Annotated in this window: 49 protein-coding genes and 6 pseudogenes (1 of these 55 running past the window's edge); 15 read left to right on the top strand and 40 right to left on the bottom strand. The window is 69.5% G+C overall.

Annotated features, from left to right (window positions below; all coding sequences use genetic code 11):
- Positions 1 to 222 precede the first annotated feature (222 nt).
- From FHS34_RS09075 to FHS34_RS09085, 3 genes and pseudogenes are all read right to left on the bottom strand, one after another.
- Positions 223 to 513 (bottom strand): annotated as a pseudogene (locus FHS34_RS09075) (type 1 glutamine amidotransferase family protein); the annotation flags it as partial.
- A gap of 112 nt (positions 514 to 625) precedes the next feature.
- On the bottom strand, positions 626 to 2209 hold the full coding sequence (locus FHS34_RS09080) for an MFS transporter (protein WP_225817303.1): 1584 nt from the start codon (positions 2207 to 2209) through the stop codon (positions 626 to 628).
- Positions 2210 to 2221: 12 nt separating this feature from the next.
- Positions 2222 to 2920: an SDR family oxidoreductase gene (locus tag FHS34_RS09085; protein WP_184963098.1), complete on the bottom strand. Its 699-nt coding sequence runs from the start codon at positions 2918 to 2920 to the stop codon at positions 2222 to 2224.
- A 107-nt stretch (positions 2921 to 3027) separates the two neighbouring features.
- On the opposite strand from FHS34_RS09085, the gene FHS34_RS09090 reads away from it, so the two are divergent.
- Together FHS34_RS09090 and FHS34_RS09095 are read left to right on the top strand one after the other, a co-directional pair.
- Positions 3028 to 3534, top strand: a complete 507-nt coding sequence (locus tag FHS34_RS09090; protein ID WP_184963100.1) for a winged helix-turn-helix transcriptional regulator — start codon at positions 3028 to 3030, stop codon at positions 3532 to 3534.
- A 98-nt stretch (positions 3535 to 3632) separates the two neighbouring features.
- Complete coding sequence (locus FHS34_RS09095; protein WP_225817304.1) at positions 3633 to 4178, top strand: PaaI family thioesterase; 546 nt, start codon at positions 3633 to 3635, stop codon at positions 4176 to 4178.
- A gap of 335 nt (positions 4179 to 4513) precedes the next feature.
- Here FHS34_RS09095 and FHS34_RS09100 read toward each other — a convergent pair whose 3' ends face one another.
- Positions 4514 to 5215, bottom strand: coding sequence for a PP2C family protein-serine/threonine phosphatase (locus FHS34_RS09100; RefSeq protein ID WP_308288270.1), 702 nt, complete (start codon positions 5213 to 5215; stop codon positions 4514 to 4516).
- Here FHS34_RS09100 and FHS34_RS09105 point away from each other — a divergent pair.
- Positions 5130 to 5780, top strand: a complete 651-nt coding sequence (locus FHS34_RS09105) for a recombinase family protein (protein WP_221508754.1) — start codon at positions 5130 to 5132, stop codon at positions 5778 to 5780. The two genes, FHS34_RS09100 and FHS34_RS09105, sit on opposite strands and share 86 nt — an antisense overlap.
- Before the next feature lie 342 nt (positions 5781 to 6122).
- On the opposite strand, the gene FHS34_RS09110 is transcribed toward FHS34_RS09105, so the two are convergent.
- The 11 genes and pseudogenes from FHS34_RS09110 to FHS34_RS09160 all read right to left on the bottom strand — a co-directional run bounded on the left by FHS34_RS09110 (position 6123) and on the right by FHS34_RS09160 (position 16408).
- On the bottom strand, positions 6123 to 6890 hold the full coding sequence (locus FHS34_RS09110) for an NAD(P)-binding domain-containing protein (RefSeq protein WP_184963104.1): 768 nt from the start codon (positions 6888 to 6890) through the stop codon (positions 6123 to 6125).
- A gap of 372 nt (positions 6891 to 7262) precedes the next feature.
- Positions 7263 to 7871 (bottom strand): tyrosine-type recombinase/integrase, encoded by a 609-nt coding sequence (locus FHS34_RS09115; protein WP_225817305.1) that lies wholly within the window; start codon positions 7869 to 7871, stop codon positions 7263 to 7265.
- A gap of 642 nt (positions 7872 to 8513) precedes the next feature.
- A complete protein-coding gene (locus tag FHS34_RS44125) occupies positions 8514 to 8588 on the bottom strand; it encodes a 4Fe-4S binding protein (RefSeq protein WP_221508796.1) in 75 nt (24 codons plus the stop codon).
- A 562-nt stretch (positions 8589 to 9150) separates the two neighbouring features.
- Positions 9151 to 9963 carry an ABC transporter permease gene (locus FHS34_RS09125; protein ID WP_184964356.1) on the bottom strand — a complete coding sequence of 271 codons (813 nt, stop codon included), beginning with the start codon at positions 9961 to 9963 and terminating at the stop codon, positions 9151 to 9153.
- Between the two features lie 54 nt (positions 9964 to 10017).
- Positions 10018 to 10575 (bottom strand): annotated as a pseudogene (locus FHS34_RS41940) (ABC transporter ATP-binding protein); the annotation flags it as partial.
- Positions 10568 to 11896, bottom strand: a complete 1329-nt coding sequence (locus FHS34_RS09135) for an LLM class flavin-dependent oxidoreductase (protein ID WP_184963106.1) — start codon at positions 11894 to 11896, stop codon at positions 10568 to 10570. The pseudogene FHS34_RS41940 and the gene FHS34_RS09135, both read right to left, overlap by 8 nt.
- Entirely contained in the window at positions 11893 to 12951 is a 1059-nt protein-coding gene (locus tag FHS34_RS09140; RefSeq protein ID WP_184963108.1) for an aliphatic sulfonate ABC transporter substrate-binding protein, read from the bottom strand. Before FHS34_RS09140 ends, FHS34_RS09135 begins: the two co-directional genes overlap by 4 nt.
- Before the next feature lie 44 nt (positions 12952 to 12995).
- On the bottom strand, positions 12996 to 13727 hold the full coding sequence (locus FHS34_RS09145; RefSeq protein ID WP_184963110.1) for an ABC transporter ATP-binding protein: 732 nt from the start codon (positions 13725 to 13727) through the stop codon (positions 12996 to 12998).
- Positions 13724 to 14617: an ABC transporter permease gene (locus FHS34_RS09150; RefSeq protein WP_184963112.1), complete on the bottom strand. Its 894-nt coding sequence runs from the start codon at positions 14615 to 14617 to the stop codon at positions 13724 to 13726. The genes FHS34_RS09145 and FHS34_RS09150 overlap by 4 nt, the downstream gene beginning before the upstream one ends.
- The gene (locus tag FHS34_RS09155) at positions 14614 to 15510 is read right to left on the bottom strand and encodes a TauD/TfdA dioxygenase family protein (protein ID WP_184963114.1); all 897 of its coding nucleotides are present in this window, start codon (positions 15508 to 15510) and stop codon (positions 14614 to 14616) included. Before FHS34_RS09155 ends, FHS34_RS09150 begins: the two co-directional genes overlap by 4 nt.
- 562 nt (positions 15511 to 16072) lie before the next feature.
- Complete coding sequence (locus tag FHS34_RS09160) at positions 16073 to 16408, bottom strand: hypothetical protein (RefSeq protein WP_184963116.1); 336 nt, start codon at positions 16406 to 16408, stop codon at positions 16073 to 16075.
- Positions 16409 to 16545: 137 nt separating this feature from the next.
- Between FHS34_RS09160 and FHS34_RS09165 the strand changes: the two genes are divergently transcribed.
- Positions 16546 to 16683 carry a hypothetical protein gene (locus FHS34_RS09165; protein ID WP_184963119.1) on the top strand — a complete coding sequence of 46 codons (138 nt, stop codon included), beginning with the start codon at positions 16546 to 16548 and terminating at the stop codon, positions 16681 to 16683.
- A 221-nt stretch (positions 16684 to 16904) separates the two neighbouring features.
- Here the strand turns inward: FHS34_RS09165 and FHS34_RS09170 are convergent, their stop codons facing one another.
- The 7 genes from FHS34_RS09170 to FHS34_RS09200 all read right to left on the bottom strand — a co-directional run bounded on the left by FHS34_RS09170 (position 16905) and on the right by FHS34_RS09200 (position 24939).
- A complete protein-coding gene (locus FHS34_RS09170) occupies positions 16905 to 17678 on the bottom strand; it encodes an IS5 family transposase (RefSeq protein WP_225817397.1) in 774 nt (257 codons plus the stop codon).
- 268 nt (positions 17679 to 17946) lie between these two features.
- Positions 17947 to 18915, bottom strand: a complete 969-nt coding sequence (gene tgmB / locus FHS34_RS09175) for an ATP-grasp ribosomal peptide maturase (RefSeq protein ID WP_184963121.1) — start codon at positions 18913 to 18915, stop codon at positions 17947 to 17949.
- Positions 18912 to 19457, bottom strand: a complete 546-nt coding sequence (gene tgmA / locus FHS34_RS43750) for a putative ATP-grasp-modified RiPP (protein WP_308288271.1) — start codon at positions 19455 to 19457, stop codon at positions 18912 to 18914. The genes tgmB and tgmA overlap by 4 nt, the downstream gene beginning before the upstream one ends.
- On the bottom strand, positions 19454 to 19801 hold the full coding sequence (locus FHS34_RS09185; protein WP_184963125.1) for a hypothetical protein: 348 nt from the start codon (positions 19799 to 19801) through the stop codon (positions 19454 to 19456). Before FHS34_RS09185 ends, tgmA begins: the two co-directional genes overlap by 4 nt.
- Positions 19802 to 20007: 206 nt before the next feature.
- Positions 20008 to 22911, bottom strand: a complete 2904-nt coding sequence (locus FHS34_RS09190; RefSeq protein ID WP_184964215.1) for an AfsR/SARP family transcriptional regulator — start codon at positions 22909 to 22911, stop codon at positions 20008 to 20010.
- A 218-nt stretch (positions 22912 to 23129) separates the two neighbouring features.
- Positions 23130 to 23792, bottom strand: a complete 663-nt coding sequence (locus FHS34_RS09195) for a response regulator (RefSeq protein ID WP_184963127.1) — start codon at positions 23790 to 23792, stop codon at positions 23130 to 23132.
- Positions 23767 to 24939, bottom strand: a complete 1173-nt coding sequence (locus FHS34_RS09200) for a sensor histidine kinase (RefSeq protein ID WP_184963130.1) — start codon at positions 24937 to 24939, stop codon at positions 23767 to 23769. The genes FHS34_RS09195 and FHS34_RS09200 overlap by 26 nt, the downstream gene beginning before the upstream one ends.
- A 232-nt stretch (positions 24940 to 25171) precedes the next feature.
- Between FHS34_RS09200 and FHS34_RS09205 the strand changes: the two genes are divergently transcribed.
- Both FHS34_RS09205 and FHS34_RS09210 read left to right on the top strand, forming a co-directional pair.
- Positions 25172 to 27385 (top strand): MMPL family transporter, encoded by a 2214-nt coding sequence (locus FHS34_RS09205; RefSeq protein WP_225817306.1) that lies wholly within the window; start codon positions 25172 to 25174, stop codon positions 27383 to 27385.
- 275 nt (positions 27386 to 27660) lie between these two features.
- Positions 27661 to 28875, top strand: coding sequence for an SMI1/KNR4 family protein (locus FHS34_RS09210; RefSeq protein ID WP_225817307.1), 1215 nt, complete (start codon positions 27661 to 27663; stop codon positions 28873 to 28875).
- A 90-nt stretch (positions 28876 to 28965) separates the two neighbouring features.
- On the opposite strand, the gene FHS34_RS43755 is transcribed toward FHS34_RS09210, so the two are convergent.
- From FHS34_RS43755 to FHS34_RS09220, 3 genes and pseudogenes are all read right to left on the bottom strand, one after another.
- Positions 28966 to 29208, bottom strand: a complete 243-nt coding sequence (locus FHS34_RS43755) for a type 2 periplasmic-binding domain-containing protein (protein WP_308288283.1) — start codon at positions 29206 to 29208, stop codon at positions 28966 to 28968.
- On the bottom strand, positions 29124 to 29468 hold the full coding sequence (locus FHS34_RS09215; RefSeq protein ID WP_308288272.1) for a LysR substrate-binding domain-containing protein: 345 nt from the start codon (positions 29466 to 29468) through the stop codon (positions 29124 to 29126). Before FHS34_RS09215 ends, FHS34_RS43755 begins: the two co-directional genes overlap by 85 nt.
- 450 nt (positions 29469 to 29918) lie before the next feature.
- Positions 29919 to 30115: pseudogene (locus FHS34_RS09220) on the bottom strand (DUF3117 domain-containing protein).
- 749 nt (positions 30116 to 30864) lie between these two features.
- Here FHS34_RS09220 and FHS34_RS09225 point away from each other — a divergent pair.
- Entirely contained in the window at positions 30865 to 31404 is a 540-nt protein-coding gene (locus FHS34_RS09225) for a manganese efflux pump MntP (protein WP_184963136.1), read from the top strand.
- 78 nt (positions 31405 to 31482) lie between these two features.
- Here FHS34_RS09225 and pqqE read toward each other — a convergent pair whose 3' ends face one another.
- From pqqE to FHS34_RS44355, 11 genes and pseudogenes are all read right to left on the bottom strand, one after another.
- Positions 31483 to 32622 carry a pyrroloquinoline quinone biosynthesis protein PqqE gene (gene pqqE / locus FHS34_RS09230; protein ID WP_184963138.1) on the bottom strand — a complete coding sequence of 380 codons (1140 nt, stop codon included), beginning with the start codon at positions 32620 to 32622 and terminating at the stop codon, positions 31483 to 31485.
- Positions 32615 to 32944, bottom strand: coding sequence for a pyrroloquinoline quinone biosynthesis peptide chaperone PqqD (gene pqqD, locus FHS34_RS09235; RefSeq protein WP_184963140.1), 330 nt, complete (start codon positions 32942 to 32944; stop codon positions 32615 to 32617). Before pqqD ends, pqqE begins: the two co-directional genes overlap by 8 nt.
- Before the next feature lie 5 nt (positions 32945 to 32949).
- Positions 32950 to 33648: a pyrroloquinoline-quinone synthase PqqC gene (gene pqqC / locus FHS34_RS09240; RefSeq protein ID WP_184963142.1), complete on the bottom strand. Its 699-nt coding sequence runs from the start codon at positions 33646 to 33648 to the stop codon at positions 32950 to 32952.
- Positions 33649 to 33652: 4 nt separating this feature from the next.
- Complete coding sequence (pqqB, locus tag FHS34_RS09245) at positions 33653 to 34540, bottom strand: pyrroloquinoline quinone biosynthesis protein PqqB (RefSeq protein ID WP_184963144.1); 888 nt, start codon at positions 34538 to 34540, stop codon at positions 33653 to 33655.
- Between the two features lie 109 nt (positions 34541 to 34649).
- Positions 34650 to 34745: a pyrroloquinoline quinone precursor peptide PqqA gene (gene pqqA, locus FHS34_RS09250; protein WP_184963147.1), complete on the bottom strand. Its 96-nt coding sequence runs from the start codon at positions 34743 to 34745 to the stop codon at positions 34650 to 34652.
- Between the two features lie 48 nt (positions 34746 to 34793).
- The gene (locus FHS34_RS09255; RefSeq protein WP_184963149.1) at positions 34794 to 36503 is read right to left on the bottom strand and encodes a PQQ-dependent dehydrogenase, methanol/ethanol family; all 1710 of its coding nucleotides are present in this window, start codon (positions 36501 to 36503) and stop codon (positions 34794 to 34796) included.
- 22 nt (positions 36504 to 36525) lie between these two features.
- A complete protein-coding gene (locus tag FHS34_RS09260) occupies positions 36526 to 36987 on the bottom strand; it encodes an MSMEG_3727 family PQQ-associated protein (protein WP_184963152.1) in 462 nt (153 codons plus the stop codon).
- 201 nt (positions 36988 to 37188) lie between these two features.
- Entirely contained in the window at positions 37189 to 39477 is a 2289-nt protein-coding gene (gene katG / locus FHS34_RS09265) for a catalase/peroxidase HPI (protein WP_184963154.1), read from the bottom strand.
- A 40-nt stretch (positions 39478 to 39517) separates the two neighbouring features.
- On the bottom strand, positions 39518 to 40912 hold the full coding sequence (locus FHS34_RS09270; protein WP_184963156.1) for a DNA-binding protein: 1395 nt from the start codon (positions 40910 to 40912) through the stop codon (positions 39518 to 39520).
- 658 nt (positions 40913 to 41570) lie between these two features.
- A complete protein-coding gene (gene putP / locus FHS34_RS09275) occupies positions 41571 to 45152 on the bottom strand; it encodes a sodium/proline symporter PutP (protein ID WP_184963159.1) in 3582 nt (1193 codons plus the stop codon).
- Between the two features lie 616 nt (positions 45153 to 45768).
- Positions 45769 to 46016, bottom strand: a pseudogene (locus tag FHS34_RS44355) (IS630 family transposase); the annotation flags it as partial.
- Positions 46017 to 46777: 761 nt separating this feature from the next.
- On the opposite strand from FHS34_RS44355, the gene FHS34_RS09280 reads away from it, so the two are divergent.
- The 5 genes from FHS34_RS09280 to FHS34_RS09300 all read left to right on the top strand — a co-directional run bounded on the left by FHS34_RS09280 (position 46778) and on the right by FHS34_RS09300 (position 50726).
- Positions 46778 to 47140 (top strand): J domain-containing protein, encoded by a 363-nt coding sequence (locus tag FHS34_RS09280; protein ID WP_184963160.1) that lies wholly within the window; start codon positions 46778 to 46780, stop codon positions 47138 to 47140.
- Positions 47141 to 47178: 38 nt separating this feature from the next.
- Positions 47179 to 49038 carry a molecular chaperone DnaK gene (dnaK, locus tag FHS34_RS09285; protein WP_184963162.1) on the top strand — a complete coding sequence of 620 codons (1860 nt, stop codon included), beginning with the start codon at positions 47179 to 47181 and terminating at the stop codon, positions 49036 to 49038.
- Between the two features lie 2 nt (positions 49039 to 49040).
- A complete protein-coding gene (gene grpE, locus FHS34_RS09290; RefSeq protein ID WP_184963165.1) occupies positions 49041 to 49583 on the top strand; it encodes a nucleotide exchange factor GrpE in 543 nt (180 codons plus the stop codon).
- An 83-nt stretch (positions 49584 to 49666) separates the two neighbouring features.
- Positions 49667 to 50059: a DUF2267 domain-containing protein gene (locus tag FHS34_RS09295; RefSeq protein WP_184963167.1), complete on the top strand. Its 393-nt coding sequence runs from the start codon at positions 49667 to 49669 to the stop codon at positions 50057 to 50059.
- A gap of 271 nt (positions 50060 to 50330) precedes the next feature.
- Positions 50331 to 50726: a DUF2267 domain-containing protein gene (locus tag FHS34_RS09300; RefSeq protein ID WP_184963169.1), complete on the top strand. Its 396-nt coding sequence runs from the start codon at positions 50331 to 50333 to the stop codon at positions 50724 to 50726.
- Between the two features lie 385 nt (positions 50727 to 51111).
- On the opposite strand, the gene FHS34_RS09305 is transcribed toward FHS34_RS09300, so the two are convergent.
- Complete coding sequence (locus FHS34_RS09305) at positions 51112 to 51408, bottom strand: nucleotidyl cyclase domain-containing protein (RefSeq protein ID WP_184963172.1); 297 nt, start codon at positions 51406 to 51408, stop codon at positions 51112 to 51114.
- A 74-nt stretch (positions 51409 to 51482) separates the two neighbouring features.
- Positions 51483 to 52526, bottom strand: a complete 1044-nt coding sequence (locus tag FHS34_RS09310; RefSeq protein ID WP_184963174.1) for a LysR family transcriptional regulator — start codon at positions 52524 to 52526, stop codon at positions 51483 to 51485.
- Between FHS34_RS09310 and FHS34_RS09315 the strand changes: the two are divergent.
- Both FHS34_RS09315 and FHS34_RS42395 read left to right on the top strand, forming a co-directional pair.
- Positions 52508 to 53359: pseudogene (locus tag FHS34_RS09315) on the top strand (MFS transporter); the annotation flags it as partial. The gene FHS34_RS09310 and the pseudogene FHS34_RS09315 overlap by 19 nt on opposite strands.
- 37 nt (positions 53360 to 53396) lie before the next feature.
- Positions 53397 to 53808, top strand: a pseudogene (locus FHS34_RS42395) (IS5/IS1182 family transposase); the annotation flags it as partial.
- A gap of 582 nt (positions 53809 to 54390) precedes the next feature.
- Here FHS34_RS42395 and FHS34_RS09320 read toward each other — a convergent pair.
- Both FHS34_RS09320 and FHS34_RS09325 read right to left on the bottom strand, forming a co-directional pair.
- Entirely contained in the window at positions 54391 to 55185 is a 795-nt protein-coding gene (locus FHS34_RS09320; RefSeq protein WP_184963176.1) for an alpha/beta fold hydrolase, read from the bottom strand.
- Between the two features lie 291 nt (positions 55186 to 55476).
- Positions 55477 to 55662 (bottom strand): hypothetical protein, encoded by a 186-nt coding sequence (locus FHS34_RS09325; protein WP_184963178.1) that lies wholly within the window; start codon positions 55660 to 55662, stop codon positions 55477 to 55479.
- A gap of 516 nt (positions 55663 to 56178) precedes the next feature.
- Between FHS34_RS09325 and FHS34_RS09330 the strand changes: the two genes are divergently transcribed.
- Positions 56179 to 57453, top strand: the 5' portion of a protein-coding gene (locus FHS34_RS09330; protein WP_225817309.1) for a tetratricopeptide repeat protein. Its footprint extends 1221 nt past the window's final position; only the first 1275 of its 2496 coding nucleotides appear in the window; it begins with the start codon at positions 56179 to 56181; the stop codon falls past the right edge of the window.

Genomic DNA, 57453 nt, shown 5'->3' on the forward strand with positions numbered 1-57453 from the left:
CACTTCGAGTGACTACGGCATATGCCGATTGCATCTACTAGCCGGACAGCATCCAGCCGACCACCGATGTAGCCCGATCCGCGGCGACCTGAGGAAGCGACACCAGCGCCACAGACAGCCAGACAGACGAAGGCGTCACCGCAGTCGCGGGCGCGACAGCCGGGCACGCGATGACCACCGACCGGGCCGCACGGGCACGTCGCCCCGGGTCACTGGTCCTTGAGCAGAAAGCTCGCCACGCAACCCCAGCCGGGCGAGCACCAGCGCGCCGGAGCATTGCGTACCGACGAGCTGTCGCGAAGGCTCAAGCGACAGCCGGGAAATCAACTGGTCGTCGGCGACCACGTCTCGCGTCTTGACGCCACTGCCGATCAGCACCGCCTCGGCCTCGGTGACATATTCCATCGGGCGCTGTCCGGTCACCTCGACGCCGTTCATCGACCTGACCACTGGTGTCGGAGTGGTGATGAAGGCTTCCAAGCCGTCCCTACGGCATCGGCTGATCAGCTTCATAGCGCTCTCGGGCTGTCCGCTCCGTCAGGTCTTCCACGGCGAGCCACACCCTTCACAGCGGCCCGGCAGCGTCCCGACCGTGTCGACATCACTGCGCAGCGGACGTTACGCCTCAGTTCGTCGTGGCGGTGGTGTGGTGCGGTCGGTTGTGTACCAGCAGGGCCGAGGTGAGGGCCGCGCACAGGAACACGGCGGCGATGACGGTCATGCCGGAATGGACGCCTGAGGTGAAGGCGTCGCCGATCGCGGCGCTCACGTTCGGCGGGGCCGCTCGATGGGCGCCGCTGCCGGTGGAGACGGCGTGTTCGATGGCGGGCCAGGCTGCGCGTGGGACGTGGTGGGCGCCGAGCTGGGTCGGCAGTTGGGACTGAAGCCGGCTGGCGAGGAGTGCGCCGAGCAGTGAGGATCCCGTGACGGATCCGATCTGGCGGAAGGTGTTGACGGCTCCGGAGGCCATGCCGGCGCGTTCGTGGGAGACGCTGACCAGGGCGGCGGCGGTGCTCGGCGCGGCCACCATCCCGCTTGCGGCGCCGAAGAGCGCGTACAGCCACCACACCCGGGCATAGGGGGTGGTCGGATCCAGCGTGGTGAGTCCGGCTGCGGCGCCGGCGCCGAGAAGGAAACCGAGGGTCAGCGGGAGCTTGAAGCCGGTACGGCGGATCACGCGTCCGGCCGCGTAGGCGACGACGACGTAGACGCCGAAGAAGGCAAGCAGCCGCCATCCCACGTCCAGGGCGGACAGTTGCTGGACGCGTTCGTAGAAAAGCACCGACAGGATGGCCATGCCGGTGAAGCCGAACAGGGAGACGGCGCCCACGAACATGACGGCGCTGAACGACGCCGACCGGAACAGGGTCATGTCCAGCATGGGGGTGCGGCCGGCGCGCTCGACGAGGACGAAGCCGCACAGCGCCGCGACCGCGATGATCCAGGCGGTGAGGATGCTGGGGCTGGTGTAGCCGTCGTGTCCGCCTTCGATGAGGGCGTAGACGAGAGCGGCGATGCCCACGACGGCCAGGATCTGGCCGGGGATGTCGAGCCTGCCGTCGGGGCCGCGCGATTCGGTGACGAAGGCGGCGACGGCCATGGTGACCAGGGCGAGGACAGCGGTCGACAGGAAGACCGTGTTCCAGTGGAAGTGGTCCAGCAGGGTGCCCGCGATCAGCGGGCCGGCGGCCAGCCCGATGCCCGAGGAGGCCGCCCAGGCGGTGACGACTTCGGTGCGCCGGTGGGGGTCGGGGAATGCCGCTCCCAGGATGGCCAGGCTGTTGGGCAGGATGAGAGCGCCGCCGAGGCCGGAGACGAGCTGGCCGGCGATGACGCCTCCCACTGAATGTGCGGCGTAGACGGTGAGCGACCCGACGATCATGATCGCGGCGCCGGTGAGGAAGGTGCGCTTGCGGCCGTAGAGGTTGCCGACGGTGCCCGCGGACATCACCAGGCAGGCCACGAGCAGGGCGTACGCGGAGGGGATCCAGACCAGGCCGGTGGGAGAGACGTGCAGATCATCCTGGATGGCCGACATCGCTGACACCGATGCGGTGATCAGCAGAAAGGTCGTCATGGCTCCCAGACACATCGCGATGAGCGTGATGGCGGCGGCGAGCCGGGAGGACTGGTCCGAGGACCGGCGGACATCGGTATGCCGGTCGGTCGGCCTGAGCCGGCCCGGGGCGGGGGACGGAGTGGTGGTCACGGTGTCCTCGTCTCAGCCGAGCTGCGGGTACAGGGCGGCGACGCCACCGGAGAGGTTGGCCTGTACCTGGTGGCTGCGGTCGTCGACGACGATCTCGGCAGCCCCGGAGGCGATGCCGTCGACGGCCGCGCGGGCGACGTCCGCCGGGGCGGTCTTGGGCTCGGTGACGTGGCGGGCCATGTCGGTGTCCATGTAGCCGACGTGGAGTCCGGACACATTGATGCCCCGGGGGGCGAGCTGCTGTCGCAGCGCGTTGGTCAGGCTCCACTCCGCGGACTTGGCTGCGGCGTAGGCGCCGACGGCGGGGAAGCTGATCCACGACAGCGCGGAAAGGACATTGAGGACGGCGCCCCCGCCCTGGGCCTCGATCAGCGGGGCGAAGGCCCGGATCATGCCGAGGGTGCCCAGGTAGTGGGTCTCCATCTCCAGACGGATGGCGTCCCAGCTGCCGGTCAGTAGATCGGCGCCTGTGGAACTGCCCGCGTTGTTGATCAGCACTGTGATGTCACGGGCCTCCTTCGCAGCCGCGGCGACGGAGGCGGGGTCGGTGACGTCGAGCTGTATCGCTTTCACGCCGGGCAGATCGATCTTGTCCGGTCGGCGGGACGCCCCGTACACCGTGGCACCGCGCGCGGCCAGTTCCTGAGTCAGTGCCCTGCCGAGCCCGCGGTTGGCCCCTGTGACCAGGACCCTTGCTGTGCTGATGTCCATGATTCCTCCCTCGGGATACCCATCCCCAGCTGACTTACGATTCCATAAGTCAGCAGCGACGGTATAGGCTGACTTTGCATGACGCAAGCCAGGTGGAAGGTGGGGAGATGAAGGATCTGCGGGAGGACCGGGACGCCTGGTCCATGGCCAATTGCTCCATCGCCAAGGCTCTGGAGATCGTCGGCAACAGGACAGCGATGCTGATCATGCGCGAGGCGCTCTTCGGCACACGCCGGTTCGACGACTTCGCCAGGCGTGTGGGCATCGGAGAACCCGCCGCAGCGGCGCGCCTGAAAGAACTGACCGCCGCCGGTCTCCTGGAGCGCGTCCCTTACCAGGAGCCCGGCCAGCGGACCCGGTACGCCTATCAACTGACCCAGAAGGGGCGGGACTTCCGGGCCGTCATCGTGGCGCTGCGGCAGTGGGGCGACACCTGGGCCGCCGACGAAGCCGGACCCCCGGTGGTCGTACGCCACGAAAACTGCGGTGCGCCGGTGCATGCGGTGCTCCGCTGCGACAACGGCCACGACGTTCAGCCTGGCGAATCGTTCATCGACGCCGGCCCGGGTCTCATTCGCGTCGCCGCGGACAGCCCTGACTCCAGCGGCGGCTGAAACACCGGGGAGGAACAACTCCACCGCACAACGGGCGCGGCCGCCCCTCGCGGACCGGCACGCCGACACTGACAACACATGCCTCGAGGAGCGACCGCGTGACCGAAACATCGAACAAGTCCCTGACCGCCGGCGAGACACCAGCGGCGACACACAGATCCCGTGTGTTCGGCTGGGACGACCCCGCCATTTCCGCCGGCGCCGTCCCGCATCACAGCGGCCTCGACTTCCTCCGCGAGATCCTGGCCGGACGTCTGCCCGCCCCGCCGATCGCCGCCACCCTGGGCTTCACCCTGGAGGAGGCCGAGTACGGCCGAGCGGTCTTCGTCCTGGTACCGGGCGAGGAGCACTACAACCCGATCGGCAGCGTCCACGGCGGCGTCTACGCCACGCTCCTGGACTCGGCGGCCGGCTGCGCGGTGCAGTCCGTGCTGCCTCAGGGCATGGGATACACCTCGATCGACCTGACCTTGAAGTTCCTGCGCCCGATCACCGTTGGCACCGGCAAGGTCCGCGCCATAGGCACCGTCCTCAACAGCGGCCGCCGCACCGCCCTCGCCCAGGCAGAGCTCCGCGACTCCGACGACCGGCTGCTGGCCCACGCCACCAGCAGCTGCATGCTCTTCCCGGTCCCGACCCGGTGACCAGCATGTACGGCGCGAGACAGGGGACCCACGGCACTGGCTGATCCGTCCGGGCTGCATCGGTCAGGTGTTCTCAGTCCCTACGCTCGCGGATTCGTTGTCCTGGGGGACGCCGCTATATCCGCGGTTGGGAACCGGGCGAGGTTGAAGGTGGGAGAGCCTGCTCGGCCCAGACGGTCTTGCCGTCGAGGGAGTAACGGACACCCCAGTTCTGTGCGAGTTGGGCGATGAATGTCGGTGGTGTAGGCGGTTTCCTCATCCACTGCCCAGTGGGTGAGCTGATGCCGGGTGTGGGTGCGCGCCGCGGCGACGGCTTTGGGGTGGTGGTCGAGAGGTCACGCGGCGACCTGGTCCGCGGGGAATGGGTGGGTGCGCGCAAGGAGGAGGATCACGTCGCTGTGGCGGGTGTCGTTCCCCAGCCGGTAGAGCACGTCGTCGCACAGATCCCGCAGTGGCCGGTCAGTGTGGGCCAGCACCCGTTGGAGGGTCTGCGGGGACTGGGAGGTGGTCAGGAGGGATGAGGTGTGGAAGGCGAGGATGCTGCCGTCGGTGACACGGACCGTGCCGGCAGCGAAGGGTGGCCCTTCGTCGCTGCCCAGGGGAGGCCCGCTCGGCAGGTGAGGGATCTCGGTGCTTCCATCGGGATGGGCGATCACGGGTGGGGGGTGGCCGGCCAGGGCGATGGTGCAGGTCTGGGCGAGCGGGTCGTAGACCGCGTACGCGCAGCTCCCCGTAAGCGGCATGGGATCGCCGGCTGGCAGCACTGCGCGTTCCTGGGCCAGGCTGATGGCGGTGTCGTTGAGGCGGGCGAGTAGTTCGTCGGGTTCCAGGTCGAGCGCAGCCAGCGAGTGCACGGCGGTCTGTATCTGTCCCAGGGTGGTGGCCGCGTAGATGCCTTGGCCGGCTACGTCGCCGACTACCAGTGCAGTGCGGGCGCCGGAAAGGGCGAATGTGCCGAACCCGCCGCCTCCGCCCCTGGAGGCGGCGCTGAAGCCGGCGTACGACATCAAGGAGGCCGCCCCCGACCAGGAGGTCATCCTCACCGTCCACGAGCTCAAGCGCCTCGCCCGCAACGCCGCCGAACTGATGACGCTGTCCGGCCGGCTCCAGGCCGCCGGTGTCCAGCTCGAACTCCTCACCGGCCCGCTCAGCGGCATCTACGACGCCAACGGCATGGGCGCGATGTTCTTCGCCGTCCTGGCCGCCGCCGCACAGATCGAGCGCAACTACATCCGGGAGAAGACCCTGGAGGGCCAGGTGACCGCCGCGGCGAAGGGCAACCACGGCGGACGGCCGAAGGTCATCGACGACGACATGCTCACCTTCGCCCGCGCGCTCAAGGGCAAGGGCGTCCCCGTCCAGGAGATCGCGAAGAAGCTGACCATCAAGACCGGCAAGAACACCGGACAGCACCCCTCGGTCGCCTCCGCCTACCGCGCGCTCGCCGAAGCCGAGGAGAGCCAGGCCCCGGCCGGGCCAGAGATCATCGCCCCGCGCGGGCCACCCCGGGTGCACCTCACCGGGCCCTCCAGCGGCACCGACTCCGAGCTGATGGAACGGCTCACCCGCCAGGTCCTCGGCCCCCCCCCACCGACGAAGTGATGGACACGTTCGTTGAACAGACCGAGCACCAGGCGAACGACGTTGTGGCGGCGCTGCCGGCACAGGCCCGACACGAAGGGGAAGACGCGTGATCCCGCTGCCGCCGCGCACCCTCAGCTGACCATGATCAAGCTCAGCGCCAACGGCTGTACCGCTGTTCCCCAAGGCCGGGGACCCCCGCGAGTTCGCGAAAACTGAAGGCACTTCGACGGGAACCCGCGGGTCGGATGCTCTGATGTCAGGGGTGGACCCGTGGGTTTGCCATGAAGTCGCGGGGCGGTCTGCGGAAGTCACGTGCGGCCGCGGCAGCACATTGCTGACTGCCCGTCTCCGTCCACGTGACTACTTGAGGTCGGAGAGAAGTGCGTCGAGTGCCTTCCCCAGCGCGTCGGAGTTGGCCGCGTCGAACCACGTGGTGCGGATACGTTCGTTGATTCCGTTCGGTGTCTCGTGGTCGGCCGCGAGCTGGTGCAGGGAGCGGGTCTCGTCGCCCAGGGTGCGTCCGACGCCCTGGAAGAGGCTGCGGATGTAGCGGTCCGCGTCCTCGGACGGGATGCCCTGCCGGCTGGCCCAGGCGGTGAGCGTGGCCAGGTACCAGTAGTGGGTGGTCAGCGTGGCCGTCAGCGCGGAGAAGACGTTGAAGGCCGCTTCGTCCGCGACGGGCAGCGCTCCGCCGAGGTGGTCGAAGAGGGCGTCCACGACCGGGTGGGAGGGGTATGTGACGGTGACGGACCGGCGCTTGCGCACGGCGGGCAGGGGGATGGCGCGTACCAGCGGGGCGTCGGTGCCGAGTGTCTGGCGCAGCTCGCCGGTACCGACGCCGGCCATGACGTTGACCACGACGTGGGCGCTGTCGACCTGCAGACCGGCCAGGGCCTCGGAGCGGTGCTGCGGGCGGACGGCGATTATCACCACCTCGGAGCGGTCTACCACGTCCTGGTTGTCGGCGCACACCCGCACGTTCGGATAGCGCTGCGACAGCTCGGCGGTGGTGCGGGCCCCGCGGGGAGACAGGAAGATCTCCGGTAGTTCCTCGACGCCGTCGCACAGGCCGTCCACGATAGCGCGGCCGATCTCGCCCACGCCGATGATCCCGATGCGCTTCACCATGTCTCCCTGATCGACTTGCCAGCGGTGGCCCCAGACTCCCATCCGTGACACCGCTACCTTGCACCTGGGGTCAGAAAGAAGTCCGAGGCCGCCTCCGGGGGCCGTTCCAGGAGAGCGGTTCGCGGTCAACTCGCTGGGCCGGCCTCGGCTGCCTGCTCCAGCAGGGCTCGTGCGGAGTCCGCGTAGCGCATCGCGGTCTTCTCGTCGAGCCCAAGACTTCCGCAAGGTGGAGTGGGTCAGGCCCCTTGACCATGGCCTCTTCGAGCTGGCGGTCGGCCCGGAGTCGTTCCAGGGTCGCGTCCTGGCCACGCATCGCAGCGCTGATCCAGTGGCTGCTGGCCCGGCCGGTCGTGTTGGCGGTCTGGTTTTTGATCAGACCCGGCGCGAGGAACCGTCGGCGTTCTTCCGCTCGGAGGGAAACAGCGGGGCGCCCGGGCGAGTGTGGTCATCGTCGAACTGGCCCCAGACGTCCTCGATGAACCACCGCAGCGTCCGGTCGGCGCCGTTGATCAGCGGGACCGTCCGCTCGCGCGGGCCCGAGTCGCGGGCGCCCTTGCCATGGCGGACGTGGAGCTTGCCGAAGCGTCCCAGGTCCCACTTGATGTCCGTCAGGTCGAGCTTGCACGCCTCGCTGACCCGCAGACCGACCTGGGACATCAGCTTGGAGGCGGTGTAGTTCCTGGCGGTAGGGGCGAACTTGCGGCAGGTGGCCGGCTCGCCGCCCCAGCCGGTGAACAGCGTCCCGACCTCCGGCCCGGTCGGCGGGATCCGCAGCTGGGCGTCCTTGGCGCCACGCGGCCGGTTCATCGCGTCGATCGGGCACTCGACCACCCGGCCGGTCATCCCGTGGACTTCGACCTTGTGCCGCAGCTCCAGGAACAGGAAGTACGTCGTCAGCGCCTGCGACCGGGCCAGCCGGGTGCCGCTGGGTGAGTTCCGCAGCACCTCCCCGAAGTACGCGTCGGCATCGGCCGGCTCCATGTCCCACAGCGGTCGGCCGAACCAGGTTCTGATCTGCTCCAGGTGCCCGACATCCCCGCGGATCGTGCCTCCGCCAGGCCCGCCGAGGCCCGCGCGAGAACGAACCCGGACAGCACGTCGATCTCGAACCGCTCCAGTTCCTCCGCCGACGCGGGCGCCCAGTGCTCACGCAGGTCCCGCACGACCGCCAACGCTGCCAACCCGAGCCTCCTCGCCTTCGTTCCGACTGCGGATCGGTCGGACGAAGGGAGAACGCCTCAAAAGTCCCGAAGTCACGTCAGACAGCAGCAGAGCACCCGACGGAGAAAGAACCCCCTGGCCGCGGGGTCGGGGAATCAGTCGTGCGCAGCGGAACTCACGGGATGTCGCACAGTACAGGAGTCTGGGCCTGGATCCGGCGACGATCCAGCCCCGGTCAGTCCGGATACTCCGGTCCGACCGCAGTGCGGGCGCCGAGCGTCCTTCCCCTGCCCCAGCCGAGCTCGCGCCGGTATCCGCCGAGCAGACCGGAGCTCGAGCTCTGTCACATCACGGAAGCGCGAGCCGGGAGCGACCGCGGTCACCAGGGGGCGCCGAACAGCGCGTCGGTCGGGCAGTACGCCTCGCACTGGAAGCAGGCCTGGCAGCTGTCCTGGCGCGCGATTAGACGTGCGTCGGGCACACCTCGATGCACCGGTCGCAGACGATGCAGCGATCCGGGTCGAGGATCTCGATCATGCGGCTCGGCCTCCGCTCGCGACCAGTTGCCGTTGCACCGCCTCCGGGCGGCTCCAGACCTCGTCCAGCCCACCGGTGAGACGCCGTCGGCGTCGGTCAAGAGTTCCAGCGCCGGGGTGTGGGCGCCGAGCCGCCGCACCGGGGGTGCGCTGGCGCCACATGTATTCCGGCCCTTGGAGGTCGCCGCGCAGTTGACGGCCGTCGGCGGGGAAGGGGTCGCTGGATGCGTGCCAGTTCGTCCATGCGCGCGTGCGTCTCGTCGAGGAAGCGCGTCATCCAGTCCTGGTCGGCGAGGGATCCGCCGAGTGCCTCCCGGCTCGCCATGGCGGCCTCGCGCAGTTCGGGGACGTCGTCCACGTACCAGATGCCGGTGCCGACGGATGCGGTCGCTCCGCTAGCTCCGTGTATCCCTTGTCGGCCAGGATGACGTCGGCGCCCGCCTGAGCGGCCTTGATCGCGGCCCAGGTGCCCGCGGGGCGCCGCCGATCACCAGCACGTCGGTGGACAGAGCCTGTTCGAGTTCTGAGCTCGTCATGGCTCTGCGTTCGTTCCCGTACGGGGTTCAGGGTTTGAGGCGGCCGGTGGCGAACATCGCGGCCGACCAGGCCGTCAGCGCCGCTGCCAGACCCCAGACCACGGCAAGGGCCCAGCCGGCGCTGACGTCGCCCTGGCCGAGGAACCCGATCCGCTCGACCTGGGCCAGCCAGAAGACGGGGTCGAGGTGGCTTACGTAGTTCCAGAGGGGCGGCAGTTGATGGACCGAGTAAAAGACGCCGCCGAGGAAGCCCAGCGGCAGCAGGATGATCGACTCCATGGCGTAGACATGGTCGAGGGACCTGGCGTGACCGCCCGCGATCACGCCGATCTGCGCGGCGACCAGGAGCACTCCGAGCGTGCCGAACAGCGGGACGACGGGGCGGGCCGGGGCGCCGCCGTGGGTGAGCGGCAGGGCCACCGCCAGGACGCCCGCGCCCACGACGACGCCTCGGGCAACGCCGGCGCCCACCAGTGCCGCGTTGATCTCCCACCACCTGAGCGGGCTCGCGAACACGTCGTTGATGTACTGGTCCCGACGGGCCTCGAACAGGCTGGTCGTCCCGTTGAAGAAGCCGACGTTGACGATCGCCTGGGCGAAGAGGCCGGGCACGATGAAGCCGCCGTAGCCGACGCCGTCGATCGTGTCGACGTGCGAGCCGAGAGCCGATCCGAAGACCACGACGAACAGCACCGTCGACAGCACCGGACCGACGACGCTGTAGCGCCAGATCCTGAGGAAACGCAGGACCTCGCGCTCCAGGAACCCCAGAAACGGTGAGCGCTCCGCCCGGAAGGACTCGTCATACGCCGAGAGGGCCGGCGTCCCGGTGCTGCTCACGAGGCCATCTCCTCTGCCGTGATCACCCGTTCGAAGACCTCCGAGGCGAGGACGGTGCATGAGGGCCCGCGCAAGGACGAGGCGCCGTTGCATACCGCCGGAGAGTTCGTAGGCGCGTACGTCGGCCTTGTCGTCGAGACGGAACAGGGCGAGGAGTTCGTCCGCGCGCCGGGCGGCCGCCTTCCGACCTGTGCCGTGATATCCCGCGTGGTAGACCAGGATCTGCCGGATGGACAGGAACCGGTCGACGTTGATCTCCTGCGCGGCCGGACCCAGCAGTCAGCGGGCCTGACGGCTGCGGTAATCGTGCCCGAAGACGGAGAGGCTGCCGGCGCTGGGGCGCACGATGTTGCTCACCGAACCGATGAGCGTGGTCTTCCCCGCGCCGTTCGGGCCGAGCAGCCCGAAGCACGCACCATCCGGTATCTCCAGGTCGAGCCCGGCCACCGCGGTGAAGCCGTCCTCGTACGTCTTGCGCAGGCCCTCGACCCGCAGCGCGGGCGGACTCCCGCCGCTCCGGAAAGTGGAAGCGGCGGGAGTCGCGAGCGGGTCACCCAGGGGAAGCGGGCCGGCCGTGGGAAGCGGATCAGGCCCGGAAAGCGTGTCAGCCATGGAACTGGTTCGCGGGCACCGGGAGCCCGTAGTGCTCACGCAGGGTGGTGCCTTCGTACTCCTCGCGGAACAACCCCTTGCCGCGCAGGATCGGCAGCACGTGCTCGACGAAGACCGCCAGGCCCGACGGCAGCGCGGGGGCCATGATGTTGAACCCGTCCGCGGCACCGCCCTCGAACCAGGCGATGATCGTGTCCGCCACCTGCTCGGGCGTGCCGACGAACTCGAAGTGGCCGCGGCCGCCCCCGAGCCGGGAGATGATCTGCCGGACCGTCAACTGCTCGCGCACCGCGAGATCGATGATCAAGTCGGAACGGCTCTGCGAACCCTCCAGTTTCGGCCTCGCCAGGATGAACTCCGGCAAAGGCTGGTCGAGTTCGAAGACCGACGGCTCGGTCTCGAACACAGCGGCCAGCTGACGCAGCCCGTACTCCGGGACGCGCAGCTCGTCGAACTGCCGCGCAAGCGCCCGGGCCTCCTCCTCGGTCGAGCCGATGTACGGGACGATGCCCGGCAGGACGATGACACCGTCCGGGTCGCGCCCCGCGGACCTGGTCCGTGCCTTGATGTCGGCGTAGAAGCCGGCCGCACGCTCGTACGTCGTGTGCGCGGTGAAGATCGCCTCGGCGTGCCGTGCCGCGAAGTCCTTGCCGTCCTCCGAGGAGCCGGCCTGGACCAGCAGCGGGTAACCCTGCGGCGGACGCTCGACGTTGAGCGGGCCGGCCACCTTGAAGTACCTGCCCTGGTGGCCGAGCCGGTGCAGCCGCTCGGGGTCGGCGTAGCGTCCGGTGGTCCTGTCCGCGACGACGGCCTCGGACTCCCAGCTGTCCCACAGCGCCTTGGCGACCTTCAGGAACTCGTCGGCGCGGGCGTAGCGTTGGGCGTGGCCGGGGCGGTCGTCGAGGCCGAAGTTGGCGGCCTCGTCGGCCCCGGCCGAGGTGACGATGTTCCAGCCGGCCCGGCCGCCGCTGACGTGGTCGACGGACGCGAGCCGGCGGGCGAGGTTGTACGGCTCGTTGTACGTCGACGACACGGTCGCGATGAGGCCGATCCTGCTGGTCGCCTGGGACAGCGCGGTCAGCAGGGTCAGCGGTTCGAGCTGGCCCGGTGGGCGGAACTCGCCGGTGCCGATGAGGGCGGGGCCGTCCGCGAGGAACAGCGAGTCGAACTTGGCGCTCTCGGCGAGCTGTGCCAGTTCGATCCAGTGCCGTAGGTCGAAGTCGGCGCGGGGATTGCTGTGCGGCAGCCGCCACGCCGCCTCGTGGTGGCCCGCTTCCATGAGGAAGGCGTTGAGGTGGAGCCTCCTCCGTCCCGCGCTCATGAGGTGACCTTGAGCTTGGAGCTGTCGTAGCCGGCCGGGAGGAGGTTGTCGACGATCGACGGGACGTCGACCTTCTTGGAGATCTGACCGGCCTCCAGGAAGGCGTCGGCGAGCTTCTGCTCCAGTTCGATGTCCGACTGCCCCACCGGAGTCACCCTGTTCGAGTAGGCGGCCAGGGACGCCTTGGCGTCATCCAGCGGGATGCCCTGCTCCTTCGACAGCGCCTGCGCGTATTTGTCGGGGTTCTTGACCGCCCAGGCGAACTCTCGCGACAGCCTCTTCAGGACGTCCGTCAGAGCCGCACGCTTGGTCTTGTCCTTCAGCGACGTGTCGCTCGCGACGTAGTAACTGCTCGTCTGGTCGATCGGCGGGAGGCCCTTCACCAGGATCCGCGCGCCGTTCTTGACCGCGATCGCCGACTGCGGGTTCCAGATCGACCAGGCGTCCACCTTCCCGGTGTTGAACGCCGTGGCGCCGGCCGCCGGATCGAGGAAGACCAGCTTCACGTCCTTCGGGGTCAGACCGACGCTCTTCAGCGCGTTCAGGGCCAGACCGTGGGCCGAACTGCCCTGCGGGACAGCGATCCTCTTGCCCTTGAGGTCGGCTGCCGTCTTCAGCTGCGAGCCCTTCGGCACGATGATGTTCTCGTTCGACTGGGTGGGTGCGAGGGAGCGGTTGACGGCCACGACCTTGAAGCCGTACTCCTTCGCGGCGCCGGTGATCGGCGGGACGTCGCCGACGCTGCCCAGGTCGATGTCGCCCGAGGCGGCGGCCTGCACGAGCGGCGGCCCGTACGTGAAGCGGGCGAACTTCACCTTGTAGGGCGCGTTGTCGAACACGCCGGTGACCTTCGCCAGTTCCTGGCTGCCGTCACCGCCGTTGTCGCCGATCGTGAAGGTGTACTTGCTCCACTCGGGGTGCTTGGCGTCACTCGCGTCGACGGCGTTGCTCAGCGGCGCGGCGGTGTCCGACGACGATCCTCCGCAGGCGACGAGGGTACTCGCCAGAGCGAGCGAGCCGACTGCGCCGATGAGTCTCGTGGTTCTCTTTCGCATGGGGTTGTCGTGCTTTCTGTGCTGGGTGAGGGTGTTCGAGCAGGTCAGTGCTGGCCGGCGAGGCCGAGGTCTTCCAGGAGCCGGGCGCGGAGTTCCTCGCGTGCGACGCTCGCCTCACGGTCCGCGGCAGAGAGGTGCACCTCGTGCGAGGTGCCGATGCGGCCGTTGCTCATGACGACGATGCGGTCCGCCAGGGCGATCGCCTCGTCGACGTCGTGGGTGACGAGCAGCATGGCCGCGTGGTGCTTGCTGCGCAGCGCGCGTACGAGGTCGTGCATGCGCAGCCGGGTGATCGCGTCAAGGGCGGCGAACGGCTCATCGAGTAGGACGAGTTCGGGCTCGGAGACCAGCGCCCGCGCGAGTGAGACCCGCTGGGCCTCGCCGCCGGAGAGCTCCTTGGGCCAGGCCTTCTCGCGGCCCGCGAGGCCGACCTCGGCGAGCACCTCGCGGGCCCGCTGCTCCGCGTCGGGCCCGTGCAGGCCGAGCGTGACGTTGCGCAGCACCCGCTGCCAGGGCAGCAGCCGGTCGGCCTGGAAGACGATCGCACGCCGTGCCGGAACCTCCACCCGCCCGCCATCGGGCCGGTCCAGCCCGGCGAGCAGCCGCAGCAGGGTGCTCTTGCCGCAGCCCGAAGGACCGAGCAGGATCACCAACTCCTCCTCGGCGATGGTGAGGTCGAGATGGTCGAGCACCACTCGGTCACCGAACTGACGGACCACCTGCTCGACGACGACCCCGGTCTGTCGACGGGGCTCGGTCGCAATCGTGCTGCTCATGACGCCTCATAACTGGGTCGCCACCGCAGCAGCACCCGCTCGAGAGCCCGGACGAACTGGTCGGCGAGCAGACCGAGGAGCGAGTAGATCACCAGCCCCACGAAGACCTGGTTGGTCTGGAGATAGGTCTGCCCCTGAGTGATGAGGAAGCCAAGTCCTTTGTCAGCGTTGATCGTTTCGGCGGCGACCAGACCCAGGACGCTGTATGCGAGGGAGAACCGGAGGCCCACCAGGAACCCCGGCAGGGCCCCGGGCACCAGCACGCGCGTCACCAGGCGCCAGGTGCCCGCGCCCGTCGTGCGCGCCATTTCGATCAGCCGCTGGTCGACGCCCCGTATCGCGGCGAACAGGTTCAGATACATCGGGACACCGGCGCCGAAGGAGATCAGCAGCACCTTCGTGAGCTCGTCGATGCCGAACCACACGATCATCAGCGGCAGCACCGCGAGGAGGGGGATCGTGTTCAGCACCTGTACCAAGCCGTTGAACAGGTACTCACCGCTGCGCAGCAGCCCGCCGAGCACCCCCGTGACGATGCCCACCGTCAGACCGATCGCGAGACCGATGCCGGCCCTCTGCAGCGAGATGGCCAAGTCCGGCCCGAGGACACCCTGCTGCCAAAGAGCGGTGGCGGACCTCACGATCGACGTCGGCGCGGGAGCGTAGGTCTTCGACACCACTCCGGTCCGGGCGAGGATCTCCCAGGCGATGAGGATCGCGACCGGAGTCGTGTAGATGCCCAGCGGCCAGCGCAGGCGTTCGCGGAGTGTTCGCAGCGGCGTCCGGCGGCGGGCGTCGCGCGGCAAGAATACCTCGCGTTCCCTCGTGCCCGATGACTCGGCGCCCGGGACCTTGGTGACGGCAGGCGCCTTGAGGCTGAGCTCGGTCATGCCGCCACCGCCAGCACTCTGCTGTAGTGCGAGGCATCGCCGACCAGCTGCTCGCTGCGGCGGCCGTCGACACCGGTCGGTACCTCGCCCGCGATCGTCACCCGGTTGAGGCGGCGCGGGTGGTCGTCGTAGTTGTCCACCGCGTAGTGCTGGGTGATCCGGTTGTCGAAGATCAGCAGCTGGTTCGGAGACCAGGTCCAGCTCAGGATGTTCTCCGGACGGGTCACATACGACTGGAGGAGGCGCAGCAGATCTGCCGAGTCGCTGCTCGACAGGCCGACAATCCGCTTGGCGAAGCCGCCGATGAACAGCCCGCGCTCGCCAGTGAGCGGATGGACTCGCACGACCGGGTGCTCAGCCTCGTAGGGGGTCGAGACGAAGGCCCGGTCGTACTCCTGTCGCTGCGCCGTCGTGGCTGCGGGGCGGGCGTAGTCGTACTGGTTGGTGTGCACGACGCGCAGCGTGTCCGCGAGGGCCTGTAGTGCTTCGGGCAGGTCGCGGTAGGCAGCTGCGGCGTTGGCGATGAGAGTCTGGCCGCCGTAGGGCGTGGTCACGATGGACCGGAGCGTGGTGAGCTGCGGCGGGTTGGCCACGAAGGTGACGTCCGTATGCCACTCGTTGGCCTTGGACGTCGTGCTGTCGACGGCGAGGACATTCGTCGTGCCGTCGGCAGCCGGCACGTTCGGGTGGGCGGTGGTGAGTTCGCCGAACCACCCGGCCACGCGCTCCTGACCGGCGTTGTCGAGCTGCACGTCGTCGAACACGATCGCCTTGTGCTCGTTGAGGGCGTCGCGGAGCGTCGTGACTGTCGAGTGGTCGGGTGGCGCCGCGAGGTCGACGCCGTCGACGACCGCGCCGATGCGGCCGGTGAGCTTTCGGATGGACGGAGGCATGAGGGGATCCCTCCCGGGCAGATGGGCACGCCAAGGGGTGCTAGGGAACGGGGAGTCGAGTGAAGGGGGTGGGGTACTGCACAGGACCGATCGACCACGCGGAACACCGGACTGGGCCGGCCGGAGAGAGGACGCGTGGTCGCAGAAGACGTGTGGTCGCAGGACCGCTACAGCCGCGTTCTCAGCGGCCGCGTCGGCGTGCGCGAACAGGCTCCCGGCTCATACGAGAAAGGGATGAGAGGAGAGGGGAGCCCTCAGGAGGTGGATACGACGATCCCCTGCCGCGTCAGCGACAACAAAACGCGCTGGAGACGTGCGCCAGGTCGATGTGGCGCCGCCGAGTGAGGTCCACGCGCGGGTTCATAAGACGGGAGTTCAGCAGAGGTCCACCACGTCGGTCAATAACTTTCCGGACAGGTCTTGCATGGCGGACACGGAGAACGTCTCCGCCTGTTCGTGGAGATCGCATCGGTCTCCGCACTTGCCCCTGACGTGCGCGTCAAAGGCCACCGTCTGCGCGCCGGCACCAGCCGATTGTCCGCGCTCGGCTCGCTTCCCCCGATCAGGCGCCTTCCATGGCCGCTTCCCTGCCCTCGGCCACCCGGGAGGTCCGACTCGTCACCGTCCTTGAGGGAGCCCCCAGGGGATGCCCGGCGTGCAGCTGCTTCTCCACCACGAACCCACCCGCCTGCTGTCCGGGGGCTGCCAGAGCCGACCGCAGCCGCGGCGGCAGCTGCCGGGCGTCGGGCGTCTGCCTCTCTGCCGCGGCGAGTGCCTGTCGGACCGCGCTGGTCTGCAAGCGCAAGTAAGTCGCCACGGTCTCGGTCTCGGCGATCCGCTGATCGAGATACGCCAGGATCGCGCGCAGACGCGGCGGATCAGGCGGAAGCCCGTGCATGTGTTCGATTCTATGATGGTGGCCATGCACAGCAACCCCGAGCGGCCCGGCCGCTTCCACCTACTGCTCACCACAACAGGTCACAGCCCTGCCAGACCGGAGCGCGCTAGCTGGCGCGTGCCGTCTGAGAACGGACCGTGAAGCCGCCCGTGCCGCATCTCGCCAACCGGGCCGTCGACCCGGCCCTCATGCACGCCCTAGCCCCGGGTCTGCGCTGGCTGATGGTCCGCAAGTGGCCGGCCTGCGCCGCGGCGGTCGACGGGAGTGCCCGGTGAGCGGCGGCAAGCCGATGAGCGGGGCCGTGGTGGTGTACCGCGACCCGCGCGCCACGGTGCGCGCACTGCCCACGCTCCAGGTCCTCGACCAGGTGTGGCCGACAGACCGACCCGCATCCTGGTCGGTCTGCAGGCACTCGCCATAGGTGAGACTGCCGACCCCATGGCGCTCCGGCCCCTCCTCAGAGGGCGTTTGAGGTAGGCAGATTACCCTTGATGCCCTAGTAAGTTCCTCGCCAGGTGGGGGTGGTCTCGTCCATGTGGATCACGGCTTCGGAGCTGGCGGTGAGGGTCTCGTAGTCGCGGGCGAGACGGCGGTGCATCATGAGCCAACCGATACTCCGCTCGACCACCCAACGCCTTTTCACGACGTGAAACCCACGGGTATCCGGGTTTCTGTTGACGACTTCGACATCGATTCCGAGACGGGCACCGTGCTCGACGACGGCGTTCTTGAACCCAGTGTCGACCCAACTCTTGGAGACGGTCGGGTACTTCTCCTTCGCCTGATCGAGGAGGCGTATTCCAGGGCGTTCTCCGAGAGGCCGGCGGCGGTGACGGTCACAGCGAGGAGGAGGCCAATCGTGTCGGTGAGGATGCCGCGCTTCCTCCCGACGATCTCCTGCCGCATCCGTTCCTTGGCTGGTCAGGGGCACGTTGCTGGAGGTCTTCACGCTCTGGGTGTCGATCACGGAGGCGGTCGGCTCGGGCTTGCGCCCCTCCTTCACCCGGGCCAGTCCCGTCAGGTCGTAATTGAGCTGGGCGAAGACTCCCTCGTCGCGCCAAGCCGCGTAGTAGGCGTAGACGGTGCCGTGGTTGGGGAAGTCGTGCGGGAGGTATTTCCAGGGGATTCCCGTGCGGTTGACGTAGAGGATCGCATTGAAGACGTCACGTAAATCGACCTTGGTCGGCTGCCCGGTTGGTCTGCGGTCGAGCCGGGCCCTTCTCCAGGCCGTCAATGACGGCTCGATCAGGGCCCACCGGGCGTCGGACAGGTCGCTGGGGTCCGCTGCCCATCAGGCGATTCCGTGGCATCTTCAAACCAGACGGACTTCCGAGCACAGAAGCGAACGAGACAGATGACCGAGCCTCCGTCCCGGAGAACGTCATTCACCGCCTACGACATGAAAGTCCCGAAAGCAGGGCAGGGACGAAAGCCGCATATAGAGCTGGACCTGCATAAACGCCCTCTAAGAACGTCCGCTCTAACGTGCACGTCAGAGCGGCCTTGAGAACGCGCCGCGCAGGGTTCAGCGGGCCGGCTCATGCTTTGGGACGGTTTTGGAGTTGGTCAGCGAGAGCGTGGGCGATCGAGTCGGTGATCGAGTCGGGTTGCCATGCCCACTGCCCGTTGGGATTGCACTCGAGGAAGTACCACTCGCCGGCAGGCGTGACGGCGAAGTCGAACGCGCCGAATTCGAGTCGGAAGAGGGTGAGATAGGCGGACACCGAGCGCGCGATCCGGTCGGGGACGGCGATCGGCGTGCACTGCATCAGGGATTGTCGCTGCCGCCAGTCGAGATCGGGGCTGTCGATCTGCACCGCGAACACCCGGTTGCCCACAGCCGTGAGACGCACGTCGAACGCCTTCTCCACCTTGGCCTGGAACAGGTGCGGGCACATGGCCACGGCGGGGGTGATCTCGTGCGTGCGCACCTCGCGTACCCACACCTGTTGTGCTTGGCCGTCGATTGCATAGGGGGTGTTCCACAACGGCTTGTAGACCACTGCGCCGGTGTGATGAGAGGCGAAGTCCCGTGCCTGGTCATGGTCGTTGGTGATCAGCGTGCTGGGGACGGACAGACCGCTGCGCTGAGCGGTGGCGAGTTGGGCCGGCTTGTACTCAGCCGCCCGGTTGCTCCACGGATGATTGACGTAGTGGGCTCCGGGAAGCGATGCCAGGATGCCGCCGACACCCCACAGAGATTGGGAAGCCGCGAACCGGCGCTCCTGTCCGTCCAGTGCGGGCGGCCCGTCGAAGGGTGAGGGACGGCGTGTCCACACGGAGCGCACTTGGGTGAGGTCGAGTTCGCGGGTGGGCGTGCGCAGGGTGCCGCGTTGATCGCCCGTGCGGTACGTGGCGGTGAGCGCGGCACCTGTGTGCAGGTCTGTGCCGGGGTCGAGACGGACTACCGGTACCTGGCGTTCCGCGAGGATGCGCAGTACCAGGTCGGTGGTCACGTCGTGGGTGCTGGTCAGGACCAGCACCGACCCGCTCCGGTCTGTCGTCATGCGTAGTCGTGGTCGGAGTCCGACGAGTCGTCTGAGTCGTAGCTGTCGGCGCTGCTGGTACTCGTGGAGCTCGAGGTTCCGCTGCTGGTCTGGTGGTTGTGGAGCTCGACGGTGCGGCCGTGGTCGTCGATGACGACGGCGATCTGGGTTTCGGGGTCGATCACCGGGGTGCTCATAGGAACGGATACGGTCTCGGCATACGGTGCCATGCGGGTGGTACCCCAGGGTGCGCCGGCATTCCGCGTGTCCATTGTTCGACTCCCTCGCTTCCGACTGTTCGCTTGGATGCTCCTCCCCTGTCCCGGGGAGATTTTCAAGGCCGCTTCAGGCGGCCTGTCGCTTGCAACTGCCATGCTTGGCACAGCTGTTAGCCGACGTGGACCTGTGTGGCTCGTGATCGGTGGGCAGCCGCTTCCAACCGTGCGCGCGGCTCGCCGTATGGGGTGTGCGGGCTCGCCCCCCTCATGACGGCAGGCCTGGGCCGCCGGGCCGACTCCGGCCCGTGCCGCAAGGCACCCGGGTGTGGACGTCGTTGTCCTCATGCTCTGCGGATGAAGTCGATCTGAACCGATGCGAGGAACGGCTGCACGCTGACGCACTGCCAACCGATCGGCTCCACCGCCGTGATGATCTTGTCGATCTCCTTGCGGACCGCCTTCATGGGCACTCTGGCTCGGCTGTCGATGTCGAAGCCGGCGACGAACATCGCATCGCCCCTGCCATAGGCAGTTCTGGCGTCAGAAGTGAGCTTTTGCATACGCCACGCGTGTAACAGCCCCATGTCATTCCTCTTCGTCGCGGGTCGCTCTGGAGGGCAGAAGGTCGGCAGGACACCGACGATCGCCGGACTGCCCCACCAGGCGCCGCCTTCGTGTGCGTTGCTCACGCGGTGCTCTCTGCGCCACGGCTGCGGGACCGCGGCGAACGGTCTGCAGCGATGCCTTCATCCTGGCGAGGGGCGTTGAAAAGTGGATGAAATCCCGGTTCACCGGTCGGATGCGGTGGTACGGCGAGGAGAGGAAGAGGCGGTGGCTCGTGGCAGGACATGACGTTGTCGCGTGTGCGGGTGTCCGGCCGTGGGCCGTCGACGGTCTACGCGAGCTTTCCGGATTCGGTACGGGAGCGGGCGATGGCCGCCTCGAACCGGTCGCGCGCCTGGACCAGGTCTTCCGTCGCGGCCTGGGGCCAGCCCAACCGGTTACGGATCTCGGCCTTGAGCCTGGTGCCGGGTCGTTCGCCGACCGCCGCAAGTGCTCGGGAGTGGCACTGGGCCGCCCGAGCCAGGTTGCCCAGGCACTCCTCAGCGGCGGCGAGTCTGCCGAGGACCGCGGCGAACAGCGGGATGTCCCCCACGCGCTCGGCGAGTGCGGCGGCCCTGCTCAGCGCGTCGGCGGCCTGCGCGCAGTGCCCACGGTCCAGCTGGAGCGCCCCCAAGCGGAAGAGCGTCTTGCTCAGGATCCTGGGTCTGCCGATCCTCTCGGCGAGGCTGACCGACGCCGCGTAGCACTCCTGCGCCTTGTCATGTTCCCCCACCTGATGGTGGATGGCGCCGACGTTTGCCAGGTACATCACCGCGAGCCAGTCGTCCTCCGCTCCCTGGGCGAGGTCCGCCGACCGGGCCAGGAGCACGGCGGCCTCGGCCGGCTCCCCCGCCGCGTTCATGAAGATCCCGAGGGAACCCAGAGCCCGGGCTTCTTCGATGACATCTCCGATGCGGCGGCTGCTCTCAAGGGCATCCCCCAGCCAGCGACGCGCCTGCTCGTAGTGGCCCTGCAGCCCGTACGCAATGCCCATGCAGGTGCGCAGTTCGCAGACCATTCGCTGGTCGGTGGACTGCTGCGCGAGCGGCAGCACGATCTCGATCGCGGCCCGGCACTCGTGGTACCGGCCCTGCCGGGTGAGGTAGTCACACAGTCCCCCGGCGAGCCAGCCGGCGTCGTCCACGTGGCCCACGGCCGCCGCGTGGGCGACCACGTCGACCAGTTCGCCGCCCACCGCGTCCAGCCACGCCGCCGCCTCCTCCCAGTCGGCGAAGGGCGCGGTGTCCGCCGGCGGGCCGGTCGGGAAGGCAAAGGGGCCCCAGTCGCTCGCGCGACGGGCGGCGACCACGTAGAGCCGGAACACCCCGGTCCGGGCCGCCGCGGCTTCCGCGGGGTACCTGGCGGCGACGCGGCGGGCGTAGAGGGCGACCAGGTCGTGCAGGCGGTAGCGGCCCGTGACGGCCTGCTGGACGAGACTCGCCTCGACCAGGCTCTCCAGGACGCGCTCGGCATCGGTTCGTGTGAGCTCGAGCATGGCGGCCAGTGTCAGCGGGTCGAACTCCACGGTGGGCGAGAGGCCCAGCACGCGAAAGGCCCGCCGCTCCGCGTCCGGAAGCTGATCGTAGGAGACCCGGAAGGCTGTCTCCACACCGCGGTCCTCGACCGTGAGCTCACCAAGCCGACGCTCGTCGTCGGCCAGCCGGACCGCCATGCGCTCCAGCGCCCACAACGGACGACTCTGCACCCGGGCGCCGACGACACGCAGGGCCAGGGGCAGCCGGTCGCAGAGACGGGCCAGCTCGCGCACCGCCGCACGCTCCGGGTCGGAGCCCGTGCCGCCGACGACGCGGGTCAGCAGGGCCACCGCCTCGTCCATGTCCAGCGGCGCCAGCGAGACCCTGCGGTCGGCATCCAGCCCGGTCAGCCGCTGACGACTGGTCACCAGTACGAGGCTGCCGGGACCGGCGGGCAGCAGGGGGCGCACCTGTTGTGCAGCGCACGCGTCATCGACCACCAGGATCAACCGGAGGACGGCGGTCGCCGCTCTCCACGACGCCGCCAGGCCGTCAAGGTCATGTGATGCGTCGTCGCCTTCGGTGATGTCGCCGACTGCCCGCAGCAATCGGCGCAGCACGCGCTGCGGGGTCGCTGCTTCCCGCCCCTGCCGGTGACCATGAAGGTCCACGAACAGGCAGCCATCCGGAAAACGGTCTTGCATGGCACGCGCGGCGCGTACGACGAGCGCGGTCTTGCCGACCCCGGCCATGCCGTCCACCGCACGGACCGTCACCACCTGGTCATCGTTAGGCGCGAGAAGCACCTCAAGTTCGTGGTTCCGCCCGGTGAAGCCGTTGACGCCGACCGGGAGTTCGTTCCGCACACGTCGGAGCGCGCGATCGACTGCGGGCCGCTGGTCCGTCGATCGGCGTGCCCGTGGCGACGCGCCGACAAGGAAGGATTCATCAGCGCGCAGCACCGCCTCGTGCACCCGCCGCAGTTCACCGCCTGGCTCCGCTCCCTGTTCCTGCACCAGACGGCGGCGCACCTTGGCGAAGACAGACAGTGCGTCCGCTTGCCGGTTGCCGGCATAGAGGGCACGCATCAGCAGAGCGGCCAGGGACTCGTTGTGCGGATGCGTTTCGGACAGAGCGAACAGCTCTCCGACGACCTCGGCGTGCCGTCCCAGCTGCAACTGGCACTCCACCTTGTCCCGCACCAGCGCGAGCCTGTGTTCCGACAGCCGTAGACGCTCTGCCTCGGCGAACGGCCCAGGGATCCCGGAGAGGGGATCTCCGTGGAAAAGCTCCAGAGCGGCCGACCACGCGCTCACCGCGGCGGCCAGGTCACCGGAATCCCGCCCGGCGTGCGCCTCGGTGACGATCTCCCTCAGCCGGGCTACGTCCGTCCAGACGTTTCGTGGGTCTATGCGGTAGCCGCCCCGCTCGGTCACGATCAGGGATCCGGAGGCGCTTCCTCGGCCAGGATCCAGACGTCTGCGCAGCTGGTGCACATAGACCGGAATCACCTTGGCACCGGTGCCCGGCGGCTCCGGCCCCCACACTCCGTCGAGCAACTGCTGCCGGCTGACGGTCGTGCCCGGCCGTAACAGCAACGCCGTCAGCAGAGCCTGCTGACGAACCGGGCCGAGGTCCAGCTGCACGTCGCCGCGCCAGACCCGCAGCGGACCGAGCACAGCGAACCGCAGTCGGCTGCCACCCGTCGGCGGCTCCCCCATCGATGGCACGCTGGCGAGTATAGGCCCGTCCCCTCACTCTCCCGGAAGCACGGGCTTCACGCGGGCAGCCGGGCCTGCGTCCGTCCGGCCAGGCCTGGCGGGAGCCGATCCGAAGGTCACGGCCAAGACGGGGCGGGTGACGCACGTGGAGCCGACGTGAGCCGACCGGTGCACTGATGTCCGGGCGGGGACTCAGGGGACATGGCCCGGCACCCAGGTCAGGTTCCGGGGAGGATACGGCGGGTTTCGTAGGCCCACATCGCGATCTCGACCCGGTTGCGGGCGCCGAGTTTGGCCATCAGGCTGGCCAGATGCGTCTTCACCGTGCTGAGGCTGATGTGCAGTGCATCGGCGATCTCGGTGTTGGTCAGCCCGCGAGCGACGGCGAGGAGCACCTGCTCCTCGCGGGCGGTGACGGCGGAGACCGGCTGGGCCACGGGTCGGCCGGCGGGCAGGTCCGCGAATGCCTGGAGCAGACGGACGGTGACGCTGGGCGCAATGAGCGCCTCACCGCCGGACGCCGACCGTACGGCCTGCGCCAGAAGGTCCGGTCCGGTGTCCTTGAGGAGGAATCCGCGGGCGCCGGCACGCAGCGCGCCGTAGACGTACTCGTCGAGGTCGAACGTGGTGATGACGACCACGGCCAGCGGGTCGGCGACGCCCGGGCCGGCGACCAGCCGGGTGGCCTCGAGCCCGTCGATCACGGGCATGCGGATGTCGAACAAGCAGACGTCGGGGCGCAGTTCGCGGGCCAGACGTACCGCTTCCTGTCCGTCGGCGGCCTCGCCGACCACCTCGATGCCGGGCTGGGCGTTCAGCATGATCCGCAGCCCGGTGCGGATGATCGTCTGGTCGTCAGCGACGAGGACGCGTATGGACACCGCTCTCGCTCCTCGCTCTCGGCAGCTCGGCTTCGACATGCCAGCCCCGGTCGGTGCCCGGGCCGGCTCGTAGTGTGCCGCCGATCAGGGTCGCGCGCTCGCGCAGTCCGGTAAGTCCGTATCCGTCGCGACCCCGGCCGGTGCGCCGGCCGTTGTCGCGCACGCTCACCCGTACCCAGTGCCGTTCCGCGGCGACCCGAACGACGAGCTCGGTCGCGTCGACCGCGTGGCGCAGCGCGTTGGTCACCGACTCCTGCACGATCCGGTAGACGGCCGCGTCCACGGCCGGGGGCAGCGTGTCCAGTTCACCGTGGAGCCCCAAGTCGACCCTGAGGCGACCACCCGGGGTGCGCACCAGGCGCTCCAGATCCGCGACTCCGGCAGGGGGCGCCAGCTGGGCGCCGACTCCGCGGTCGCGCAGCGCGGCGACCATGGCGCGCATTTCCTCCAGCGTGCGCGCCCCTTCCTCCTCGACCCCTTCCAGCGCCTCGACGGCGGCGGACGGGTCGGTGCCCGCGAGCACCCGGCCCGCCTGAGCGATGATCACCATGGCCGACACGTGGTGGGCCACCGTGTCGTGCAGTTCCCGGGCGAGCTGCTCGCGCTCGCGGGAGCGCACCTGCTCCAACTGCCGCTCGCGAGCGGTCACCCGGAACCGCACGGCAGCCCCGACCACGCCGGGCAGCAGCAGGAAGACGAAGCCCACGACGTTCTCGACGACCGGGGTCTCGTCCGTGACGGAACACAGCGCGCCGGCCGCGAGGATCACTGCGCCGCCCAGCACGATCTCGCGTCCCGATCCCCACCGGGGCAGCGCGTACACCAGCAGGAGGACGACCGCGCCGACGTACAGACCGACCGGCGCCCGAGGGGTGGCCACCAGCGAGACCACCTGGAGCACGATCATCCCGCCGAACGCGAGCACGACCGTTGTCAGCGGGCGGGTCCGGCGCCACAGGGGCAGCACGCACAGCCATACGGCGAACACCACCGCCACCGGCCGCCACACGACGTTCTCGCGCAGGGTGGCCTCCAGCACCACACCGACAAGGCCCGCGGCGAGCAGCGCCCAGTCCCGCCACACCCGGGCGGGCGCGTCGGGCGGCCGGGGTTCGGTCCACAGGGTTCGCAGGTCGTCTCGCAGCACGGTTCTCAGCCTAGGGGCCGCGCCGTGCCGCGCATCGGCCGAAAGGACGGGTCGTCACTCCGCCCCGGGGCCGACGGATCCGCGGCCCGCGAGCCGATGCCGCAGAGCGCCGTGGCGACGAACCTCGGCATCGGCGGCCGTACAAGGACGGCCGACGAGGTGGTTGGAGGACCCGATGCTCTCGAAAGCCCTGTTGCGCCTGGGCGCAAGCGCCGCCCGCCATCCTTGGCGGGTGATCGCGGCATGGCTGATCGCCGCCACGCTCGCCGTCCTCGCCGCGATCGCCATCGGCGGGCGGACCGCGGACTCGATGACCGCTCCGGGACTGGACTCCCAACGGGCCGCGGAACTGATCGAGCGGGCAGGCACCGGCCAGGAGGGGATGACCGCCCAAGTGGTCGTCACCCCCCTCGACGACGGTGCGACGTTCTTCGACCACGGCAGCGCGCGCACCGCTCTCACGCGGCTGCAGACCGAGGTGAAGCGGCTGCCGCACGTGCTCGGCACGAGCGACCCGGCGGGGGCACTCGACGCAGGCGGGGACACCACCGTGCGCGGCGGCCTTGTCTCGGCCGACGGGCGGACCGCGGTCGTCCGGGTGCAGTACCCCGACCAGAGCCGGCTGTCGGCCGAAGACCTCGACGCCCTCGTCGATCTCGGCGACCGGCTGCGCGCCGAGCTGCCCCTGCGCATCGAGATGGGCGGGAACCTCTTCTACGTCTTCTCCGACCCCGACGGCGGCGCAAGCGAGTTGATCGGCCTCCTCGCCGCCGCCGCGATCCTGTTCCTGGCGTTCGGTTCGCTCGTCGCCGCCGCGCTGCCGATCGGCATGGCGGTCTTCGGGCTGACCGTAGGGGTCGCCACGATGACGGTACTGGCGGGGGTGACGGACGTCCCGACCTTCGCCCCTGTCCTGGGCAGCATGGTCGGGCTCGGAGTGGGCATCGACTACGCGCTGTTCGTGCTCGCCAGGCACCGGGAGTACCTCGCGCGCGGGCTCGATCCCCGCGAGGCGGCGGGGCGAGCGGTGGCCACGGCGGGGAGGCCGGTGGTCTTCGCCGGCGGCACCGTCGTCGTATCGATCCTCGGCCTGGCGGTCGCGAACGTACCGTTCATGACGGTGGGCGGGCTCGCCGTCTCGATCGTCGTTCTGACCATGGTGGTCGCGTCGGTGACGCTGCTGCCGGCCTTCCTCGGCGCCGCCGGCCCACGCCTGGCCCGGGCCGACCGGATCGGCCGGGCTCTGCAGACCAGGAAGCTGGGCCGACTCGCACGGCGGCGGAACCCGGCGGCAGGCGCCGCCCACGCCGCCGGGTGGCGTCGCTGGATCGGGCACGTCAGCCGGCACCCGGTGCCGTACGTGGTCGGCGCGGCGGGGCTGCTGCTGACCGCGACGCTGCCCGTGCTCGGCCTGCGCGTCGGCCTGCCCGACGACGGCTCACTGCCCCACAGCCGTACCGAGCGCCGGGCCTACGACCTCGTCGCCGAGGGGTTCGGCCCGGGCACCAACGGTCCCCTCGTCATCGCCGCGGACCCCACCGGTGATCCGGGAGTGCTGGACCGACTCGTCGGGGCGGTTGCGGCGGATCCGGGCATCGCATCCGTCGCGCCGACACACATCGATCGGGCCACCGGCATCGCGACCCTCGTGGTGTTCCCGACCACCAGCCCTCAGGACAAGGCCACGGCCGACACCATCGCCCGGCTGCGCACCGACGTGCTGCCCACGGCGATCGGGCACGGCCCGGCCAGGGCCCACGTCGGCGGCGCCGCCGCGAGCCTGTCCGATGTGGGCCAACGGACCAGCCAACGCCTGCCGGTGTTGGTCGCCGCCGTCCTGGCGATGTCGTTCCTGCTGCTGATGCTGGTCTTCCGCTCGATACTCGTCCCGCTCAAGGCGGTGTTGCTGAATCTGCTGAGCATCGGAGCGGCCTACGGCATCATGGTCGCGGTGTTCCAGTGGGGCTGGGGAGGCGCACTCATCGGGCTGGAAGCGACGGTTCCGATCGTGTCGTTCATCCCGATGTTCCTCTTCGCCATCCTGTTCGGCCTGTCGATGGACTACGAGGTGTTCCTCCTCTCGCGCGTGCGCGAGGAGTACCTGCGCACCGGCGACAACGGCACGGCGATCGTGGAGGGCGTCTCGCGCACCGCTCGGATCATCACCTCGGCCGCCCTCATCATGGTGGCGGTCTTCCTGTCCTTCGCCGTCGCCGAGGACCCCTCCACCAAAATGTTCGGGCTCGGCCTGGCCACCGCGATCTTCATCGACGCCACGGTCGTACGCATGGTGCTGGTACCGGCGACCATGACACTCCTCGGCCGGACCAACTGGTGGCTGCCGAAGTGGCTGGACCGGATGCTTCCCCGCGGCCCGGTCGGCACCGACGACACCGACGCGGAATCCACGGGTCAGGCCCGGCGTCCACGGCTGGTTGACCGTTGACTCAACTCTGCCCGCCCTTGGCGTCCGGCACCTCAGCGCGTCACCTAGGGGCATATCAACACCGCTGCGTTAACGCTGTGACCTGCAGGGCAAGGGGGTTGGGCGAGGCAATGAGGTCATGGTGGCCCGGCCGGTCACGCGCGCTGTGGCACCGCCCGGGAGCCGACCCGATTCAACCCGAGGACAGCCGAAGCGTCAGTCAGTGGGCGGGTCAGACGCCCGAGCGGTGCCAGGTCCCAGTCTCAATGTCGGTGGGGGATGTCATCCTCGGCTCCATGGATCACTCTGCGCGGATCACCGCGTTCACAGGTCTCGTCGGACCGCCGCCCGGCCCGGCGCCCGCCGTCGACTGGGCGGCGGTCGAGGGCTGGCTCGGCACCCCGCTGCCCGGTGACTACAAGGCGCTCGTGTCGGCGTACGGTGCGGCCGAGATAGGCGGCCCGGGTGCGGCGATCCGGCTGCACCCCCCGTGCGTCAGCACCGACGGCCGCTTCGAGTACGCAGCATGGATCGTCGAGACGCACCGGCACTCGGCGATCCGGCCCGGCATGTTCACCGCGCGTCGGCGCCCCTTCCTGCCCGAGGAGGGCGGCCTGCTCGCCTTCGCCACGACGAGGAGCGGCGACCACCTCTTCTGGAACACGGGCGCGTCGGACGACCCCGACGAGTGGCCGGTCACGCTCATGACCACGAATGTGGCAGTCGGGGTGAGCGAGCCCTGGGTGGACTACGAAGTCCCGTTCCTGGAGCTGCTGTTCACGCTGCTGCGCACCGGCGTGCCGCACCCGGGCGAGCCCGGCGGGCTGCTGGGCCCGCTCTCCTCACAGATACGGGTCTGGCCGCCGCTGGCCGGGTCCGCACCCTGGTCGCCACCGCCTGCGGGCACCGCCGTGGACGCGCGGCAGCACGCGGCGCTCACCGAGGGCTCGGGCCTCGACGCCGTCATGGCGCTGGTTCCACCGCCCCTGGAGCCGTACCTGGGCGAGGGCACATGGGAGCAGGTCTTCGAGCGGCTCGGCACCCGGCTGCCGCCGGACTTCGTGGCGCTCGCGGAGCGGTACGGGGCGGGCAACTGGAGCTGGTGGCTGGACATGAGCGCCCCACTGTCCCTGGACCGGCCACGGGAGCAAGGGCTCGCGGCCACCGTCGAGGGCATGCTTGACGGATACCGCCAACTGCGCGCCGCCCATCCCCAGTACTACCCGATGCCCGCGTGGCCCGAGCCCGGCGGCTTCCTGCCGTTCGCGTCGACGATCGACGGGGACCAGATCGGCTGGTGCGCGGACGGCCCGCCCGAGACATGGCGCGTAGCTGTCAACCCACGCCACTGCGACCAAGGACCGCCCCTGCCAGGCGACTTCACGGCAACCCTGCTCACGTGGTTGCGCGGTGGCCCCGCCGAGTCCGGCTTCCCCGGTCTGACCGGCCGGGACCTGCATCCGCTGGACGTCATGTTCTTCGAACCGTTCGGGCCGGGCGCGCCGTGGTGAAGGCCCCTCGTCACCACGGGCTGGGACCTCAGCACCGTTGCGTTAGGGCCATGAGCGGCTGTTGAGGCCGTGGGCGATCTGCGACACCCTTCAGCCCGCCGGCGTCTCGGGCACCTCTGCCATCGCCGGCAGGCGCTCGCGCAGCCGCCCGCGGAGGCTGTCCAGCAGGGCCTTCGCCGCCGGGCTCGCGGGGCCGGCGGAGCGCCGGGCGAGGGCAATGCGGGCGCGGATGCCGGGGTCGACGATGGTCAGGGTACGCAGGGTGGGTCCGTCCGAAGCAGAGCCGTCCTCGGCCTCCCGGTGCCCCTCCTCACCCTCCCCGCCCGGCAGCACCGCGACGCCCAGCCCCGGGCCGCCAGCTGCACCAACACATCTGGCGCCGCCGCCTCGAAGGCGATTCGAGGCGGAAATCCCGCCCGTCGGCAGGCCCGTTCCAGCGCCGTCCGCACCCCGGTCCCCCGCGGCAGGCAGATCAGGGCCCGGTCGCGCAGCTCGGCCAGGGACACGCTCGTGGCGTCGGCCCGTTCGAAGAGCGGGTCCCCGGCCGCCGCCAGGACCGCCAGCGAGACGTCGATCACCGTCTGGAAGGACATCAACCTATCCGGGAGGACTGACAGTTGAGAACAATCGATCTTCGCGGGGTTCCTCACACCGTCCTGGGGTGGACGCCGTTTCGCCCTGACGGCGAAACGGCTACCTCTGCCCTGCTCCGCAGGAGTCCGATTCCTCCCCGCCCCAAAGGACGGGCCATCCTCGGAGGAACCCGGTGAACAAGCGCCGTGCCGCTGGCCGCCGGTGCGGCGCGGATCGCTGACGAGCCGAATCACACGATGAGACAGCCGAGTCGGGCTCCGCGGACAACGGCACGCAAGACTGCGGCCCAGGGCCCCCGAGGCTTCATGGATGCGACACCCCCCTAGCTGTTCGCGAGGCCCTGCCCTTATGCCCCACCGACCGGAAGACCACCCGACCGAAGCCACGTCCCACCGTCAGGCGACCTCTGCGGTACGCCAACTACTTTCCAGTCCCGCTGACCAACGGCATCAGCCGACGACGTTCCTGAGTCCGTCGGCGAGGGCGCCGGCCTCGTCCGGGGTCAGATCGACTACCAGCCGACCGCCGCCTTCGAGCGGCACGCGCATGTGCCCTGCCCCTCCTCGGTCACTTCGAGCGGACCGTCGCCTGTCCGTGGCCTGATCTTGGCGCGCGGCTGAAGGAAATCACCGTCGTTGAGGGACAGCGCCCGCGTTCCGTTGCCCTCGATCTTGACTGTGCACTCCCCCAGAGCGGGGGTCGCGGTGGCGGCAGGCGTCAGGACGACCGTGACCCCTGGAACGAACGATGAGGCGACGAGCGAGATGACGGCGTTGCATCGGATGCGCCGGGCCATGATGGGTGTGCTCCCTCGCGATGAGTGGAGGGCGCCGCGGAAACACGGGGGCAAGTCGCCGCGCCAGCGCTCCGGGAGTGGCCCCTCCAACCACAGCGCGACAACGGATGTACGGCTGTGGCACCGCTGCGACGCCAGACTGATCGGAAGGCGCCGCTCCATCCATCCTGGTTGTTGTTCACCGGCCCAAGGTTCGCCAGCGTGGGAAAGCGCACGCTCCTCCTACCCGGTGGGCGATCCCCTGCTGTTCTGGACGCTGGACCTGCTGGCCCCCTACGTGGCCTTCGGCAACCCCGGTCCGGGAGTCTGGGACAGGGTCGTCGACGTACTGAGCCGGGTCGCGCGGGGGCGACGACGGCCAGTCAGTCACCGGCGCGGGCCGCAACGGCCCACAGAAACAGCGAGGCCTGCCGGTTCAATCAACGAGCTCTTCTGGAAGTGATAGCCACCGTCGGGCGAGCAGCGTCGAAATATTATGGAAATCACCTTACAGGTTTATATTGTGAACCATCTGAGATATTATGACGAATTATGGCGGATACTAACCGAGTCAGAGTCGTTTCCGCCGGCGTCGGTCGTCGTTGGGCAGCTACCTCGCCATGATCTGGGAAATATTGATCCTGGGTTTTGTACTCAGCCTCGACAATTTCCGGGTATCCATCGCGCTCGGCACGGTCCCATTCGGTTTGAAGCGCGCGGTGCAGGTCTCGCTCACCTTCGGGCTGTGGGACGCGATCATGCCCCTCGTCGGACTGTTGGTCGGTCATCAGATCGGGGAGTCCGTCGGAGGAGTGGCCGATGTGATCGGCGCGGCCGCGCTCGGCGGATACGGCCTCTACCTCGTCATCTCGGCCCTTCGTCACCCCGAGCCGGAAGAGTTGGACCACCCGTGGGCCTTGTTCGGCATCCCGCTGACACTGAGCCTGGACAACTTGCTCGCCGGAGCGAGCCTGGGGGTCCTTGGGCTCTCGCCTTGGTTTTCGGCCGCCGTCTTCGGCGCCATGACGGCGGTGTTGTCACTGGTCGGGCTGCAACTCGGACGGGCCGCGGCACGCCTCATCCGGATCCGCTCGGACCTGCTGAGCGGGGTCGTCTTGATCATCGCCGCTGCGGCGCTGCCGTTGTGGTTGGGCGGCTGACCCGCTCCACCGGGAGGCAGGCGGGCCTGCAGGCAGGAGATCAGCGGCAGATCGCCGATCCGCGCGTCAGCACGCCACTCAGCATGGGCTGCTTCGACGGCCCGGGCGACCAGGTCGCGGCCGGGTGACAGGTGGCAGACCGGCTCGGTGCGGGCGGGGGACCAGCGGAAGATCCTCTGACGAGTCGGAGTTGGCGGCCTCCACCGCCCGGGCGACCAGGTCGTGGTCGGGTGACAGGCAGCAGACCGGGTCGGTGCGGGCGGCGTCGCCGGTGAGCAGGAATGCCTGGCAGCGGCACCCACCGAAGTCCAGCTCCCGCCGGTAGCAGCTCCGACAGGGCTCCGGCATCCAGTCGGTCCCCCGAAACGCGGTCATCACCGGGGCCTCGGCCCAGATCCGCTCCAGCGGGTCCTCACGCACGCTGGCCCGCGGCAACGGCAGGGGCTGGGCAGCCGGGCAGGGCAGAACGTCGCCGTTCGGTGTCACGGTCAGCTGCCGGGAGGCCCAACCGCCCATGCAGGGCTTCGGGTAGCGGCTGTAGTAGTCGGGGATGACATAGATGACGTCCATGCGTTCCCGCAGCCGCTCGCGGGCGGCCCGCACCACGACCTCGGCCGCCTCGAGCTGGGCCCGGCTCGGCAGCAGCGCGTCACGGTTTCGCCAGGCCCAGCCGTAGTACTGGGTGTTGGCCAGCTCCACCCGGTCGGCGCCCACCTCCTCGGCCAGGGCGAGCACGTCGGCGACGCGGTCGATGTTGTGCCGGTGCAGCACCACGTTCATGGTGAGCGGCCAGCCCAGTTCCTTGACCACGCCCATCGCCTCGATCTTGCGTTGGAAGGACGGGATCCCGGCAATCCGGTCGGACACGGTCGGTTCGTCGGCCTGGATGCTGATCTGCACATGGTCCAGACCGGCGGCCCGCAGCTGCTCGGCCCTCGGACGCGAGAGCCCGAGCGCGCTGGTTATGAGATTGGTGTAGAGGCCCAGGTCGTGGGCGTCCGCCACGATCTCCACCAGGTCGCGCCGCAGCAACGGTTCCCCGCCGGACAGGTGGCACTGCAGAACCCCCAGGTCACTGGCCTCGACCAGCACCCGCCGCCACTCGTCGGTGGCCAGCTCGTCCTGGTAGCCGGCCATGTTGAGCGGGTTGGAGCAGTACGGGCAGGCCAAAGGGCAGCGGTAGGTGAGCTCGGCGAGCAACCCGAACGGGCTATCCATCGGTGACCTCCACCCAGCGCCGGGCGACGAGCCGGGTCAGGAACTGCCGCACCTCGTCCTCGGGAACGTTCTGGTAACGGGCGCCCAGCTCGGTCACGATCTCGGTCACGGTGTGCCGCCCGTCGCACAGCTCGAGGATGTCCGCGCCGCTGGCGTTCAGAACCACCACCGTCTCGGGGTGCAGCAGGATCTTGCGCTGCCTGGTCCGGCAGAAGGTCAGCCGGACATGGCGCGCCAACCGGGGCCGGTCCGAGCCGGACACCCCTGCGCCGGGCGGGGTCCTGGTTGCGGTGCGGGTCGCTGCGGTATGTGTCGGGTCCATGGTGGTCACTCCGGGTAGGCCTGGTCGATGGCGTCCATCAGGCCCCACAGGACGTCGCACTTGAACGACAGCGCGTCGACGGCGCGTGCCTGGGACTCGGCGGAGAGGCAGTGGGCGGTGACCACCTCGAGGGCGTGTTCGCAGTCGCGGGGTGCCTGTTCCAGGCGGGCGCGGAAATAGGCAAGGGCCTCGGGGGCGATCCACGGGTACCACCGCTCGAACGCGGCCAGCCGCGCCGCCATCAGGTCGGGCGCGAACAGCTCGGTGAGGGAGGACGCCACCGCCTCCACCCACGGCCGGGTCCGGGCGAAGTTCACGTAGGAGTCGACGGCGAACCGCACGCCGGGTACCAGGTGCCGGTGGTCCCGGATCTCCTCACGGGTCAGCCCGGCGGCCTCGCCGAGGCGCAGCCACGCCTCGATGCCGCCCTCGCCGGTTGCGGTGCCGTCGTGGTCGAGGATCCGTCGGATCCAGCGGCGGCGGACCTCGAGGTCAGGGCAGTTGGACAGGATCGCGGCGTCCTTGCGGGGGATGTTCTCCTGGTAGTAGAAGCGGTTGGCCACCCAGCCCCGGATCTGGCGGCGGCTCAGCCGGCCGGCGTTCATCCGCACGTGGAACGGGTGCTGGTCGTGGTATCGCCGCGACTGGGCCCGCAACGTCTCGACGAAGCCGTCGGCGCCGGTTCTGATGGTGGTTGTCGTCACGGCTCTACACCTGGATTTCAAGGCCGTCCATGGCCACTTCCATACCGCGCTCCTCCAAGGTATGCCGCTCGGGCGCGTCCTCCAGGAGGATCGGGTTGGTGTTGTTCATGTGCACGTAGATCGTCCGCCCCACGCCCATCGACGGGAGCTGCGCGAGACTGCCGTCCGGGCCGTCGATGGGCAGGTGCCCCATCTCCCGGGACGTCTTGCCGGCCAGGCCGAGCCGTATGAGCTCGTCGTCGCGCCAGCAGGTCCCGTCGATCAGCAGGCATGCGCAGCCCTCGATCTCCCCGCGCAGTGCCGGTGTCAGCGATTGCGCTCCTGGCAGGTACACGAGCGTTCCCTTGCTGCGCTCGTCGGTCAGCCGGTAGCCCACGACGCGGCCGTGGTCCACCCCGGCTCCGAACCGATCGCGCTTGGTGGTGGGCACGTCGAACGCCCGGCAGGACAGCCCGTCCGCCAGGGCGAGGTCGGCGCCTGGATCCACTGCCCGCCACTCGACCGGGCAGTAACGTTCGAGCGTGCGCAGAATCCCCGAGCCGTCAGACAGGGTCTTGCGCACCGTCGGCGTGGCGTAGAGCCGCAGGGCGCGGGCCTCGCGCAGCAGGAGCAGGCCCAGCGTGTGGTCCAGCTCGGCGTCGGTGACGAGCACCGCCTCCAGCGGCGTCGTCCGGTCGTCGTGCGGGTGCAGACTGGGGAAGGCCTCGATCTGGGTGCGGAGATCGGGCGAGGCGTTGATGAGGAACCACCGGCGGCTGTCGGCGCTGATGGCGACCGACGACTGGGTGCGCGCGAGGCCGGCGCGGGAGCGGACCGCGGCGCACACCGGGCAGCCGCAGTTCCACTGCGGGGAGCCGCCCCCCGCAGCGGAGCCCAGCACTCGCAGCAACACGCCGGCACTCCGTTCATCGAAGATCCGGGTCCGTCACCGGCCCGGCCGTCCGTGGCCATCGCGAGCCGCCGGAGGGCGCCGGACAAGGTCCGACGCCGCCCCACGTCCGCTAGTCCTCCAGCCGATCGAGGTACATGGTCACCTCGGCCGCGACTGTGATCTCCTCAAACTCGGGCGTCTCCCATTCAGCGGGCTGAGACTCCATGGATTCACCTCCTTTCTGACCGAATTCCGGCAGGCTCCGAGTCCCGTGCTACGACGGTTCCGGGAGGGCGAAGACGATCAGGGCGCTTCCGTGCCCCGCGCCGAGCATGCCGGGGAGGAATCCCTCGGCCCATCCGCCCCAGCCGACCGGCACGGCCACGTACTGCCTGCCGTCGACCATGTAGGTGGTCGGGCTGCTGTGGTGGCCGCTACCGCACTGGAACTGCCACAGCAGCTCCCCGGTGCGGGCGTCGAGCGCGTTGAACTCGCCGGAGGCCTCGCCCGCGAACACCAGGTCACCGCCGGTGACCAGCGTCGAGGCGCACATCGGGAGTTCGTTGCGCCAGCGCCACTTCTCCTCGCCGCCAGCGTCGAACGCGCTGATGGACCCCGCCATGTCCTCGATGTCGACCTGAACGCCCGCGCCCCAGTAGGGAATGCTCTCCTTGAACTCCCGGCGCCGCCGGGTGGCGGTGGCACCGGTGTCCTGGACCGGGACGTAGAAGAGCCCGGTCTCGGGGCTGTAGGACGCATGGGTCCATTCCTTGGCGCCGGCCGGACCCGGGTAGAAGTGGACCGGTTCTCCCTCCTTGTCCGGGTACACCTTGGCCGTCACCTGGCCGTCCCTCGTGATCGCCCCCCATGTGATGCGGTCGACGAAGGGAGTGATCGAGACCCTCGCGCCGTTCGTGCGGTCGAGGACGAAGAAGTAGCCGTTCTTGTCGAAGTGCCCGAGCAGTTTGCGCCCGTCCTGCTCGAACAGGATGCACTCGCCGATGCTGTCGTAATCCCACAGGTCGTGTGGCGTGCACTGGTAGTGCCAGCGGATCTGACCGCTGTCCACGTCCACGGCGACGATGCTGTCGGTGAAGAGGTTGTCGCCCTCGCGGACCCCTCCGTCGAAGTCGGGCGCCGGGTTGCCGGTGCCCACGTACAGCAGGTTCGTCTCCGGGTCGAAGGTACCGGTGATCCAGCAGTTCGCCCCGCCCCGTGCCCAGGCCTCGCCGTCGGCGGGCCAGGTCTCCGAGCCGGGCTCCCCGGGCTTGGGCACCATGTAGCTGCGCCACTGGTGCTCGCCGGTCTCGAGATCGAATGCGTCGAGGTGGCCGCGTACGCCGAACTCGCCGCCGGAACTTCCGACGATGACCATGTTCTTCACGACCAGCGGGGCGACTGTGGCGCTCTCCCCGGCCCGGACGTCTCCGTAGGTCTTGTCCCAGACCCGCTTGCCGGTGGTGGCGTCGAGCGCGAGCACACGGGCGTTCGCCGTGACGAAGAAGACCTTCCCCTGAGCCACGGCGACCCCGCGGTTCACGTTCCCGCAGCACAAGGACACGTCGAAGGGGACGGCGTGCTTGTACCGCCAGATCTCCACGCCCGTCTTCGCGTCGAGGGCCCAGACCCAGCCGTCCCAGCCGGAGAGGAACATGACCCCGTCGACGACGATCGGGGCGGCCTCGAACGAGTAGGTCGACGCGCCCGCGATCAGGCCGGTCGTGCCGGCCTGGAAGACCCAAGCGGGGACCATGCGTTTGACGTTGTCCGTGTTGATCTGGTCCAGCGGGCTGTACCGCTGCCCGTTGTAGGCGCCGTAGTAGGTGAGCCAGTTCTGGGGTTCCTCGCGAGCGTTCAACAGGCGCTCGTAGTCGACGCCGGCTACTACCGGCGGCGCGACGTCCCCGCCCGCGACCTTGCCGCTCAGGGCTCCCTGATCGACGGCCTCACCCGCGTCGACGTAGTCGGCGTAGTCGACGGTCATTCCCTCCACCTCCTACTTCTTCCTACGGCCGCGGCTGTTCGGGACGGTCGAGGCGAGCCTCCGGAGGGGCGTCTCCCAGGACCACGATGGACCCGGTCAGCCCCCGGCCCTCGTCATTGCCTGTGGGCGAGCCGAACCAGTAGTAGCCCGGGCCGTCGAGATTGAGGTGCGCATGCCCGTGCGAATGGTTCACCAACCAGATGAACTTCCTGTCGCCGTTGCTCGGCAGAAGTGCGCAGTGCGTGTTCATGTCGTCATTGACGAGCTCGAGCTCGATATCGCCTCCATGGGGCATGACCAGAATAGAGGGATCCCAGGTCAGCTCATCCGGGTTGATGCGTATTGTGGCCTTCATGTGGCCGTCCGATTCCTCGGTGGCCTGCCCGATACTTCCGGTTCCCAGCACTTGCCCCAGCGCTGCTTTGTTCTGTGCGGCCAACCCGAGCTGGTCCAGCAGGTCGGCCCGCTCCTGCGCGGTCGTCATAGGAGGTTCCACTCCTCGAAATCTCTATTTCTGCACCACCGATGCCCGGCTGCAATCGGTCGTCAAGGAGCGCACTGCGCCGGATAAATCGCACCCGATATGGTGCTGAATTCGCAGTTGCCAAAAACGCTACGCCGGGTGGATCACGCCGACAAGGTGCGCCCAGGTGCGGGCCGTTTCATGCCGTTCGTCCGCGACGGGCTACCGTTCATACCCGATGTGCCGCCGTTGGGAGGAGCCGGGCGGCGCCGCACCGAGGTCGTACCGGTCGAGGTTCATGACCTTGGCCCATGCGGCGACGAAGTCCTGGACGAACTTCTCCCGTGCGTCGTCGCTCGCGTAGAACTCCGCGATGGCACGCAGCTCGGAGTTCGAGCCGAAGACGAGGTCGACGCGGCTACCGGTCCACTTGACCTCGCCGGTGGCGCGATCGCGCCCCTCGAAGGTTTCCCCGGTCTCGGAGGTGGGCTTCCATTCCGTGCCCGTGTCGAGCAGATTCACGAAGAAGTCGTTGGTCAGCGACCCGGGCGCCGAGGTGAAGACGCCCAGCGGCGACTGCTGGTAGTTGGCGCCCAGCACCCGCAGGCCACCCACGAGGACGGTCATCTCGGGCGCGCTCAGGTTCAGCAGGTTCGCGCGGTCGACCAGCGCGTGCTCGGGCGGCAGCCGGCCGCCCTTGCCGCTGTAGTTGCGGAACCCGTCCGCGGCCGGCTCGAGCGGGGCGAAGGACTCCACATCTGTCCACTCCTGTGTGGCGTCCGTGCGTCCCGGGCTGAAGGGGACCTGGACTTCGTGGCCGGCGGCCCTGGCGGCCTGCTCGACGGCGGCGGCTCCGCCGAGCACGATGAGGTCGGCCAGTGAGATCTTCTTGTGCCCGGTCTCGGAGCTGTTGAAGGCCTCCTGGATCCCCTCCAGGGGGCGCAGCACCTGTGCCAGGGTGTCGGGCTCGTTGACCTCCCAGCCCCGCTGCGGCTCGAGGCGGATGCGCGCGCCGTTCGCCCCGCCGCGCTTGTCACTGACGCGGAACGTCGAGGCCGACGCCCAGGCGGTCGAGACGAGCTGGGAGACGGACAGCCCGGAGGCGAGGATCCGGCTCTTGAGCGCGGAGATGTCCGCCGCCCCGACGAGCTCGTGGTCCACAGCGGGGACCGGGTCCTGCCAGCGCAGCGTCTCCCGGGGAACCAGGGGTCCGAGGTAGCGCTGGATCGGGCCCATGTCGAGGTGCGTCAGCTTGAACCAGACGCGGGCGAACGCATCCGCGAGCTGGTCCGGGTGCTCCAGGAAGCGTCGCGAGATCGGCTCGTAGACCGGGTCCATCCGCAAGGCGAGGTCCGTCGTCAGGATCCTCGGGGCGTGTGTCGTCGATGGGTCGTGGGCGTCCGGCACGGTACCGGCCCCGCCGCCGTCTCTCGGGATCCACTGCCACAGACCCGCGGGGCTCAGCTCCAGGTCCCACTCGTAGCCGAACAGGGTCTCGAAGAAGCTGTTGTCCCATCTCGTCGGGGTGGGTGTCCAGGTGCCCTCCAACCCGCTGGAGATGGCGTCCGCGCCCTTTCCGGTGCCGTAGCTGCTCTTCCAGCCCAAGCCTTGCTCCTCGAGGGGGGCGCCCTCGGGGTCGGGGCCGAGGTGGGCGACCGGGTCGGCCGCGCCGTGGGTCTTGCCGAAGGTGTGGCCGCCCGCGATCAGCGCGACGGTCTCCTCGTCGTTCATCCCCATGCGCCAGAACGTCTCGCGGATGTCTCGGGCCGCGGTGAGTGGGTCGGGGACGGTGTTCGGTCCCTCCGGGTTGACGTAGATGAGGCCCATCTGGTCGGCGGCCAGAGGGTTCGCCAGCTCCCGGACGCCGCCGTGCCGTTCATCGCCCAGCCAGGCGTGCTCGGGACCCCAGTAGACGTCCTCGTCGGGCTCCCAGACGTCCGCCCGGCCGCCGGCGAAGCCGAAGGTCGTGAGGCCCATCGTCTCCAGGGCACGGTTGCCCGCGAAGACCATCAGGTCGGCCCAGGAGATCTTGCGGCCGTACTTCTTCTTCACCGGCCAGAGCAGCCGGCGCGCCTTGTCGAGGTTGCGGTTGTCCGGCCAGCTGTTCAGCGGTGCGAAACGCTGCATGCCGGCGCCCGCGCCCCCGCGGCCGTCGGCGACGCGGTACGTACCCGCCCCGTGCCACACCATCCGGATCATGAGCGGCCCGTAGTGACCGAAGTCGGCCGGCCACCACTCCTGCGACGTCGTGAGCACCTCGTCGACGTCCCGTGCCAGGGCGCCGAGGTCGAGCGTCCGGAACTCCGCGGCGTAATCGAAGTCCTCGCCCATGGGATCGGCCACGGCGGGGTGTTTCCGGAGAATCGCCAGGTCGAGCCGGTCCGGCCACCAGTCGCGGTTGCTCGCGCCCCCCGTCGCGCGACCGCGGTGCCCGGCCGGGCCGGGAAGGCCGAGGCCACCCGCGCCCCCGGCGTTCTTCTCGCCGGCGACAGTGTCAGGACTGTCGGACACGGGACTCCTCCTTCCGGGAGCAGGGGTCGTGCCGGGCCGCTCAGATGTCCAGCGCGCGACGCACGGCCGCCGCGTGCCGCCGGGAAACCGGCACCATCTCCTTCGCCCGGTCGTCCATGACCAGAGAAAGCTCGCCCTTGAGGCCGCGCTCTATCTCCCTGATGCGGCTGAGGTTGACCACATACCGGCGGTGCACCCGCAGGAAGCCGACATCCGCCAGCTCACCTTCGAGTTTGTCCAGACTCATGGAGGCGGCCCGCAGTCGCCCCTGATCGGTGGAGAGCCATACGTCGTTTCCCTGCGATTCGGCGAAGGAGACTTCTGGCAGCCGCAGCAGCACCATCCGGTTGTCCCGCATCGCGACCAGTCGGCGCGGCTGCGCCCGAAGGTGCGCGGCCCCCTCCGCCTGGGGCAGCTGCGCCCCGCCGGAGGCACCGAACGAGACCAGGTTCCCGATCAGGCGTCCGAAGGAGAAGACGGGTCGGATGCTGATCGAGGTCGGTTCGTCGGCGAGGTGGGCGAAGATCTGCGTCGAGCCGATCCAGTCGGGATTGTGGGCCGCCTGCCTGGCGGCATACCGGGCGGCAGTGATCAGTTCGGGCAGCCCGGGGTTCCACCGCAGTGTGGGGTCGACCGCCGGGGTGCATGCCGGGACGCCCAGGAGCTCGCTTGCCATGTCGTCGGCGATCACCACCTTGCCTGCGGTGTCCACCGCGGCGAGTGCCGCACCGGAGTGCGCCCTGGCCTGGGTGTAGGCCGCGACCAACTCGGCACCGCTGTCCCGGGCGTGCCTCTTCAGCGGGCACTGGATCATGGTGGCCGCGTTCGCCAGCCAGCTTTCCGTGGCCGCAGGAAGCGGGCTGCGCCAGCGGCAGACACCGAGGACCGCGATCGGTTCCCTGGTCACCACGTCGCGCACCGCGATGCCCGCGCCGACCCAGTCGTGGAGCGCCTGGCACCAGTGTTCCGCGCCCCTGATCCGCACCGGGCCGTGCGCCTCCAGCGCCGTGCCCATGCCGTTCGTGCCGACCGCGCACTCGGACCAGCAGAACCAGGGCGCCAGATTGGACTCACCGGCTCTGGCGAGCGTGGCCTGGTCACCCCACTCGGCCAGGATGCGGCCGGTGGCATCGGTGACAGTGACGACGCCCCCGAGGCTGCCCACCTCATGTGCCACGGAGGCGGCACGAAAACCCAGCTCAGCGAATACGACATCGTGCTCGGGCGTGTGCTCGAGCTCCGCGACGGCCACCGGAGCCTCCGTGAGGTGAGGATCGACCCGGTACTGCTCTCGGCAGCGATGCCAGGAGATCGCCACCAGGGGCCGGACATCCGGGACCTGGTCCACGCCCTGCACGAACCGTTCCCATGCCGCGAGCACGGTGCCGCTGTCCAGGTTCGCCGAGCTGGGTTCAAGCCGACGTACATGCCTCATGGTTCAGAACCGTCCTTGGTCCATCCCCGACGCCCGACGGTGTGAGCGCCGTCCGCGCCGGTCGCCGCTCCTCGCGGCCGGGCCGGCAGCGGACTGGGGCCCGCGTCGCGCGTCCTCCTGCTTCGTCACTCGTTCCAGGCTGTGTCACAGGCCTGCACTCCCCACCCTAGGTACCGTTGTCCACCGGCGCACGTGCCTCTCCAGGCCACCCGGACGAACTTGGAGCAGGCCGGGAGCACGCCTGACCGCTCCCGGATCCGTGACTCGGCCGACAGGAGGCCGACCCTGCGGAGCGATGCGGATCGCTTGCCGGCCTCGACGCCCGAGCCATAGTCCTGACCTGCGGGTTCGTCCAAGTATTCGATCTTGGACTTGATGATGTACCGGCGGCCCGGTGCAGACCCCAGGCACCGGCCAGGCGGTTCCGGCCGTAGCCGTACTTCTCGGCGATCTCCGGTGGCGTGATCTCGTAGCCGTCCCTGCGGCGCAGGGCGACGGTCGCAGGCGCAGGACCCTCAGGTTGGGGTTGTTCGCATCATCGACAGTCTCATTGAACGCGGGCAGCCGAAGATCGTGGCAACGCCCGGAGTTCGTGACGGGGCTTCACCCTCATCATGATCCACCGCGATGGTCTACGAACGCCCCATACGGGACCGCCTCAGGCGATCGCGCCGGCCGGGATGGCCTGCTCCGTCCAGATGATCTTGCCGGTCGTGGTGTAACGGGTGCCCCACCTGTGGGCGAGCTGGGCGACGATCAACAGGCCCCGTCCTCCCTCGTCAGTGGTCCGCGCATGGCGGAGACGTGGAGAAGTACTGCTGGCGTCGGAGACCTCGCAAATCAGGCCGCGATCCCGGATCAGACGCAGACCGACTGGTCCGGCCGCATGCCGAATGGCATTGGTGACCAGTTCGCTGACGATGAGTTCCGTGGTGAACGTCAGATCGGGGATCCCCCACTCGGACACCTGCTGGATGGCGAGGGTACGGGCGTGCGCGACGGCAGCCGGATCGCTGGGCAGGTCCCAGAAGGCCACCTGGTCCGGGGCCAGGACGCGGGTCCGAGCGAGGAGCAGGGCCGCGTCGTCGGGCGGTGGGCCGGCCAGGAGAGTCTCGATCACTCGTTGGCCGGTCTCCGTCAGGGAAGGCAGGGGCGCCGCGAGGGCATTGCCCAGCCGGGAAAGCCCGATGTCGATGTCCCGGTCGACCGATTCGATGAGGCCGTCGGTGTAGAGGGCGATCAGGCTGCCTTCGGCCAGCTCTGTCTCGATGGACTGGAAGGGGAGGTAGCCGAGGCCGAGTGGTGGTCCGGCGGGCAGGTCCAGGATGTCGGCGGCGCCGTCGGGGCCGACGATCATCGGGGGGAGGTGGCCGGCCCGGGCCATGCTGCACCGCCCGCTGACCGGGTCGTAGACGGCGTACAGGCAGGTGGCGCCCAGGAACGCGGTGCCCGTCGCCTCGCCCTCCGCCGCCGTGGGAGCATCGGCGTGCGCTCCCATGAGACCGATGACCAGGTCGTCCAGATGAGCCAGTAGCTCGTCCGGGGAGAGGTCGAGGTTGGCGAGCGTGCGCACGGCGGTCCGCAGGCGCCCCATGGTCGCTGCCGCATTGATGCCGTGCCCGGCCACGTCTCCCACGACCAGTGCTACGCGTGCGCCGGAGAGCGGAATCACGTCGAACCAGTCGCCGCCCACACCACTGGGGACATCCGCGGGGAGGTACCAGGAGGCCATCTCCAGAGCGGATCCTCCGGTCAGGTCCTGCGGCAGCAGGTAGCGCTGCATGGACCGGGCCGCGGTGCGTTCGCGGGTGAAACGGCGTGCGTTGTCGATGCACACCGCCGCGCGGGAGACGAGTTCCTCGGCGAGACGTGCGTCGTCGTCCTCGAAGGGGCCCAGTCGCCGGGAGCGAGCGAACGTCGCCACGCCCAGGGTGACGCCGCGTGCCCGCACCGGAATCACCATCACCGAGCGGAGGTCGTGGTCGAGGAGCGAGGCACCCAGCGTCTCGTCCATGGTCAACCACCGACTGCTGGCGCCGTCCAAGATCTTCTCGACCAGGGTTCTACTCTCCATCAAGCAGCGGGTCACCGGCGACGAAGGGGCTCGCCGGACTGTCTCCCCCACGGCCAGGGAGGCCTCGGGACAACCTTCGCGTACCGACTGCTGCGCCGCGCGTCGGATGACGGGCGCCATGCCGACCGGCCCCGGTGCCGGTTCCTCGCCCCTCATGACGCCGTCCAGCAGGTCGACGGCGACGAAGTCCGCCACGGCCGGCACCGCGTCGTCGGCCAGTTCCTGCGCGGTCCGCGTCACGTCCAGGGTGCTGCCGATGCGGGCAGCGGCCTCGTTGAGCAGGGCCAGTCGTTCCTGAGCCCGCCACCGCTCGGTGATGTCGATGATCATGTACCACACGCCTACGTTCCGGTCGTGGCGGTCCTTCATCGCGAAGAAGGAGGCGGAGATCGCCCGGGTTCGGTCGGGCTCCGAAAGGTTCGCCCCCCGGTATTCGAAGTCCATGACCGGGGACCCGGTCTCCAGGACGAGCCGCATGCGCTCCTCGAAGGCCTCGGCCTCGGCCTTCGGCAGTACGTCCGCCATCCGCCGCCCCAGCCTCCGTTTCAAGGGGATCTGCTGGTCGAGTGGCTCGTTCACCCAGACGTACCGAAGGTCCGTGTCGAGGACGGCGATGCCGACCGGTGCGTGACGGAGGAAGGGGGTGAGCATCAGCTGACTGACCCCGCCGCCCGGCATCCTCCAGAAGGCCCGCTTCGGAGGCCGGCCGACGAACCTGCCGAAGACCAGTGCGGCGATCGTGGCGACCAGGACACCGGGGAGCATCTCGTAGATTCCCGACCAGGGGGGACCGAGCAGCGGAGTGACCTGTTTCCACAGGAGCACCGTGGCCGCACCCGACACGATCCCGGCCACCGCGCCGGCCCAGGTCATGCGCGGCCAGTAGAGCGACAGCAGGACGACCGGGCCGAAGGCCGCCCCGAACCCCGCCCAGGCATAGCCCACGATGCCCAGCAGCCCGCCACCTCTGAGCGCGATCAGGGAGGCCACCAGTGTCACGACGACCACGGCGGAGCGCCCCACCCACACCAGTGCCTTGTCCGAGGCTCGCCGGTTGAGGAACGCGTGGTAGAAGTCCTCGGTGAGGGCGACGGACGACACGAGGAGCTGGCTGTCGGCGGTCGAGATGATCGCGGCGAGGACGGCGATCAGCATCACCCCGGCGCCCCACGGGCTGAACAGGATGCGGCTCAGGTTGATGTACACCGTCTGTGGGTCGTGGAGCGGCTTGCCGGTCTGCGCGATGCCCAGCAGGCCGACGAACGTGGCACCGGCGAGGACGACGGTGACCCAGCCGGTTTCGATGCGCCGGGCTGCCGGAACGGCCCTGGTGCTGCGGATGCCCATGAAGCGGGCCAGGATGTGGGGCTGGCCGAAGTAGCCGAGGCCCCAGGAAAGAAGCGAGATGACAGCGACGACGCCGAGCGATCCGCCGCCTGCGGACCACCGGCCGTCGATGAAGTCGACTTTGGCACCCATGTCCAGCAGGCCGGGTGTCTTGCTGTCGAGGGACTCACGAAGCGGCCCGAAGCCGCCGAGCGCCGTGATACCGACGATGGGAAGCACGAGCAGGGCGAGGAACATCAGCGTGGCCTGCATGACGTGGGTCAGGCTCACGGCGAGGAAGCCGCCCAGACATGAGTAGACGACGATCACCAGGGCGGTCAGGGCCATTCCGGACCGGAACCCGGCACCGAAGATGTGCCCGAACAGCAGTCCGCCGGCCACCAGCCCACTGGCGACGTACACGGTGAAGAAGACGAGCGTCACCGCCGCCGAGACCATACGGAGCATCCGGGTACGGTCCTCGAACCGCTCCTCCAGGTAGGCCGACAGGCTCACGGCGTTCCCGGCACGCTCGGTGTAGGTGCGCAGCCTCGGCGCGACAAAAAGCCAGTTGAGATAGGTGCAGACCACCAGCCCGACCGCGATCCAGCTGGCGCCGACACCGGACGCGTACACCGCTCCGGGGAAGGCGAGGAACAGCCAGCCGGACATGTCGCTGGCTCCAGCGGACAGGGCGGCGACGACGGCGGGGAGCCTGCGGCCGCCCAGAGCGAAGTCGGCGAAGGTGTGCGTTCGGCCGTAAGCCCAGATCCCTGTTCCGATCATGACCGCCACGTACACGAGGAACGTGGCCACGATCGGCGCACTCAAGTCGGACATAATCCCTCGCCTGTGAGGTTTGTGAGCGCGGGCGCGGCTACCGCACGCCTGGCAGCCGTTAAGGACCTATGAACAAATCTACAGATTTCGGCCGCCGATGACCGACGGCGGCGCCCCTCCCGCGGTGACGGTCAGTCGCGGGGGCCTGCTCCGGCTTGGGCAGCCGCCCTTGACCTTGAGAGTGCGTGCGACAACGTCGATCTGGGCCTCGATGTCAGTGCCGGGCCGCTCGACCAGTCCCTCGGTGCAGAGCGCGAGAGCACTGTCCGGCGGCAGCGGCTGAGGCGTCCGCTGGAACAGCCCCCTGGGCCGCACGAGTCGTTGACACCCAGCGATACACCGACCGGTACCGGGAGCAAACGGGTGAAGCCGGCGATGACCGGAAGGTGTCCAGCGCGAACACAGGGTCACCTCCTGGGCGCCCTGGTCGATCTTTGCGCAGGTCTTCAAGGGGGTGGTGACGTGCGATGTCCCTGCGATGGGCCGGGGCACGCGGTATACGCAGGGTGATGGGCTGACCCCTTCCGCAAGACCGCTGCGAAAGATTCGGCTCGGCCTGGCCCCGGCCGGGAGCGATGGCTACGGCGGTTCACGAGAAGCGCACCGCACAAGACGTAAGCACCGTCGGAGCCTGGAGCTGGATGTCGGTGCGGACGTCCACGTCGCGGGAGTCGCTCCCCGTGAAGGTGCCACGTCCTCGCCCCGGTGCTTGCGGTGGCGCGGCCGGTAGATTAATTGGGAGGTCACGCCCGGCTGTAACAGCACGTTGCCGCAATCGACGAGCGGCGCCAGGAGCGGCCCCGCACCCGCATCACCGGTCGTGTGCCCACGCCGGCCCCAGGTGCGGGCGCGTGGCGGCAGCTCGGTGAACTGCGGCTCAGACACGGCGGACCCGCGGAGGCGAGCGCACCCCTCCTGTCCTCGCGCCAGGCACGACGCCAGCGTTCCACCGACCGCTCACCCACCCGACGGTCCTTCGCGATCACCGCGGCGCAACCAGCGGGCCCATCGTCCGGCTGAGCGGCGGATCGGGTCGCTCGGGGCTCGTTCTGGCAGCAGCCATCGGCCTGAAGACGCCTACGAAGCTGTCCGATCAAGACCGCTGGGTTCTGGGTGCAGGGCGGGCCGGCGGCATGCAGCATCGGTGCGGTGTGCCGCTCGGGACGATGCCCGCCCTCGGCCGGGACACGGCTTCGGGGGGCCTCAGCGTCACCGGGCAGCGGCACGGGCCGGCGCGCCACCGGGGCGTCCGACCCAGCGGCGGCCGCAGTGCTCGCAGGGTGGGGCGCCCTGCGGCGTGTACGGGGGGCAGCGGCGGTGTTGTCGCGGTAGAAGACCTCCCACTCGGCGCCGAGAGCGTCTCGTCAGCGCTGGATTTCGTAGTCGACGCTCCAGCGGTGCCGGCACGAGCCGCAGGTGAACTCCAGTGTTCGACCCCGAGTTCGGTGATCACTGCCCTGCACCTCCCATCCGGTGTGCGGCCCGGCCCGGGGTGCCGACAGGGCCGCGTCGACCTCCTCCGCACCCCGCCAGACTTGACAAGCTAAGACTCAAGTTTTATCCCATAAAGGTAGGCAAGGGAGTAGGAAGTCGCAGCTCAGCATGGGCAAGGGAGGTGGCTGGACGTGCGGGCGCCGGAGCCGGAATCTGACCTGTACGCGGTGCTGGGAGTGCAGCCCTGGGCGGCGGCCGAGGCGATCACCTCGGCCTTCCGCGCCCGGGTGCGGGAACTGCGCCCCGACACCCGTGTGGACGCGGATACCACCGCACGGTTCGGTGAAGTGCGGGCGGCGTACGAGACGCTGCGCGATCCCGTCCTGCGGGCGGCCTACGACCAGCGCCTCGAGCGCACGTTGTCGGCGTCTGATCGAGGTGCTGCCCCCACAGTGCCGGCGCGGCCCGCACGGCGGTACGCCGTGGTGCTCGGGGACGTCCGGCGTGAGCCGCCGCTGCGCGCGGGACCCGTCCGGTGGATCCCCGGCCGGTGAGACGAAGAACGAGGTGAGGACGAGAAGGGAGCGCACAGATGGCACGTGCGGTCGGTATCGACCTGGGTACGACGAACTCGGTGGTCTCGGTCCTGGAGGGCGGCGAGCCCACCGTCATCACCAACACCGAAGGAGGGCGGACGACCCCGTCGGTGGTGGCGTTCTCCAAGAACGGTGAGGTCCTGGTCGGCGAGGTGGCCAAGCGGCAGGCCGTGACGAACGTGGAGCGCACCGCACGCTCCGTCAAGCGGCACATGGGCGACCACGGCTGGCGTTTCCCCGAGCACGGAGACGTCGACGGCAAGCGGTACACCGCGCAGGAGATCTCCGCGCGCGTGCTGCAGAAGCTGAAGCGGGACGCGGAGTCCTATCTGGGTGAGGACGTCACCGACGCTGTGATCACCGTGCCCGCGTACTTCGACGACACCCAGCGGCAGGCGACCAAGGAGGCCGGGGAGATCGCGGGCCTCAACGTGCTGCGGATCATCAACGAGCCGACGGCGGCCGCGCTGGCCTACGGCCTGGACAAGGAGAACGACCAGACGGTCCTCGTCTTCGACCTCGGCGGCGGCACCTTCGACGTTTCCCTGCTCGAGATGGGTGAAGGTGTCATCGAGGTCAAGGCCACCAACGGCGACACCCACCTGGGCGGTGACGACTGGGACCAGCACATCGTCGACCACCTCGTCACACAGTTCAAGAACCACTACGGCGTGGATCTGTCCAAGGACAAGATGGCCGTGCAGCGCCTCAGGGAGGCGGCGGAGAAGGCGAAGGTCGAGCTGTCGTCGTCCACCGAGACGACCATCAACCTGCCCTACGTCACCGCCTCGGCCGCGGGCCCACTGCACCTGGACGAGAAGCTGACCCGCGCCCAGTTCCAGCAGCTGACCGCCGATCTGCTGGAGCGGTGCAAGGCCCCGTTCCACAACGCGATCAAGGACGCCGGGATCAAGGTGTCCGACATCGACCACGTGGTCCTGGTGGGCGGCTCCACGCGCATGCCAGCCGTGACCGAGCTGGTCAGGGAGCTGACCGGCAAGGACCCGCACAAGGGCGTCAACCCCGACGAGGTCGTCGCCGTCGGCGCGAGCCTGCAGGCCGGTGTCCTCAAGGGCGAGGTCAAGGACGTCCTGCTGCTGGACGTCACCCCGCTGTCCTTGGGCATCGAGACCAAGGGCGGCATCATGACCAAGCTCATCGAGCGCAACACCACCATCCCGACGAAGCGTTCGGAGATCTTCACCACCGCCGAGGACAACCAGCCGTCGGTGACCGTGCAGGTCTACCAGGGCGAACGGGAGATCGCCGCGTACAACAAGAAGCTCGGCATGTTCGAGCTGACCGGCCTGCCCCCGGCGCCGCGCGGGGTGCCGCAGATCGAGGTCACCTTCGACATCGACGCCAACGGCATCATGCACGTCTCCGCCAAGGACCTGGGCACCGGCAAGGAGCAGAAGATGACCGTCACCGGCGGCTCGGCGCTGCCCAAGGACGACATCAACCGCATGGTCCGCGAAGCGGAGCAGCACGCCGAGGAAGACCGCAAGCGGCGTGAGGCGGCCGAGACCCGCAACCAGGGTGAACAGCTCGTCTACTCCACCGAGAAGCTCATGCAGGACAACCCCGACAAGATCCCGGCGGACGCGAAGAGCGAGACCGAGTCGGCGCTGGCCGAGCTGAAGGAGAAGCTGAAGGGCGAGGACACCGCCGCGATCCGGCAGGCCATTGACCGCACCGCCCAGGCGGCGCAGAAGATCGGCACCGCCCTGTACCAGCAGTCCCAGGCCGAGCAGCCGGCCGGTGCCTCAGCGGGCGGTGGCACGAGCGGTGCTTCGCCCGAGGAGGACGTGGTGGACGCCGAGATCGTCGATGACGACAAGCCGGAGGCTGGCTGACGATGACCAGAAGGAGTCCGCAGAGCACCGAGGTGGACCAGCTGCGGCGCCTGGTGCAGGAGCGGACCGCGGACCTTCAGCGGGTCAAGGCCGAGTACGACAACTACCGCAAGCGGGTCCGGCGGGACCGCCTGGCCGTGCGCGAGATCGCCGCGGCCAACGTGGTCCGGGCGCTGCTGCCCGTGCTGGAGGCCGTCGACCGGGCGTGCGCCCACGAACCGCTCACGCCCGGTCTGAAAGACATCTCCGACAGCCTCAAGGAGCAGCTCGGCTCGCTGGGCGTGACCTCATTCGGTGGGGTGGGCGACCGATTCGACCCGGCCTGCCACGACGCTCTGACGCACCATATCGCCCAGGCGGACGGCTTGGTGTGCTCAGCGGTCCTGCGTCCCGGATACCGGCTGGGCGAGAACCTGCTGCGCCCGGCGACTGTGGAGGTCACCGGGCCGGCCCCGCCCGCGAGCAGCGCACCGGCACCCGAATACGGCGCACGGGGGTCATCCGCCCGCCCCGACAAGCCGCGGTTGCCTGTCGTGCGGACCTGACAGGCTTGCCCCTACCTGGGTACCGGGGAAGGGGGCATCGCCTTCGACGCCCTGAGATCACTGACAAGCGGAGGTGACGAACCATGCAGCACCACGAATTCCTCGCTCGCGTACGCGAGCTCGGCGAATACGCCAGCCAGGACGAAGCCGCGAAGGTCACCGACGCGGTGCTGAGCGTGCTCGCCCAGCGCATCAGCCCCGGTGAGGTCGACGACCTTGCCTCCCAGCTGCCCGCACCGCTCGGACAGGCACTGGCCCAGGCCAAGCAGGCGCAGGCCGAGAGCTTCGGAATCGAGGAGTTCTACCGCCGGGTCGCCGAGCGCGTCGGCGCCCGGCCGCGCACCGCACAGTGGGACGCCAGCGCGGTCCTGGCCACCCTGGCCGGCGCCGTCTCCGGCGGTGAGCTGAACCAGATCATCAGCCAGCTCCCCTCCGGCTACGCCGTCCTGTTCGGCAAAGCCGATCTGGCCAGCTGACACCAGAACCCCCGGGGGGCACCCCGAATACGGCCACGCCGCCGGCATTCGGACCAGCATCGGTCCGCTCGGCCAGGATGCCCATGTATCCCGATCGCCGGGCGCCGAGCGCCGAGCCTCGCGAGATCGCCCCCAGCGAGTCCCGTGAGGCGATCTCCGGCTGAGCGACGGCGGCCGGGGCGGGCCGAGGGATGGAGGACGGGCACCTGGTCTCCCCCTCACCCGCATTTGTCCCCACCGGAGCCATGAGACGAAGAAGGGTGGTTGCCACGTGACCCTGCGACGCGAAGCCTTTCTCGAGCAGGTGAAGGAACGCGGCGAGTACGAAACGGAGCACGAAGCCGAGCGGGCCGCGCGCGTGGTCCTCGCCCTGCTGGGTGCCCACCTGGTCGGCGAGGTGCGCGCCCATCTGGCGGCGCGCCTGCCAGACGAATTCGCCCTGATCCTGCTCAACCCCCTGCAGAGCGCCGAGCCGCTGACGCCGGAGAGGTTCGTACGGGCGACGGCAGCCTGGATCGAGGGAGCCACCGAGCAGACCGCGGCCTGGGACGTCAGCGCCGTCCTCAGCACCGTCGCCGACGCCGCCGGCCACGACCTCCTGGACCAGGTCCTGCTCCAGCTCCCGACAGGCTACGACCTGCTCTTCGGCCGCCCCCAGCCCACCTGACCCGCATCCGGTGCCGCACCCCTGCCACGCACCGGGTGCCAGCGAAAGAAGGACAAACGCCCCAGGCCCGCAATCAGCAAGGCGGACGGCTTCCACGGCCCGTCCCGAGGCATCCGTAGCGGATCTTCTCCAGCATCGGCGGGAAGCGTCGCGGCGGGCGGAAGTGCTGGGCGGGGCGCTCAGCCCCTCGATGGTGGGCTTCCTCTTCCTGGACCGGGAGAAGTTCGCCGCGTCCTTCGCCGCCGACCGGCTCACCGACGACGAGCGCCAGCCACGCCGTGTACGTGTCCAAGCCCGCCGAGGTCGCCCCTCGGGACGCAGGTGGCGTGGGGCTGCTGGATGCTGATCCTGCGGATCCAGTCGCCCTGTGGGAGGGGCGCGGTGCTCATGCTGCCCGCCCCCATGCTGCCGTCCCCGGGCGTCCGGCGCGGGGGCCGTTGATGGACGGCACCGTGGTGTTCGCGGGCGAGGCGATGGCCGCGCGGCCCGAGTGCTTGCCGTCGTACAGGGCGGCGTCGGCGGCCCGCTGCAACACGGTCAGGTCACCGATGCCAAGGACGTCGGTGGTCGCGGCACCGACCGAAGCGGGGACGTCGACGGTGCGGCCGTCCTCGAGGACGACGGGGGTGTGCAGCCTGCGGACCAGTTGCGCGAGGCGCTGCTCCAGGGGCGCGGTGGGCATCTGGACGAGGCGGCGCTGCCCGGACTACCGGCGGATCATGGACGTGGTGCGGCAGGCGGACAGGCCGGTCATGGTCACCCCACGCTGCGTGGTGCCCTGAACGACCGATGCCCAGCGGCCCGGGAACTCCCGTGTTGCCGGGCATCGTTGTGCTCATGTGTCCGTTCTCCCGCCGCACGATGAGGAAGCCGTGCCGCGCGTGCCGCGCGCGTCACCTCGGGCAGCGGGTCCGCGCGGCGGGCCACGTCGAGCAGAGCGTGCAGCGTGCGCTCGCCCGGCTCCAGCCGCGGACGCCACTGGGCCACGATGCTGACCGGGCGGATCCGCTCGGCCAGCCGCAGTTCGACCAGCTCGCCCTCCTGCAGCTCCCGGGTGACCGCCAGCTCCGGCAGCAGCGAGACCCCGTGCCCGTGCCCGGTGAGCCGCAGCAGCGCGGACAGCGACCCCTGGATCATCGCCAGTCGGGCTCCCGCCAGCAGATCCCGGCCGAAGCGGTCCACCAGCATCTCCGAGGTGCACCCGGGCTCGGCCACCAGGAAGTCGTATTGCAGGATCTGTTCGGGAGTCACCATCTCCTGCCGGGCCAGCGGATGGCTGGGCGCCGCCACCAGAACCGTTCGGTCGTGCCCGACCACCGCGTGCGCGCCGAGCGCGCGGATGCCATTGTCGTACTGGAAGACCAGGTCCAACTCAGCGGCGCCGAACGCCTGCTCCAGCGTCTTACGGTTGGCCACCGTCAGCTCGACGTCCGCCCCAGTGTCCGTGCCGCCCGCGCCGTACTCCAGAGCGGCCAGCACATCGGGCATCCACACGTGCGCCAGCGACTCCTGCGCCCCGATCCGCAGCCGCGGGCGGTCGCCGCGCGCCGCCCGCCGCATCCGCTCCTCCAGCTCCAGGGCCTCACGCGCGTGCGGCAGCAGCCGGGCGCCGGCCTCCGTGAGCACCGCGCCCGTGCCCGCGCGTACGAGCACGCTCACGCCCAGGTCCCCCTCCAGCCGCTTGAGCTGGGCGCTGAGACTGGACTGTGCGTACCCCAGGGCCTGTGCGGCGGCGGAGATGCCGCCGTGCTCGGCGACCGCGACGAAAGCACGTAGACGTGGGCGCGCTCCTGGCCACATCCACATTGATGCTCAGCGTCTACACGATCGTCGAGACCACCAACTATGGCTGGACCTCCGCGCACACGGTGAGCTTCGGCGCCGCGGCGCTCGCCTTGCTCCTGGCATTCGTCGCCCGCCAGGCGAAGGCGGCCCACCCGCTCCTGCCCCTGCGTGTGTTCCGCTCGCGCAACGTCTGGGGAGCGATGGGTATCCAGGCCCTCATGGTGGCCGGGATGTTCAGCTTCCAATTCCTGTGCGTGCTCTACCTGCAGAAGGTGCTCGGCTTCGACGAGACACACACCGGCCTCGGCATCTTTCCGGTCTCGGTCGCGATCGGCGCGATGTCCCTTGGCCTCTCGCCCAAACTGATCGCGCGCTTCGGCCCCCGTGCCGTACTCCTTCCCGGCCTCTCGCTGATCACTGCAGGTCTCGCCGCGCTCGGCCGCGTACCGGCAGGCGGGATCTATGTCGTGGACGTCCTGCCCGCGCTGCTGCCGCTCGGCATCGGCTTCGGCCTCGCGATGCCGTCGCTGGCCACGCTCGCGATGTCAGCGGCCACGCCCCAGGACTCGGGGATCGCCTCCGGCATGTTCAACACCATGCAGCAGATCGGCAGCGTCTTCGGCCTCGCGATCCTCAGCACGCTCGCCGCCTCGCATACGGATGCCCTGCTGGCCGGCGGGGCGAGCACCACCTCGGCACTCACAGGTGGTTACCACCTTGCCTTCCGCATCGGCTCAGGCCTCGTCACCGTTGCTCTCCTCCTCGCCGCCACCCTGCTGCGATCCCCCGCCACAGCACAACGTCCCGCGGCCGAGAAGGAGCCGGTCGCTGAGAGCGCCACTCGCTGACCAGACGGCGACGCGGTCCCAGGCCGGGGAGAATTCTGTGCTCACAGGAGGAGATGCGCCTGTCTTGCCATCGTTGATCATCGCTCCCCTCCGTGAGGAGTTCCTTGCGTCATTGCCCAAGTGGTCTTCAACAAGCTCATCGAGGTACTGGTGTCCGGGGTGGGGTACGAGCGAGCGGCGGACGCGACATGCTCGGCGACCACCTTGCGCAGACGCCGTGACGAGTGGATAGCCGCCGACGCAGGCGAAGCCCTGCGCCTGGCCGCACCCGCCTCCTACGACCGCATGATCGGGCTTGGCCTGGAGCAACTCAGCGCCGACGGCTGCCAGACCAAGCCCCCGCGGGCGGCGAGTGCGCGGGCAAGAGCCCCGTCGACCGGGCCAAACAAGGTGTCAAACGCTCGCAGCTCTCCGAGGCGTACGGTATCCCGCTGGTCACCGAGATGGCACGGTGCGAGCGGTGCCGCGTCGCTTACAGGGACTGAGTCGAGGCGCGGGCCGCTCCATGGGGGCGCTGGCAGGCCGGCAGCGGTTGCCAGCAGTATGCGGGCTGTCGGGTCCAGGCATGGACACGTCATCCCAGGACAGCCACGGGGCGGCGAAGGCATCAACATTCTCTTCAACGCCCGCAGCTCCCTCAGCGAAGCCGGCGGCTGGCTGCGCCTGGCCGGAGCAGCCGGCTCGGTCATGCGCACCCTGCAGATCGTCGGCCTCGACACCCTCATCGACTGCCACGAAACCCTCGACCGGGCACTCCGCGACCGGAAGGTGGCGGACGGATTACTCGCGCATGAGCTTCCCCGCACGATCGAAATACTCGTTCGGGACACCGGTCGCCTCACCCGCCAGACCGCCTGTCCCACCGAGGGCGGCCACTCGGGGGGCGTCTCCCTCGGCAACATGGCGATCGAACGGGACGAGCAGTCGGCGCCGCATTGGCAAAGGAGCGGCAACCTGGAACATAAGACGGTGCCTCAAGGAGATCCGCTTGTGATCCATCGGCGAGGGGCCGGAAAGTCCGCGGACCAAGGCTATACCGAGGCAAGGAAGTCCCGGACCGCGTCCGCAAAGCCGGCCGGGTCGTTGGCATACAGGAAGTGGTCCGTCGCCAGTTCGACAAGACGGGTGCCAGGCCGCCGAAAGGCCATCTGCGCTGCCTGCTCCGCCGACAGCACACCGCCCATGGCGCCGCGTATCAGCAGCGCTGGGCAGGCGGATCCGGTCCAGTCGGCCCAGTGATCGCCGTGGACCTGGTCCTCGGAGTCGTAGATGTCCTTGGGGTGAAAGTGCAGACCCCAAATTCCGTCCGCCCGTTCGCGAACGGCGGACTCAAGGAAGGGGGCGAACGGGCCCAGCCGCGCCACGAACGCCTCCCGGCTGGGACAGGTGCCCTCCGGAAGGTTCAGCACGAACGCCAGCGGGTTGCTGCCGTCCAAGCCGAGCTCGGCACAGCCCTCGCCATTGACCAGCGCGGTCACGCGCCCAGGGTGGCGGGCAGCGAACTGGTAGGCGTTGATCGCCCCGAGCGAGTGGCCGAGGAAGGCCGCGCGGTCCAGCCCCAGGTGGTCCATGAGGACTTCCAGGTCGGAGAGGTAACCCTCCCGGCTGTAGTCGGCCGCCCGGTCGGAATCGCCGTGGCCGCGCTGGTCGGGCGCGATGACCCGCCAGTCCGGGGCGAGGCGGACAGCCAGATCGGCATAGGACATCCCCTCGGACATGTGTCCGTGCAGGGCGAGCAGCGGGCGGCCCGGTCCGCCGAAATCCACGTAGGACAGGGCGCGGCCGTCGATGGTGAGCGCGGAACGCTTGGCGTTGTCGGTGTTCATGGGTTCACCGTAGACGACATTTACACACATGTACAAGACGTTTGTATAAGACGACTGTATAAATCTCTGCGCCATGCAGTCACCCCGACCAGTCGCCGGGTGTCCGTGCACATCTGGCAATGCAGAACGCCTGGCCACATGCGGTCCGTGGCAGCGCTGAGTGCGCCCCGCCCCTCCCCCACCTTGACCCTCGCCTTCGCCAGGACAGCCCTGTTCACGCGGCTGGCGAGGCCCCGTCGCTCCAGGCCGCTGGGCCCGGCGATGTAGCGGTCGTCGTAGGGCGACTACCACTCACAACTTGGTGCGCTCATAGCCGGTGCGGTCTTCGTTCAGGACCTCAAGCTGGGCGAGCGCGGCCTGCACGGGCAGGGTGACGGTGTCGCCGGGCACCGCGGCCGGGGCGGCGGCGTGCGCGGTCGTGTGGATGAGGAGGGCGACGAGTACGGTGGCCGCGGCGGCAGTACGGGGGATGCGCACGGGCAGGGGTCCTCTCGGAAGATCACGGACAGTGCGTGATCTTCGTAGCGACTCCGCGAGGCGCCCCGCCCGGCAACCGCCAGCAGCTCCACCCCATCAGGCGGCAAGTCCGATGGTCGACATGCCCGGCCCGCCCTTCAGCCATTCTTGAGCAACAGCCAGCGAGTGGGTGCCGGTGGCGCAGGCTCCCGTGCGGTCGTCCCACCCCTGGTGAGGAGGAGGGATAACGGCTCGGTTATGGCCCGTAGTTGGGGGTTGGTGGGTGAGTATGGTCGGGATGCCGTGTGGGTCGGACAGGAGCAAGTCGTGGAGCATGGGCAGCCCTGGGAGGGCATCGCACAAGCGGACACCGTCGGCGGGGACCATGTCGATTTCCGAGGCGGCACCTTCCACGGCCCCGTCATAGGCACCACCATCACAAGCCGGCCGCCGGCTTCATGGCCACACCAGGTCGGAACCATCCCTGCCTCGGCCGTCTGCTTCCAGGACCGCGCGGAAGTCACTCGTCTCGCAGCGGTGTCGGCCGACGGCGGAGCGGTGCTCGTCACGCAGCCTGCACCGGCGGGGGTGGTGGTGGGCCTGGGCGGGGTCGGCAAGACCCAGCTCGCCGCCCACTACGCCCGCACCGCCTGGCAGGCCGGCAACCTGGACGTGCTGGTGTGGATCACCGCGACCACCCCCCAGAGCATCATCACCGGCTACACGCAGGCCGCCGCCGAACTGCTCGGCGCCGACCCCGCCGACCCCCAGGCCGCCACCGCATTCCTGGCCTGGCTCGAGCCCAAGGCCGGACAGCGCCCCTGCCGCTGGCTGGTGGTCCTGGACGACGTGACCGACCCGGCAGACCTCAACGGCCTGTGGCCGCCGCCCAGCCCCACCGGCCGGACCCTGCTCACCACCCGCCGCCAGGACGCCGCCCTGACCACCGGCCGCCACCGCATCCCCGTCGGCGTCTTCACCCCCGCCGAATCCCTCGCCTACCTCACCCGCGCCCTACCCGCACACACCGAGCCCGACGGGCAGCTCACCGGACTCGCCCACGACCTCGGACATCTGCCGCTGGCCCTGTCCCAGGCCGCCGCCTACCTCAGCGACACCAGCATGCCCGTCACCGACTACCGCCAGCTCCTGGCCGACCGCACCACCGCACTGCGCGACGCCGCGCCCCCGGCTCTCCCCGACGGGCAGGCCCTGGCAGTGGCCGCCACCTGGTCACTGTCCATCGAACACGCCGACCGCCTCCCGCCTGTCGGGCTGGCCCGCCCCCTGCTCCAGCTCGCCGCATTCCTGGACCCCAACGGCGTCCCTGACACCGTCCTGACCAGCACCTCCGCCCGCGCCTACCTCACCTGCCACCGCACCAGCCCAGACACCCCCGCACGGATTCCGGTCAGTCCAGGGACCGGCACGTCAGAGCAGGAGGTGCCGGGGCGTGATGCCCGTATGGCTTTGAGCGTGCTGCGCCGGTTCAGCCTCATCGAGCACACCGCCGACACACCCCACAGTGCGGTCCGCGTCCACCAGCTCGTCCAGCGATCCGTCCGCGACACCCTCACCCCCGACCAGCGCAACCAAACCGCCCGAACGGCCGCCGATGCCCTAACAGAGGCGTGGCCCAAGATCGAAAGCGACACTGTCCTGGCCCAGGCACTGCGCGCCAACACCACCGCCCTGACCTCTTGTGCAGAAGACACGCTGTATGAGCCAGCCACGCACGCGGTGCTCTACCGCACTGGAATCAGTCTCGGTGAGGCTGGCCAGGCCGCCGCTGCCCGCGACCACTTCTCCCAC

Source organism: Streptomyces echinatus, from assembly GCF_014203595.1.
In the GTDB taxonomy this organism is placed as follows: domain Bacteria; phylum Actinomycetota; class Actinomycetes; order Streptomycetales; family Streptomycetaceae; genus Streptomyces; species Streptomyces echinatus.

Coding starts and splice junctions, on each gene's coding strand:
- FHS34_RS09085 (WP_184963098.1), bottom strand. CDS start 2,920: ATGGACATCAGCACAGCAAGGGTCCTGGTCACAGGGGCCAACCGCGGG.
- FHS34_RS09090 (WP_184963100.1), top strand. CDS start 3,028: ATGAAGGATCTGCGGGAGGACCGGGACGCCTGGTCCATGGCCAATTGC.
- FHS34_RS09100 (WP_308288270.1), bottom strand. CDS start 5,215: ATGACCTCCTGGTCGGGGGCGGCCTCCTTGATGTCGTACGCCGGCTTC.
- FHS34_RS09110 (WP_184963104.1), bottom strand. CDS start 6,890: ATGGTGAAGCGCATCGGGATCATCGGCGTGGGCGAGATCGGCCGCGCT.
- FHS34_RS09115 (WP_225817305.1), bottom strand. CDS start 7,871: ATGGAGCCGGCCGATGCCGACGCGTACTTCGGGGAGGTGCTGCGGAAC.
- FHS34_RS09135 (WP_184963106.1), bottom strand. CDS start 11,896: ATGAGCGCGGGACGGAGGAGGCTCCACCTCAACGCCTTCCTCATGGAA.
- FHS34_RS09140 (WP_184963108.1), bottom strand. CDS start 12,951: ATGCGAAAGAGAACCACGAGACTCATCGGCGCAGTCGGCTCGCTCGCT.
- FHS34_RS09145 (WP_184963110.1), bottom strand. CDS start 13,727: ATGAGCAGCACGATTGCGACCGAGCCCCGTCGACAGACCGGGGTCGTC.
- FHS34_RS09150 (WP_184963112.1), bottom strand. CDS start 14,617: ATGACCGAGCTCAGCCTCAAGGCGCCTGCCGTCACCAAGGTCCCGGGC.
- FHS34_RS09155 (WP_184963114.1), bottom strand. CDS start 15,510: ATGCCTCCGTCCATCCGAAAGCTCACCGGCCGCATCGGCGCGGTCGTC.
- FHS34_RS09160 (WP_184963116.1), bottom strand. CDS start 16,408: ATGCACGGGCTTCCGCCTGATCCGCCGCGTCTGCGCGCGATCCTGGCG.
- tgmB (WP_184963121.1), bottom strand. CDS start 18,915: ATGACGACAGACCGGAGCGGGTCGGTGCTGGTCCTGACCAGCACCCAC.
- tgmA (WP_308288271.1), bottom strand. CDS start 19,457: ATGAGGACAACGACGTCCACACCCGGGTGCCTTGCGGCACGGGCCGGA.
- FHS34_RS09190 (WP_184964215.1), bottom strand. CDS start 22,911: ATGGGGGAGCCGCCGACGGGTGGCAGCCGACTGCGGTTCGCTGTGCTC.
- FHS34_RS09210 (WP_225817307.1), top strand. CDS start 27,661: ATGGATCACTCTGCGCGGATCACCGCGTTCACAGGTCTCGTCGGACCG.
- FHS34_RS09215 (WP_308288272.1), bottom strand. CDS start 29,468: ATGTCCTTCCAGACGGTGATCGACGTCTCGCTGGCGGTCCTGGCGGCG.
- FHS34_RS09225 (WP_184963136.1), top strand. CDS start 30,865: ATGATCTGGGAAATATTGATCCTGGGTTTTGTACTCAGCCTCGACAAT.
- pqqE (WP_184963138.1), bottom strand. CDS start 32,622: ATGGATAGCCCGTTCGGGTTGCTCGCCGAGCTCACCTACCGCTGCCCT.
- pqqD (WP_184963140.1), bottom strand. CDS start 32,944: ATGGACCCGACACATACCGCAGCGACCCGCACCGCAACCAGGACCCCG.
- pqqA (WP_184963147.1), bottom strand. CDS start 34,745: ATGGAGTCTCAGCCCGCTGAATGGGAGACGCCCGAGTTTGAGGAGATC.
- FHS34_RS09255 (WP_184963149.1), bottom strand. CDS start 36,503: ATGACCGTCGACTACGCCGACTACGTCGACGCGGGTGAGGCCGTCGAT.
- FHS34_RS09260 (WP_184963152.1), bottom strand. CDS start 36,987: ATGACGACCGCGCAGGAGCGGGCCGACCTGCTGGACCAGCTCGGGTTG.
- FHS34_RS09270 (WP_184963156.1), bottom strand. CDS start 40,912: ATGAGGCATGTACGTCGGCTTGAACCCAGCTCGGCGAACCTGGACAGC.
- putP (WP_184963159.1), bottom strand. CDS start 45,152: ATGTCCGACTTGAGTGCGCCGATCGTGGCCACGTTCCTCGTGTACGTG.
- dnaK (WP_184963162.1), top strand. CDS start 47,179: ATGGCACGTGCGGTCGGTATCGACCTGGGTACGACGAACTCGGTGGTC.
- grpE (WP_184963165.1), top strand. CDS start 49,041: ATGACCAGAAGGAGTCCGCAGAGCACCGAGGTGGACCAGCTGCGGCGC.
- FHS34_RS09295 (WP_184963167.1), top strand. CDS start 49,667: ATGCAGCACCACGAATTCCTCGCTCGCGTACGCGAGCTCGGCGAATAC.
- FHS34_RS09305 (WP_184963172.1), bottom strand. CDS start 51,408: ATGCCCACCGCGCCCCTGGAGCAGCGCCTCGCGCAACTGGTCCGCAGG.
- FHS34_RS09310 (WP_184963174.1), bottom strand. CDS start 52,526: ATGTGGCCAGGAGCGCGCCCACGTCTACGTGCTTTCGTCGCGGTCGCC.
- FHS34_RS09320 (WP_184963176.1), bottom strand. CDS start 55,185: ATGAACACCGACAACGCCAAGCGTTCCGCGCTCACCATCGACGGCCGC.